Below are 56,511 nucleotides of genomic sequence, written 5' to 3' on the forward strand. Positions count from 1 at the left end.
ATTTTATACGGAGGATTAGCTCAGCTGGGAGAGCATCTGCCTTACAAGCAGAGGGTCGGCGGTTCGAACCCGTCATCCTCCACCATTTATTTTTAATAGCCGGCCTAGCTCAACTGGTAGAGCAACTGACTTGTAATCAGTAGGTTGGGGGTTCAAGTCCTCTGGCCGGCACCATGTTTTGAGCCATTAGCTCAGTTGGTAGAGCATCTGACTTTTAATCAGAGGGTCAGTGGTTCGAGCCCACTATGGCTCACCATTATTTTAATATCGCGGGTGTGGCGGAACTGGCAGACGCACTAGACTTAGGATCTAGCGCCTCACGGCGTGGGGGTTCGACTCCCTTCACCCGCATATGCAGAAGTAGTTCAGCGGTAGAATACGACCTTGCCAAGGTCGGGGTCGCGGGTTCGAATCCCGTCTTCTGCTCCATTATTTTGCCGGGGTGGCGGAACTGGCAGACGCACAGGACTTAAAATCCTGCGGTGAGAGATCACCGTACCGGTTCGATTCCGGTTCTCGGCATTATCCCATGAAAATAGAATTATGCGCCCGTAGCTCAACTGGATAGAGTACTTGACTACGAATCAAGAGGTTACAGGTTCGACCCCTGTCGGGCGCACTATTTTACGGGAAGTAGCTCAGCTTGGTAGAGCACTTGGTTTGGGACCAAGGGGTCGCAGGTTCGAATCCTGTCTTCCCGATATCCTTAAAATAATATGGGGGCTTAGCTCAGATGGGAGAGCGCCTGCTTTGCACGCAGGAGGTCAGCGGTTCGATCCCGCTAGTCTCCACCATATATTTAAATACAATCTAAATTACAACGGCGGCGTAGCTCAGCTGGCTAGAGCGTACGGTTCATACCCGTGAGGTCGGGGGTTCGATCCCCTCCACCGCCACTAATTATTAGTTGTAAATTATATTTAGGACCTTTAGCTCAGTTGGTTAGAGCTAACGGCTCATAACCGTTCGGTCGCAGGTTCGAATCCTGCAAGGTCCATATAATTTTTTTGGAGGAATACCCAAGTTCGGCTGAAGGGATCGGTCTTGAAAACCGACAGGAGCTTAACGGCTCGCGGGGGTTCGAATCCCTCTTCCTCCGCCATTTTTATAATAATTGAATATAATTTATTTACCTAATATTTTTGGAGGAATACCCAAGTTCGGCTGAAGGGATCGGTCTTGAAAACCGACAGGGGCTTAACGGCCCGCGGGGGTTCGAATCCCTCTTCCTCCGCCATTAATATTATTACCGCGGGATGGAGCAGCGGTAGCTCGTCGGGCTCATAACCCGAAGGTCGGTGGTTCAAATCCGCCTCCCGCAATTTTTTATTTTAGGTCCCGTAGTGTAGCGGTTAACACGCCTGCCTGTCACGCAGGAGATCGTGGGTTCGAATCCCATCGGGACCGCCATTATTGTTATGGTTCAGTAGCTCAGTTGGTAGAGCAATGGATTGAAGCTCCATGTGTCGGCAGTTCGACTCTGTCCTGAATCATTTTAATGCAAGCCGGCCTAGCTCAACTGGTAGAGCAACTGACTTGTAATCAGTAGGTTGGGGGTTCAAGTCCTCTGGCCGGCACCATCTTTTGGAGGGGTAGCGAAGTGGCTAAACGCGGCGGACTGTAAATCCGCTCCTCCGGGTTCGGCAGTTCGAATCTGCCCCCCTCCACCATATAACTTTAATTTAATAGGGGCATATTTCAACGGTAGAATACAGGTCTCCAAAACCTTTGATGTGGGTTCGATTCCTACTGCCCCTGCCATGGCGGTTGTGGTGAAGTGGTTAACACATCGGATTGTGGTTCCGACACTCGTGGGTTCGATCCCCACCATCCGCCCTTTATATTTTTGGGCTATAGCCAAGCGGTAAGGCAACGGACTTTGACTCCGTCACTCGTTGGTTCGAATCCAGCTAGCCCAGTTTTTATTGGCGGCATAGCCAAGTGGTAAGGCAGAGGTCTGCAAAACCTCTATCACCGGTTCAAATCCGGTTGCCGCCTCCATCAATATGCGGGAGTAGTTCAACTTTTAGAACACGTTCCTTCCCGGAACGAGGTATAGGTGCAAGTCCTATCTTCCGCTCCATAATTAATATATTTGCATGCGGGAGTAGTTCAACTCTTAGAATAAGTTCCTTCCCGGAACGAGGTATAGGTGTAAGTCCTATCTTCCGCTCCATATTTATTTATATCCCATGCGGGAGTAGTTCAATTTTTAGAACACGTTCCTTCCCGGAACGAGGTATAGGTGTAAGTCCTATCTTCCGCTCCATAATTAATATATTTGCATGCGGGAGTAGTTCAATTTTTAGAACACGTTCCTTCCCGGAATGAGGTATAGGTGTAAGTCCTATCTTCCGCTCCATTGATACTTCCACATTGGGAGTTTTTTATTTATTAAATTGAGCCGGCGTGGCGGAATTGGCAGACGCGCGGGACTCAAAATCCCGTTCCATTATTGGAGTGTCGGTTCGATCCCGACCGCCGGTATATATAAGGTACTTAGATGTACATGTTAAGCAACCTCATAATGTGAGGTTGCTTTTTTATGTTTGAAATGAATTATGAGCTAATGATTTTAAATATATTCACTGTTTATATCTATTACTTATTAACAATGTACTATTTTACTCATTTGATAAAAAGCCTTTGTAAAAGCATGTATACAATATTAATAAAATCAAAGTGGATATTGTGGTTTTAGCTAAAGTATAATATTATTAGTCTAATGTTATATTTGGAGGAAAATTCAATGGTTAAAACTAAAACAACCAAAACTAAAACAACTAAACCAAATGGAAAGCAATTCTTTGGTAATATCTTACAAGCTGTTGGCGCAGGGGTAGTTATTGCGTTAATACCTAATGCACTATTAGGTGAACTATTAAAGTTTTTTAAAGAAGGTAATGCGTTATTAGAAACAGTGTATCAATTAGTAGTGTTAATCCAATCATTTATGGCTTTTATTATAGGTGTATTGGCTGCGCATCAATTTAAATTTAATGGTGCCGGCGCAACTATGATAGGAGTTTCTGCTATGTTGGGTAGTGGCGCTGTTAAAATTACTCCTGATGGATTCATGTTAAATGGTATTGGTGATATTATTAATACTATTTTAGTTGTAATTATTGCTTGTTTTTTATACTTAATATTACAAAATAAATTAGGTTCATTAGAAATGATCGTGTTACCAGTCATTATTCCAGTGGTAAGTGGAATAATTGGTTTATACACATTAGGCTATGTATCTAATGTTACAAAAGGGTTAGGGCACATAGTACATTCATTTACTGAACTTAATCCATTATTAATGTCAGTGCTAATTTGTGTGACGTATTCATTGCTGATGGTAACTCCAATATCGGTTGTAGCTATTGCAACAGCAATTAGTTTATCAGGACTTGGTAGTGGTGCAGCTAATATGGGAATTGTTGCAGCTTGTGTTACATTCTTATTTGGATCAATCAGAGTTAATGGCGCTGGAGTGAATCTAGTACTAATTATTGGTGCAGCTAAAATGATGATACCTGTCTATTTCAGACATTTAATCATTGCGATACCTTTAATAATTAATGGTGTTATAGGCGGTTTGATTGCTTACTTTATTGGTATTGAAGGTACGCCAATGTCAGCTGGTTTTGGTTATACAGGACTTGTAGGCCCAATCAATGCCTTTAACCGTATGTCTGGAGATCCAACAATAAATATCATATTATTAATTTTTGGGTATTTTATTATTCCTTTTGTTTCAGCATTTTTTGTTCATGAATTATGTAAAAAATTCATCGGTAAATATACTGATGAAATATACAGTTTTGAAATTCCTAAACAGTAATCCAAAGCAACCTTATATTTATTAGGTTGCTTTTTTTATACATAAATAATGCATAATTTGGATGATTTATTAAAAATCACTCTTATATATAGCTATAATATAAAAACTTATTGAATAATATTGCGTTATTATGTATAATAATTAATTATATAGAGAGGGGCTAACAAAGATGAAACACATTGTTAAATTATTTATGGTCTTTATTATATTTATTAGCGCCATAATTACATACATAAATTCTGATGCTCAAGCAGCAGAAGAAGATCAATGGGATAAAATTAAAGAACGAGGAGAATTGAGAGTAGGTTTATCGGCAGATTATGCGCCTTATGAATTTGAACATAATGTGAACGGTAAATCTGAATATGCTGGTATTGATATTGATTTGGCAAAGAAAATTGCAAAAGACAATGATGTAAAGTTAAAAATTGTTAATATGCAGTTTGATAGTTTGTTAGGAGCAATACAAACTGGGAAAGTCGATTTAATTATTTCTGGGATGACACCAACACCTGAACGTGAAAAAGAAGTGGACTTTTCAGATCCTTATATGACAGTTGAACAAAAAATGATTGTTAAAAAGTCTGAGGCAGACAGATTTCAAAATATAGATGATTTTGCAAATCAAAAAATTGGTGTGCAAAAACAAACACAACAAGAAAAAATTGCGCAAACAGAAATTGAAAATGCACAAATACAATCTTTAACGAGGGTACCTGAAGTGATTATGTCATTGAAGAGTGGCAAAATAAATGGGATGGTTATTGAAGGACCAGTAGCGGAAGCTTACTTGAAGCAAAATGAAGATTTAGCATTTGCAGAAGGTGTAAAATTTAATGAAGGTACGAAAAAAACAGCAATTGCGCTACCTAAAAATTCCCCTGAATTAATGAAAAGGCTTAATGACTCTATTAAAGATGTTAAAGATAAAGATTTATTAGCAGATTACAAAGCATCAGCTGCAGAAGCGATGAAAAAGGACGATGGAAATTTCTTTACTAAATATGGAAACTTCTTTATAAAAGGTATTCAAAATACAATACTAATTTCAGTTGTAGGTGTAGTGCTAGGTGCAGTGTTTGGTGCATTTATTGCATTATTAAAACTAAGTAAAATTAGAATTTTAAGATGGTTAGCTTCAGCTTATATAGAATTCTTAAGAGGTACACCATTGTTGGTCCAAGTATTTTTAGTTTACTTCGGTACCACTGCAGTATTAGGTTTAAATATCTCTGCATTAATTTGTGGTATGATCGCGCTTGTAATTAACTGTTCTGCATATATTGCTGAAATTATCAGAGCTGGTATAAATGCGGTAGACAAGGGGCAAACTGAAGCTGCTCGTAGTTTAGGATTATCTTATGGTCAAACTATGAAATCAGTTGTATTACCACAAGCTATTAAAAATATTTTGCCTGCTTTAGGTAATGAGTTTGTAACAGTTATTAAAGAATCTTCTATTGTATCTGTAATCGGTGTGAGTGAGATTATGTTTAATGCCCAAGTTGTTCAAGGTGCCTCATTTGATCCATTTACACCATTAATCATAGCTGCAATACTGTATTTTATTCTCACATTTACGTTATCTAGAGTTATGTATTTCTTTGAAGGGAGATTGAAAGTTAGTGATTAATATTAAAAACTTATACAAGTCATTTGATAAAAATGAAGTTTTAAAAGGCATTGATTTTACTGTAAACCAAGGCGAAGTGGTTGCAATCATAGGTCCTTCAGGTAGTGGGAAAAGTACATTACTACGTTGTATGAATTTATTAGAGACGCCAACTAGCGGTGAAGTTATATTTAAAGACAATAATTTAACAAGTAAAAATACAGAATTAGAAAAATTGCGTCAACAAATGGGAATGGTATTTCAAAATTTCAATTTATTCCCGCATAAAAAAGTAATAGATAATGTCATTTTAGCGCCTAGTTTATTAAAAAAAGGGAATCAAAAGGACTTAAAACAAGATGCGCAGTTGTTATTAGAAAAAGTAGGTTTAGAAGATAAATCTGATGCATATCCAGCACAATTATCTGGTGGTCAAAAGCAAAGGGTGGCAATTGCTAGAGCATTAGCAATGAACCCTGAAGTTCTATTGTTTGACGAACCAACATCAGCGCTCGATCCAGAGGTTGTAGGAGATGTATTGAAAGTTATGAAGGATCTAGCTAAAGAAGGTATGACAATGGTAGTTGTAACCCATGAAATGCACTTTGCTAGGGATGTAAGTGATAAAGTAGTATTTATGGCTGATGGTGTCATCGTTGAATCTGGGACACCAGAAGAAGTCTTTGACCATCAACAACATGAAAGAACGAAAAACTTCTTATCAAGAGTTTTATAATTATTAAATAGTAAGACCAAGTTGGTAAATTTTGATTGTTCAAAAACAATCTTATTCTATCGATTTGGTCTTTTATTGTTTAGTATATAAATTATAATAAAAGTAATATAGGTAATACTCCAAAGCGCTATGAATGTGTTAAACTGTAGAATGTATGTTTTTAAGGTGGGGTGTAAAAAAATGGATTTGAACCAATTAAAACAAGATGTAATAGACTATGCCCATTCAATTGGTATTGATAGTATTGGTTTTACGACGGCTGATCCTTTTGATGAAATGAAGCAGAAATTAGTGGATTATCATGCAAAAGGTTATGCATCTGGTTTTGAAGAATCTGATATAGAGTTAAGAACAGAACCGAAATTAAATTTGCCAACAGCGAGATCTATTATTGCAATAGGCGTTGGCTATCCAAATAAATTAAAAGGTGCACCTAAAAGCGTTCGCGGAGACAGAAGAGGGATGTTTGCCAGAGCCTCTTGGGGGCAAGATTATCATTCTATTATGAGAAAACGATTAGATAAATTGGGTGAGTATCTAGAATCCAGAGTAGAAGACGTCGAAATTAAATCGATGGTAGATACTGGCGCATTATCTGATCGTGCTGTAGCTGAACGGGCAGGACTTGGTTTTGTAGGAAGAAATGGGTTTGTCATCAATCCTGACCTCGGTACATGGACGTATTTAGGGGAAATGCTAGTTAGCATACCTTTTGCACCTGATGACCCGTTAATCGATAGCTGTGGCGATTGTACGATTTGTGTCGATCGTTGTCCAACAGGAGCACTTGTTGGTGATGGCCAGTTAAATAGTCAGAAATGTATTAGCTTTTTAACTCAGACGAAAGGCTATCTAGAAGATGAATATCGTTATAAAATTGGTAATCGTCTTTATGGATGTGATACATGTCAACAAGTGTGTCCGAAAAATAAAGGAATTAACACACAACATGACGATATAGAATTAGAACCTGAAATTTTAAAACCAAGACTCGTGCCTTTATTAAAAATGAGCAATAAAGAATTTAAAAATACTTATGGCCATTTAGCAGGGGCATGGAGAGGTAAGAAACCAATTCAACGTAATGCAATTATTGCTTTGGCACATTTCAAAGAAGAAACAGCAATACCAGAATTACAAGATGTTGCATTAGATGATCCGCGACCTATGATTAGAGCTACAGCATATTGGGCAATAGGACAAATTCAAGGAGAGGCTGCTAGACCATTTATTGAACAACATTATGAAAATGAACTAGAAGAGGTTCAAATTGAAATGTTAAAAGGACTTGAAACGAGGAGCGAAAAATAGAATGACAAATCACATAGTACTATTTCAACCACAGATACCAGGTAATACAGGAAGTATTGCAAGAACATGTGCAGGCACATATACACATTTACACTTAATTAAGCCACTTGGTTTCAGTACAGATGATAAGATGTTAAAGCGTGCTGGATTAGATTATTGGGAAACTGTTAATATTAGTTATCATGAAAGTATTGAAGACTTTTTTGAAGCAACAGAGGGCACTTATTATTTATTAACTAAATTTGGTAAGAAAACATATTCAGATTTTGATTTTACTGATACTACTCATGATCACTTCTTTATTTTTGGACGTGAAACGACAGGATTACCTGACTGGGTGAAAGAAACATATCAAGAAACAGCATTACGTATTCCTATGAATGATAATATTAGATCATTAAACTTATCTAATACAGCATCATTGCTCATTTATGAAGCATTAAGACAACAAAGTTTTCCAGATTTACATTAATAAATGCACTAAATGAATGAAAATAATGTAATAGATTTGTATAATAGAGACAAGTCTTATAACTTAGCATTTAATTAATCAAATTGGTACATTACTAATGTTGTGGTTTATCTCCATTACATCAAGGGTATTAATAAAAATAATGCTAGAACGCGTCTTAATAAAAAAGAGGAGTGTAATTACTATGGCAATGAACTTTAAAGTTTTAGAAAACGAAAAAATTGTAGCTGAATATGCTGCAGATATATTAAGAAAACAATTTAACAACAATCCGACAACTATTGCAGGTCTACACCTTTCTAATGATAATTCACCAGTATTAGATGAATTAAAGAAAAATGTAGATAATCATCCTGTAGACTTTAGTCAAATTAACATTTTAGATTATGATGATAACAAATCTTATTTTGAAGCTTTAGGTGTACCCGAAGGTCAAATTTATAGTGTTTCATTTAATGAAGATACTGAATCATTTATTGGTGATAAAATTAAAACAAAAGAAAACAAAGGTAAATTGGTTACACAAGTACTGTCAATTGATACTAATGGTAAATTGAATGTAAGTGTAAAGCAAGGTCTGTTTTCAGCGCGTGAAGTGATTTTAATTATCACTGGTGCTGATAAAAAAGAAATTGTTCACAAATTATATGAAGAAAATGGTAAAACAAACTTCGAACCTTCAGATTTAAAAGCGCACCGTATGGTAAACGTGGTTTTAGATGAAGCGGCAGCAGAAGGATTACCTGAAGATGTAAGACATTATTTCACAGCACGTTTTGCTTAATATAAAATGTGAGGTCATAGGTATGAAAAACGAAAAAGATAATAAATATTTACAAAATGATGTATCTGAACCTGAAAATGAAATGGTCAATGACTATGATGATGTAGTTGAACTTGGTAAGGAAATGGAACAAATTTCTGAGGAAAATGATGAAGATAAATTAGATAAATCTCATGACCCAGAAGTTCGTTCAGATTTAAATAACTAGTTATAATTTAGCGCTTTGTTGAATTTTTTATTCACAAAGCGCTATTTTTATGTCTATTTATAGAAATAGCGCTTTTGAGAAAGTAAAAATTAAACCGTTTTGATATTCAAATAATGCAATAAAGTGTTTTCAATTTAAAAAGAAATGCCAAGTTAAAAGTGAATGTGTTATTATTAAATCATTATTGGATTTAAGGAGACTTATACATATGTTAAGTAAGTATTGGAAATACATTATGATTAGTGCTGTCATTGTTAATTTAATCTCTATAAAAGGTTTTCCTATGGCGATTGGTGCACTCTACTTACCCGTGTTATTTAAAGTTATAAAATTACAGATAAATTTATCGCGTGGACTTGTTGATCAAGTTAATGCTTCAACATTCGTTAAAGGTAATCAAACTGGAATTATTATAAGCGTGATATGTTGTATTGTAATAACTGTATTATTGTTTAAGCCGTTAGGTGGTTTTTATAGTAGTTTAACTGGATTTTTAGGTACATTAGTTACGATTAGTCCTGTTACTATGGTTATCGGTGCGGTTTTACTCATATTAACGGCTGTAGGGGTAATACAAGCAGCAAAAGTACAATTCAACAAAATAAACATTACTAAAGAGAGCTAAACTTCATAGTTATTAGATGTTTTATAAAGCGATAATATAGTTTATATGAAATACCGTGAAATCTTATTGATTTTGACGGTGTTTTTTATGTGAAAGTGAAAACTTCTAGTTAATAAAGGAAAATAATAACTCTTAAATTCAGTTTAAAATAAAATAATATGTAAACGCTCTATAATACGATTGCCCCTTTAAAATAATTAATGCTATACTAAGGCTGAATAACGAATAATGAAGGGGAGAATTTGAAATGTCAGTTAGAATTGAACATGATACATTCGGTGAAATTGAAGTACCTGCAGAAAAATATTGGGGTGCTCAAACAGAAAGAAGTAAACGTAACTTTCCAGTAGGTAAAGAACAAATGCCTATCGAAGTTGTTTACGGATTTGCTCAGTTAAAAAGAGGGGCAGCCTTAGCTAACAATGAATTAGGAAAACTATCAGATGCTAAAAAAGAGGCCATTGTTTATGCTTGTGACCGTGTCATTAATAAAGAGCTAGATGAACATTTCCCATTAGTGGTTTGGCAAACAGGTAGTGGTACACAAAGTAATATGAACGTTAATGAAGTTGTGAGCTATGTAGCTAATGAATATTTAAAATCACAAGGCAGTGATGAAACAATCCATCCTAATGATGACGTTAATAAATCACAAAGTTCAAATGATACATTTCCAACAGCAATGCATGTTGCATTATATAATGAAGTAGAAACAAAACTTGAACCAGCTTTAAAAGCGTTACGCGATACTTTCAAAGAAAAAGAAGAACAATTTAACGATATTATAAAAATTGGACGTACACACTTACAAGATGCAACGCCTATTCGTTTAGGACAAGAAATTAGTGGGTGGCGTTTCATGCTTGATAAATGTGAAACTTTATTAGGTGAATCAAAAGCACATATTTTGAACTTAGCGATTGGCGGTACAGCTGTAGGTACAGGTATTAATGCGCATCCAGAATTTGGTGATAAAGTAGCTAAATTTATTTCAGAAAATACAGGTTATGCATTTGTATCATCTGAAAATAAATTCCATGCTTTAACTGCACATGATGAAGTAGTTCAATTACATGGTACATTAAAAGCATTAGCAACTGACTTAATGAAAATTGCTAATGATGTAAGATGGTTAGCATCAGGCCCACGCGCAGGACTTGCTGAATTATCAATTCCTGAAAATGAACCAGGTTCATCAATTATGCCAGGAAAAGTAAACCCTACACAATGTGAAATGTTAACAATGGTAGCAGTACAAGTTATGGGTAACGATACTGCAGTAGGTATCGGAAGTTCTCAAGGTAATTTCGAGCTGAACGTATATAAACCGGTCATCTTACATAATACGTTGCAATCTATTTATTTATTAGCAGATGGCATGCAAACATTTAATGATAACTGTGCAGTTGGTATTGAGCCAATTCATGAAAATATAGATAATTATTTAAACCAATCATTAATGCTAGTGACTGCTCTAAATCCACACATTGGATATGAAAATGCTGCAAGTATTGCTAAAAAAGCACACCGTGAGGGTCTTACATTAAAAGAATCTGCGATACAATCAGGTCATGTGACTGAAGAACAATTTGAACAATGGATAAAACCTGAAGACATGGTTGAACCAAAATAAAAAAATATTAAAAAGCCAACGCTTCTTTAAATAGAACGCGTTGGCTTATTTTTTATTATATTAATATGATTTAAACTTCATCGTCCATACTTACTGAAATTGTTTCTTGCGTAAGTGGGTGGATAAATTCAATTTTATAACTATTTAATTGTAGCTGTCTTAGTGTTGAATTACCGTATAATGGATCGCCAATTACTGGATGACCAATTTCAGCTAAGTGAACACGAATTTGGTGGGTTCTACCTGTATCTAATTTTAAATCTACTTCGCTTACATCTTCTTTAATCATTTTAGAATTAATGATATGTGTAATTGCAGTTTGTCCAGTAGGTGACACTCTACGCTTGTTAGAGTGGAATTTATCTTTGCCTATTGGCATATCAATCGTTTGTGGTTTGATAGGTAATAAACTGTGCACATTTGCTTTATAAATACGATCAATTTCATTTTCTTCTAGCATACGGTCTAAAATTTTCTTCATTAATGGATTTTTAGCAACAATCAATAAACCAACCGTTTCTTGGTCCAAGCGATGTATTGGTTCAACATATTCACTTTTGACTGTGTAGATAACGTGATTCATTAGTGTATTACTTTCTTTTAAATCATTCGGGTGCGTTTTAACGCCTTTTGGCTTCATTACAACAGCGATATCATTATCTTCGTAATAAATTTGAGCGTAGCGATAACTTGGTAAATAATTGCTCACTTCTTCTGGTGTAGGTATGAAAGCTATATCACCAGTGTTTACTTTAGACATTAAAGTTGCAGGTTCATCGTTAATTGTAATTGACTTAGACATATTTAAATTATGTAAGTCTTTTTTAGGTAAGTGCAATTGTTGAAAAATTTCTCTCAATGTTAATTGATTATATTTAATAGGGATTTCAAATTTCATAGTATCCTCCTTGATTATCATATATAATCATACCATAAACAACGTGTTAAAAATATTAGACATAGTAATTCTATGACATTTATTTTATTGTTATTTAAATCATTTTAAAGGTTAATCATAACTGTATTTTTAAAATAGTTTATGAGCCTGTATAATGTATGTAAAGTAATATTGTATAAAAGAATGGACTGGTTAAATGGAAAAACCGACTAGACTTGCTTTATTAAAAGAAATTGCAGAATTTTTAAATGTGGAAACAGAAACATATAGTATGATGCAAGGCGCATTGAAGTCTTTAATTCAAGGAAGCAAATTTACAACAGGCTGGATTTTCTTTATTGATGATTCAGGTCAGCATGAGCTTGTATCACATATAGATTTGCCGGGCGCATTAGCTAAGCAAAACTGTAAATATATGTGTGAAGGCACGTGTTGGTGTGTTCAAGCCTATCAAAACAAGAAATTGACCAAAGCATCTAATATCATTAATTGTTCGCGTATCAACCTTGCAAATCGTGCCTATCATGATGAGACAGATGGCATCACACACCATGCAACTGTACCGCTTAGGTCAGGGGATGAACAGTTCGGTCTCTTAAATGTTGCTACACCACATACAACGCACTATAGTGAAGAAGATTTAGAAATGTTAGAGTCTGTAGCGTTTCAAATTGGCTCTGCAATCAAACGTATTTGGCTGACAGATCAAGAAAAAGAAGCGGCACGTATAAGTGAACGAAATCGATTAGCAAGAGACCTACATGATTCAGTGAATCAAATGCTCTTTTCTGTAAAATTAACGGCGCATGCAGCTGAAGGAATCACTAAAGAAGAAGTATCACGGAAGGCTTTTCAAGTGATAGAACAAACAAGCCAACAAGCTGTCAACGAGATGCGCGCTTTGATTTGGCAGCTAAAGCCAGTTGGTCTAGAACAAGGTTTAGTTAACGCTCTGAAAAAATACAGCACGCTTTTACAACTTGAGTTAACTGTAAAAGTAGATGGACTGATTAATCTTCCGAGTATAGTTGAAGAAAACATTTATCGTATTATACAAGAAGCAATGAATAATACAAAAAAACATAGTGATACCACTGAAATAGAGTTAACGTTAATTCAAAAAGATAATTGTTTTACGATTGATATAGCAGATCGTGGTAAGGGATTTAATATTAATGAATCCAATCCACCAGACTCTCATGGTTTAAGTAATATGAGACAACGTACAAAAATGATTAATGGCAAATTAGAAATAGATTCAACTCAAAATAAAGGCACTACAATTCATATAGCAGTTCCATTATAATGCCTTGAAAGGAAGTTTAGCATGTATCGAATTATACTTGTAGATGATCATCATATTGTAAGACAAGGATTAGAATTCCTACTGTCAACTGTTGACGATATAAATGTAATAGGAGGATTTTCAGACGGTAAATCTTTCTTTAAATATTTAGAAACAAATGAATTACCTGATATTGTATTACTAGATTTAGTTATGCCTGAAATGAATGGTATTGAAATTACAGAAATGATGAAAAAGTCGTATCCAGAAGTGAAAATATTAGTACTTACAAGCTATGTGGACGATGAGCATGTGATTTCTGCTATTAATAAGGGTGCAGATGGCTATGAGATGAAAGATGTTGAGCCTGAACAATTAATAAAAACAATTAAGAAAGTGCTTTCAGGTGAGAAAACGATACACCCTCAAGCACAAAGTGTCATTGAAGCGGTTAGTAAAAAGCCACATTTTACTAATAAATTATCAAAGCGGGAATCTGAAGTATTGGCGGAGATGGTTAAAGGTAAAACAAACAAAGAAATTGCAGAAACATTATTTGTTTCAGAGAAAACTATAAAAACTCATGTAAGTCATATTTTTAATAAACTTCAAGTAACTGATCGCACACAAGCAGCGATATATGCGATGCAAAACAATCTCATTTAACATAGCGAAGCCATGGTATTGGAAGCGGATTCATTTTTTGTAATTATTTTCAAATTTTGCTTTTAATTATATAAAATTACTATATAATACAGAGTAATAAACAATAGGGGGATAATGCAATGAAAACAAAAAACCTTTCAATGAAGATTGTCATAGCGTTAATATTAGGTATTGCTATTGGTTCCATTTTTAATATGTTTGCACAATCTGCATTCGTTATTAATGTTGATAAGTACGTATTTAATGTTATTGGACAAATTTTCTTGAATTTAATATTTATGTTAGTAGTACCCGTAGTATTTGTATCAATCGTTTTAGGTGTAGTTGGAGTTGGGGATCCTAAACTACTCGGTGGTATAGGTTTAAAGACAATTATGTTCTTTTTAACAACTACGGCTTTAGCAATTACAATTGGTATAGCTTTAGCATTGATATTTAATCCAGGTGAAGGTAAATCAGATTTATTAAAAAGCGATGACGTTTCAAGTTATCAAAAAACTTTAGATAAAGAAGAAGGCTCACAAAGTGCTGCAGCCGGTCAATCGTTCGATCAAACTTTAATTAATTTATTTCCAAAGAATCCATTACAATCAATGACTGATGAAAATATGCTTCAAATTATCACATTTGCCATTTTTATTGGGGTCGGTATTATTATGGTCGGTTCCAAAGCACAAATGGTACATAAGTTTTTTGAACAAACCAATGAAGTACTCATGTATATCGTGACAATGATTATGAGTGTCTTTGCACCGATTGGTACGTTTGGTTTAGTTGCACATGCCTTTACAGGAGCTGGTTTCGGCGCTATTAAACAATTAGGTATGTACTTCTTTATCGTACTGTTAGCACTCGCAATTCATTTCTTCGTAGTATATGGTTCAGCAGTTAAATTCATGGGGAAAACAAGTCCATTACAGTTCTTCAAAGATTTTATTCCAGCAATTTCGCTTGGATTTAGTGCTTCGAGTTCAACAGCAACGTTACCAGTTTCACTAAGATGTACGAAGAAAATGGGAGTGAGACCTGAAATTGCATCCTTTGTTCAACCTTTAGGTGCAACCATCAATATGGATGGAACAGCAATTATGCAAGGGGTAGCAACAATCTTTATTGCTCAAATTTCAGGTGTGGATCTTTCATTTGGACAACTTATTACAGTAGTAGTGATTGCAGTTGTAGCATCAATTGGAACTGCAGGGGTGCCAGGTGTTGGTTTAATTATGTTAGCAATGGTATTAAATGCAGTTGGGTTAGACCCAGCAGCAATCGGTATTATTTTAGGTATAGATAGATTGTTAGATATGACAAGAACTTCTGTAAATATTACTGGTGACGCAGCTTGTGCATTAATTATTTCAAACGCAGCAGACAGAAAAGATGCAGCTAAAAAGGCTTAAGCATAAATAGTTAATGATATTTTAATAAAAAATAAAATTTTAGATTTCTTTAAAAATAGAAGTCTCCCGTTCAATTTTTGAATGGGAGACTTTTTTGAATACCAATTTATAATTTCATATAACTGTTATTGGAGAGTAGAGCTAAAAAGCCCTTAATTTATAAAGTGAGAATGAATCCACTTTCATAATTTCATTACTGTTTATCCTTTAAAATTGATATAACGGTATGCTGTTTTTACTGATTCATCAGTAGATGGTTCAATATTTTCCAATTTGTAGGCAATACCTAATGATTGCCATTTATACACGCCAAGTTGATGACAAGGTGAAATTTCAAGCCTTTCAACATTTAAATAATACTGCCAGAAAGGGCATTTGGAGTAATGGTTCGCCGCCGCTGACAGTGACACCTCCACTTGATGCGTCAAAATAAGGTTTCAAAGGTATGATTCCATTGGCAGTAACTTCTCTAGATTGTTCGTTTATTTTCCAAGTATCTGGATTATGACAGTATAAACATCTAAGTAAGCAACCTTGTGTAAATAATATATATCTTAAACCAGGTCCATCGACCATTTTTAAATCCCTACGAAGCTGTTGTAAGTTCGTTGTGTGGTTCTATCGTATTAGCTACCTCAATTGATTAATGTTAACGATTTCACATCAATTATAACATCAACTATGTTAAACTTTTCACAATGAATGTGAAGATTTTTAAAACAACTTGTGAAAAGTTTGAGAACATGTGAGCGATATTATTACAGGCATATTTAATCAAATAACTGTTCTATAACAGTTGCTATTAAAATTAAAGATATTCACTTACATTGAGTTGAATAATAAATGAACAAACTTAATAGGGAGAAGGTAAATAAAAAGCCAGCTAATACCTAAAGATTATAGGGATTAGCTAGCTTTTAAAAGTTAGATATACAATAGAAGATTTTGATTTTTATTATTAAAAAACGATATATGAGAATAGAGTAACAGCGAGTAGTACACGCTGTTTTTACTATTAATTAAATACGATTGTTTTATTTCCTTTTGTAACAATTACTTTGTGTTGTACATGATATTCGACAGCTTGTGCTAATACACTTGATTCAACATGACGCCCGATTTTTCTTAAGTCTTGCACATTATAACGATGATTGATACGTGTCACATCTTGGTCAATGATAGGACCTTCATCTAAATCAGAAGTTACATAGTGACTCGTAGCTCCGACAAGTTTCACGCCGCGTTCCCAGGCTTGTTTATAAGGATTTGCTCCAATAAATGAAGGTAAGAAGGAATGGTGAATATTGATGATTTGATTTGGATATTGATTCACGAAATGATCACTTAGAATTTGCATGTATTTTGCTAATACAATGAGTTCAATTTCGTGTTTAGCACAAATATCTAAAATGTTTTTTTCAACTAAATCTTTAGCATCATTGCTAGGTACATAATAAAAAGGGATGTTAAATGTTTCTGCAAAATGTCTATTATTTTCGTGGTTACTGACAACACATGCAATTTCTGCAGGTATTTCTCCACGTTTAACTCTCACTAAAACTTCATTAAAAGCATGGTCTTCTTTTGAAACAAATAATGCAATTTTAGTTTTGTGACTGTTATCAAATAAGTTAAATTCAATATCATTTTCACTTAGTGTTTTCTCTAAAGCCCCTTTTACTAAAGGCACTTTATTAAATTCAAATCTTAAATATAATTTCCCATCGGCATCTTGTGCATGTTCATATTCAGTAAAATGATCTAAATGTAAAATATTAGAATCATATTGTGAAATGATATTTGTGATTAATGATGTAATGCCAACTTTGTCCGAACATGTTGCTAGTAATATGTATTTATCTTCCATTTTAAGCACCTCTAATTTTGAAAAGTAACCCAGAGTATAATGAAAATTCTGAAAAAAGTAAACGATTATAGCTCAATTTAATAACTTTTAAATTTTTTTAATCTTTTTCTATGCGTAAAGGGGAAAAGTAGGCTATAATGATTAATAGTGTTTTTATCTTAAAAGAGTAATAAGTAATTTAAGAAAATGACACTTTTCACAAAAATAATACGCTTACAATCAAAATGTTTTTTGTTTGTAACTTATTTATAAGATATAAGATTGATTATTTTGATAATTGCGCCAATGATAAAAAACAATGAAAATTTCATTTCACTCTTTTATTTTCTTGAAAATTGTATTAAGATGTAATTTGTGTTTCAAGAAGCGTGTATTATTGCAATTTCTTGTGTCCGGATAAAATATTCTTTTATGAAAGGTAGATTAAAGTAATGGATAGACAGCATTTCACAGATTTAATTCAAACAAAATTTAAAATGGTACGTATTGAAGCAGGTTATACGCAAGATACGATGGCCCAAACTATAGGTCTTTCAAAAAAGACATTAGTTCAAATAGAGAAAGAGAGAGTATTACCTAACTGGACTACATGTGTATCAATTTGTGCATTATTCAGAGATTCAGATGTTTTAAATAGTACTTTTGGTTGTGACCCATTAGAAATGGTACAAACGATTTCTCGTAATCATTGTGCATACCCAAACCATTCTACAACAAGTGACATATATTGGAATACTATCGATAGTCGCAATGGATTCATCTTACAAAGTAATAAAGTAAGTGATATCTATCGTGTGCTAAATAACGAAACGCAACCGATATTTGGAACGTCTAAATTAAGAGAAGCTGAAACATACTTCGGCAGAATATCAAAAGAAGAATTAATGCACGTATAATATTAATTCATTTTGTGATAGGAGAATCATTATTTATATAATTGGGTGACATGGGACTTTAAATTGTATATGAATGATTTAGTCACTTTACTCTACTTGACCTAAACAAAGTTTTAGGTCTTTTTTATTTGATTGTTTTGTCATTTTGTTTTAGTTACTTATGGTAGTCAAGATAAAGTAAGTAACTAAATATGAAAAACAAGATATTTTTACTACACATTTTTATAGTAAGTATTATACAATGTAAAAATGACTGTAATTTAAAATAGTCTTTCAATAAAACAGAAATAAATTATAGAATTTAAAGGAGAAATCATCTATGCATACTTTTTTAATAATTGTATTTATGATGGTGATTGGAGCATTAATAGGTGGAGTAACAAATATTTTAGCAGTTAGAATGCTATTTCATCCATTTAAAACCTATTATATTTTTAATAAACGTGTGCCCTTTACACCTGGATTAATACCAAAACGTAGAAAAGAAGTCGCTGATAAGATTGGCCAAGTTGTTGAAGAACACTTATTAACAGAAAGTTTAATCCAATCAAAATTAAATGCGCCATCTTCAAGACAAGCCATTGAAGAAGTATTACTTAAACAAATTCAAAAATTAAAACAAGAACACATGACATTGCAATATTTCGCTGATAAGTTAGATTTAGATGTTGCGCAGTTAGCAAATGAAAAAATAGACTTAGTGATTTCAAATAAATTAGATGCATTTTACCAAGATAATCAAACTACACCTATCAAACATATTATTCCTGAAGAGATAGAAGCTAGCATTGATAGTAAAATAGATTTAGTTCCTGATTTATTGTTTGAAAGAGCAGGCGTGTACCTCAGTTCAGAAAAAGGTGCAGCTGATATTGCTTCTATGTTGGAGACTTTCTTCAACGAAAAGGGTAAAATAGTCGGCTTATTACAAATGTTTATGACTAAAGAAAGTATTGCTGATCGAATTCAACATGAACTCATTCGTTTAACTAAACACCCTAAAGCGAAAGCAATTGCAAAACAGGTCATTGATAATGAATATGAGACTATGAAATCTAAAAATTTAAATGAACTTGTTAGTGAAAGTCAGTACAAGTCATTTAAAACTTCTGTAACTGAGTTAGCTATTGGTTATTTAGATGTCGATAAAGTATCAAAACAATCGTTTAATATTTTAATGCCAAGCTTTATTCATTTTTTAGAAAGCAAAGTTTCTCAAAAATTAACAGATGTTATTATAGAGAATGTATCTAAACATATTTCTCCAATTATGAAAAAAATTAATTTAAGACAAATGGTTGAAGAACAAATTAATACATTTGATTTAGCTTATATAGAAAGATTAATTATTGATGTTGCAAATAAAGAATTGAAATTAATTATGCTTTTAGGCTTTTTATTAGGGGGCATAATAGGGCTATTACAAGGCGTAATTGCAATTTTTGTATAACATATTAAATTATGTTATTGTAATACCGATGTGGTTTTCACACATATACAAAAAAGGAGTGAAGCATAGTGGCAGTAAATTTACACGATCATGCAAATCAATTAGAACAAGCTTTAAGAGAAAGTGATGAATACCAAGCTATTCAAAAAGCTTATGCAAATGTTAAAGAAAATAAAGAGTCAAAAGAATTATTTGACGAATTCCGTGAAACTCAATTAGAATTCCAACAAAAACAAATGCAAGGTGAAGAAATCGGTGAAGAAGAGCTACAAAAAGCACAAGAACAAGCTCAAAAAATCGAAAATGATTCAAACATTTCAGAATTAATGGCTGCAGAACAAAACATGAGCCAAATATTCCAAGAAATCAACCAAATCATTGTTAAACCTTTAGACGAAATCTACGCTGACTAATACTATTTAATCAGACTTTTGATTTCTAGCTACAATACATTTTATGTATTGTAGCTTTTTTTGTTTTATCGACTGCAACTTAGACAATGTGGTAAAATATAGAGATACAAGGTATTCGCATGCACGCATCTTAAAATTTGAATGAGCGAACAATTCATTTATAGATGGTCTTGCATGTATCATCTTAAATAAACCTTTAGATAAAGGAGAACTGTACTGTATGGTGAAATTTATTCATTGTGCTGACTTGCATTTAGATAGCCCATTTAAGTCAAGAAGCTATTTAAGTCAGTCGATATTTGAAGATATGCAAAAAAGTGCGTACGAAAGCTTTAAAAAAATAGTGGATTTAGCATTGAATGAAGAAATAGATTTTATGATTGTTTCTGGTGATTTATTTGACCAACAGAACCGGACGTTACGTGCAGAAGTGTTTTTGAAAGAACAATTTGAACGCTTATCTAAAGAACAAATATTCGTCTATATTTGTCATGGCAATCATGATCCTTTATCATCGAGTATTGGTACAGAATGGCCTGATAATGTTTCGGTATTCTCAGAAAATGTAGAAACTTACCAAACAATCACTAAAAATGGAGAAGAAATCTATCTTCATGGTTTTAGTTATCAGAATGATGCTAGTTACGAAAATAAACTAGATGCTTATCCTTCAAGCCAAGGGCAAAAAGGAATCCATATTGGAATACTTCATGGTACATATAGTAAATCTAGTGCCAAAGACCGTTATACCGAATTTAGATTAGAAGATTTAAATAATAAGCTGTATCATTATTGGGCCTTAGGTCATATTCATGAACGTCAGCAATTAAGTGATATGCCTCAAATTCACTATCCAGGTAATATACAAGGCCGACACTTTAAAGAATTAGGTGAAAAAGGTTGTTTACTAGTGGAAGGCGACGATTTAAATCTTAAAGCTAAATTCGTACCTACACAATTTATTCGTTTTGAAAAAGCAACACTTGAAACAGATAAAACTTCTAAGCAAGGTCTTTTTGAAGCAATTCAAACTTTTAAAACACAAGTGAGAAAAAATGGTAAATCAATTTATCAATTAAAGGTTATTGTTAATTCGGATCAATTGATACCTGAGCAAGACGTCTTACAAGTTCATGAAATGATTAGTGATTATGAAGAAAATGAACATAATTTTGTATTTATTGAAAATTTAACGATTAACAATAAATATGAAGACCCCAATACATTAGTAAAAGAGTTTTCACCTGAATTAATCGATGACAACACTCTGTATGATAAAGCTATGAACGATTTATATTTAAATCCTAAAGCTTCCAAATATCTAGAAAATTATAGTGATTTTGATCGACGTGATTTAATAGAACATGCCGAAGAATTATTAAAGTCAGATATGAGGGAGGAATAACATGAAAATTAAATCGTTAGAGATATATGGCTATGGCAGATTTATACAAAGAACAATCGAATTTGATGAAACTTTTACTGAAATATATGGTGAAAACGAAACTGGAAAATCTACGATTCAAGCTTTTATTCACTCCATTCTATTTGGTTTTCCGACTAAGAAAGAGAATGAGCCTCGATTAGAACCACGACTAGGTAATCAATATGGCGGTAAATTAACTTTAATTCAAGATGATGGTTCATTAGTTGATGTAGAGCGTATAAAGGGCAGTGCAGTAGGTGATGTGAAAGTTTATTTACCTAATGGCACAATCAAAGATGAAAATTGGTTAAAAAAAGAATTGAATTTTATTTCTAAACGTACATACCAAGGTATTTTTTCTTTTGATGTACTTGGGCTACAAGATATTCATAAAAATATGGATGAAACACAATTACAAAATTATTTATTACAAGCGGGTGCATTAGGTTCTACAGAATTTACTAGCATGCGTGGCATTTTAAATGAGAAAAAAGAAATGTTATATAAGAAAAATGGACGTAATCCAATTATTAATCAGCAATTAGAACAATTGAAAGACTTAGAGGGTCAAATTAGAGCAGAAGAATCGAAGTTAACTACTTACAAAAGACTTGTGGATGATAAAGATAAATCAGAACGTAGGTTAGATAATATAAAACAAAATTTATCTCAATTATCTAAAATGCATGACGACAAACAAAAAGAACTGGCTTTACATGAACATACACAAGAGTGGAAAACATTAGAATCGCAACTTAATATTGAGCCGGTACTTTTCCCAGAACAAGGTATTGATCGTTACGAATCTGCGAAAATTCAAACGCAAAACCTTAAAAGAGATTTGGGCTTGAGAGAAGAAAAGTTAGCACATCTTAAATCAGAAAACGAAAAAATTAATATCCCAAAACAAAGTGATATAGATGCTTTCAATCACTTACACCAACAAGAGAATGAAATCAAACAAAAAGAATATGAACTTAAGTCGATTGAAAAAGATATCCAAGATAAAGAACGCGAAAAGACGGGTCTGAAATCTAATATTGGTTGGCATGATGTTCATCATCAAGCTGACAGTTCAGAAGCAATGAAAAGTTTTGTAAGTAATCAAATTAAAAATAAACAAGAACAGACTGCATTTGTCCAACAACTTGAACGTAATATCGAAGAGAATAAAATTGATCAAGAGACCAATGCTACAGAAATTGATGCTTTAAAAACAGATATTGTGCCTGAAGAAAATTTTGAAAAGAAAAAACAATATAATAAACAAGTATTCGAACTTCAAGAAAAGAATAACCTTTACCAAAAAATGAAAGAAGCTTTTGATAAAGATCAACGAGAAAACGAGAAGAAACAAAACTTATTACGTATATGCTTAATTATATTAGCAGTAATAAGTATAGGGCTAACAATTTTCTCATTCGTATCTGCGAACATACTCTTTGGCATTGTATTTGCGATAATGTCAGTTATATTTATCATAGGCGTTTTCTTTGTAAAATCTAAGGAAATAGGTCATAGTGAAACTTTCTCAAATGAAATTGATAACTTGCAACGACAAATTACGCATTTAGAAGATAATTATGATCTCGACTTTGACTTGGATGATCAGTACCGAGTGCGAGAACAGTTGCATAGCACGGTTAAGACAAAAGAAGCACTTGATAAAAAGGCAGAGTATCTAGCAATGAGTCTAGAACAAGCTCAAAAACAATACCAAGAAGCACAAGACAGTATTCATAAAGTTAAAACAGATTTACATTTATCTGATAAAATGTCAGATGAACTTATTATTGATAGTATAGGCACAATGAATAAGATTAAAGACCATGATAAACATATTGATGAACTTAATGAGCAAGCTCGACAACTACGTGAAGCATTAGAAGCATTTTATGCGCATGCTAAAGAAATAACAAATAATCAATTTACGTATTTTAATGATTTATCATTATTCCATGACATTAGACAATGGCTTAAAGAAGAAACGAGTAATCTTGAAAAATGGAATAGAAACGATGAACAAATCAAATTGATTGAGAGTGAAGTATCACAACTCCGCAGTCGATTAAACGAGAATAATAATGTGATTACACAGTTATTTGGTTATGTTAATGCTTCAGATGAAGAATCTTATTACCAACATCATGTGCAATATCAAAATTATCAACATCAAATGACAAGGTTTAATGATTTATCGAAATATCTAGAAAATCAAAATTATAATTATGATTTAAGCTCAAGGTTAAGTGAAAAGACTTATGCGCAACTAACGCATGAAGATGAAGTTTTAGCACGACAAGTAGACGAATATAATGATCAATATTTAGAAATGCAGTCAGAAGTTAGTGACTTGAACGCAAAAATAACTGATATGGAAACAGACAAGACTTTAGCAGATTTAAGACATAGATTCCATATTCTTAAAAATAAAGTGAATGATGAAGCAAAAGATTGGGCAAGTCTGAGTTACTTACAGTCTTTAGTAGAAGGTCATATTGCACAAATTAAAGATAAACGTTTACCAGAAGTGATAAACGAAGCAACTGATATATTTACGCATTTAACAAATGGTCATTACGTACAAGTGACTTATGCTAATGATGAATTAATGGTGAAACAGCAAAATGGCCAAATGTATGAGCCAGTAGAACTTAGTCAGTCTACTAAAGAAATCCTTTATATTTCATTACGTTTGAGTTTAATCAAAACGTTAAAACCATACTATCCATTCCCAATTATCATTGATGATGCATTTGTGCATTTTGATAAACAACGCAAGGAATTAATGATGAATTATTTAAGACAAATGCCGAAAGACTATCAAATTTTATTCTTTACATGTGTGAAAGATACTAGTGTGCCTTCAAAACAAATCATTACTTTGAATAAATTCGAGGAAGGCGGTAAATAATGAGAAACGTAGAAAATTTAAAGCCTGGAGATTCTGTAGATCACTTTTTCCTAATTCATAAAGCAATACAAGGTGTGACAGCTCAAGGTAAAGATTATATGACTCTACATTTGCAAGATAAAAGTGGGGATATAGAGTGTAAATTATGGACAGTTACTAAAGAAGATATGAAAATATTAGAGCCTGAACAAATTGTCCATGTTACCGGCGATGTTATCAATTATCGTGGTAGAAAACAGATGAAAATCAATAAAATACAATTAGCTAAACCAGAAGATAATATGAAAACACAAGATTTTGTTGATGGTGCGCCTTTAACACCAGATGAAATTCAAGAAGAAGTTTCACATTATATGCTAGATATTGAAAATGCTACTTTACAGCGCATCACTAGACATTTAATTCGTAAGCATCAAGAAGCATTTTTCACATTTCCAGCTGCGAGTACACATCACCATAACTTTTCTAGTGGTTTAAGCTATCATGTATTAACGATGTTGCGTGTTGCTAAATCTATATGCGATATTTATCCATTACTTAACCGTAGTTTATTATATAGCTCAATTATTTTACATGATTTAGGCAAAGTAAGAGAATTAAGTGGACCAGTTGCTACATCGTACACAGTAGAAGGTAATTTACTTGGTCATATCTCCATTGCGAGTGATGAAGTTGCAGAAGCGGCAAGAGAATTGAATCTTGATGGGGAAGAAGTACTTTTATTGCGTCATATGATTTTAGCACATCATGGTAAGATGGAATATGGTTCTCCTAAGTTACCACATATGAAAGAAGCGGAAATATTATTCTTTATTGATAATATCGACGCCAAAATGAATATGTTTGAAAAAGCATATAAGAAGACAGATAAAGGTCAATTTACTGAGCGTATTTTTGGTCTAGATGGCAGACAGTTTTATAATCCAACGTCACTAGACTAATCACGTTATTATTTATATAAGAGGATAGTTTGGAAATTGAATAGCTCATCCTCAAATTAAAAAGACCAAGCCATCAGAAAAACTGATGGCTTGGTCTTTTCTATTATATAAAATATAAAAAAGGTTGATAGAATCTCTTTTGAAATCTATCAACCTTTTTAAAAAAATTGTTAGCTATCTCAGAGATACTGTGATGGCTTTTTATTGTCCAGTAGACATTCCAGCGCCGCCTTGTTGCATAGCTTGTTGTTGTTGCTGCTGTTGTTGTTGTTGTTTTATTTTTTCTGGGTTTAAGATTGAATCTTCAATAGCTTTTTTGATATCTCTATCTTTATAGTCTACATTATATTCATCTAATAATTCTTTGTATGAATCCGTTAATAATTTAGGCTCTTTTTGTACTTTAGATTGTAGTAATTGAGATTTAAGTTTACCTTTTTCTTTATCAAAGTCATCTTCCTTATCTGCTTTAATAATGTGATAACCATAATCTGTTTTCACTACTTTAGAAATTTCTCCTTCTTTAAGTTTAAAGAGGGCTTTTTCAAATTTATCTTCCATTTGGCCTTTCATAACATAGCCTAAGCTACCGTCTTTTTTAGCTGATGATTTATCTGCGGATTCTTCTTTTGCGATTTCACCAAATTTTTCTGGATCTTTATCGACTTGTTTTTTGATTTTTTCTGCTTTTGCTTTTGCATCTTTATCTGATAAACCTTCTTTATCATCTTCATTTTCTTTTACTTTAATTAAGATATGAGAACCTTTTTTAGTGTTTTCTTTGATTTCTTTATCTGAAACATCGACTTTGTCATTAAGTAATTCTTTTTGGTAAGCTTGTGTTTTCTTCTGTTCTTTATAGTCACTTATAGACATTTTTTGTTGTTTTAACATACTTTCAAATTGTTCTTTACCGCCATATTGTTTTTGTTCTTTTTCAACTTCTTTGTCAATGTCTTTTGTATTAACTTCGTCTTTATATTTATCTGCTAGTAATTTGTTTAATAAGATTGAGAATGAACTGTTGGCAATTTGTTCATCGCCCATTTTGCTCATGACATCTTCTACTTTAACGTCTCCAGCTTTTGATGAAATAATCGTATCATCTTTTGAATCTGTTGCACTACTACCGCAAGCACTTAATAACAATGCGCTTGCCGTAACCGGAAGTATAACTTTTTTAAATGTTTTCATGGTTGGAAACTCCTTTTGTAATAATAACAACGTAAATATAACATATTATGCTGTGTTCACCAATAAGAAACCTTGTTTCTAGGACTATAGTATTAGTAAATTTATAAAAAAATAGATTATTAAAATTAATTTGAATAAAAAACAAAAAAGCGTTATAGAAATCAAATTTAGAATTTGATTTCTATAACGCTCCACAAGACTTACTAAAAAAGATTGCAAAATTTGAAGCTCTTGTATAAGAATTAAGTATATTTAGATATCATATAGTTACTATGCAATATCAAAATATACATTTTAGCATGCTATATGTATGCCAAGACACTTAGCATTATAGTTCATATTTAGTGTCAACTTTGTTTAAAATATTAATCCCAGTTTGATGTTCTTCTATATATGAACCTTCATTTGAAAATAGTATTATTTTTAAATAAAGAAAATCCATTACTGAATAACCCATATTTAATGCAAGAATAAACATAAAGTAATGACCAAATTGAGGGAACTGTATGCTAGCATATGCACAGATGCTCGTAATGATAATTACAGGTGTAATTAAATCAAAACAAAAGTAATATTTGTTTACAGGTGTATTCACATACGTATTATAAAAAGGGACGGATTTATGTCGCACTAATTTATATTTTTTGAAAGATTTATAATAAGGAAACAAAAATATTAAATGAATTGCTTTATGAATAGGGTATAAGATTACCACTAATACTAAAAATACTAAAAAATATTGATCCGTTAGTTTCGTATTGGAAAAGAAGTACAAAATTTCATAGGCAATTAAGAATGTAATGATTGTTGTGACTAAACTTAGAAATGCAATTCTAGGTAAGCCGAAACGTGCATTAATATCAATTTGGCGTGTACATAGATACATAACTAAATCATGCTCCTTTACTTAATAAATAACAGCACTTATATACTTTCGTATTATCTATCCTAATAGGAAAAAGGTCAAGATAATTTTAAATATGAAATAGGGTATTTATAAAAGAAGAAAAGAACGATTAATTCAACACTTTTATAAGATCTTTCATTATATAAAAAGCGCTGTAAACCTTATTATGGACAATGCTTAGGTTTACAGCGCTATGTTTAGGTTTGTTAGGTGTTTTAAAACAATCAATTTAATAACTGTAGGTTATTTATCTTTTTCAAAAGTTTTACTGATTTCTTCGCCACGATTTTGTAAATTCTCGATATGAGACTGTAATTTTTCAATGTTAGGATTGATATCAGATTTGAAGTCACCAATCATTGTTTTTACTTCATCACCAATCGTACTACCAAATTCTGTACTCTCAGATTTGATTTGAGATATATAATTCGTTATATCATTTATACTTTGCTTAATGGTATTAATTTCTCTATCAACTTCTGATTCAGCGCCGGCAGGTCTTCTTGTTTGTGCATTAAATTGGTTAGAATCTCTTTTATCGCGATTCATCAAAGCAAAGCCAAGACCAGTTGCAACGCCAGCACTAAGACCTAATAATATTTGAGCTGTTTTCATAAAAATTCTCCTCATTTCTAAATAATATCGCATTCTTTAATATGTTTTATATACCCCATATGAGATAAGATAAGCATATTTATTCGAATTGAGCCGCTATTTCTTGTGCAATTGTAGCTTTTTGGTCATCATCAATCGTATCTTCATGCGTTTCCCATTTATAGCCAAAGCCATCGACATCATTTTCATATCTTGGTAAAAAGTGGAAATGAAGATGAAAGACAGATTGATCGGCAAATTCACCATTATTCTGTATAATATTTAATCCATCAGGGTTGAATGCTTTTTTAATCGCATTTGCTACTTTAGGTAATGCTGCACCAATATGTTTCATCGTTTCACTATCTGTTTCGAAAATATTAGCTGATGCTTTTTTAGGAACTAATAATGTGTGACCTTTTGTAACTTGAGAAATGTCTAAAAATGCGTAAACATAATCATCTTCGTATACTTTGTAACTAGGTATGTCACCATCTATAATTTTACTAAAGATTGTTTCTGACATGAATCTTCACTCCTTGTAAGATTGTTACTGACTATTATAGCATTAGTATATTATTTCCGTCATTTTTCGCAGTAAATTTATGCCTATAGACTGATTTTTGATACAATATAATTTGTGGAGGTGCCATATGACAGTAAAAATAGAACATTTAACAGGTGGGTATGGTAAACGACCTGTAATTAAAAATATAAATTTTGAATTGGCCCAAGGTGAAATTGTTGGGCTTATTGGTTTAAACGGAGCAGGTAAAAGTACGACAATCAAGCACATGCTTGGTTTACTGACACCTATGGAAGGTGAAATGACAATTTCTGATATTAATATAAAACAAGATGTTGAAACTTATAGAAGGAAATTATCCTATATTCCAGAATCTCCAGTTATCTATGAAGAGCTAACATTGCAAGAACATATTTATATGACAGCTATGGCTTATAATATTAGTAAAGAAGCTGCAATGGAAAAAGCACAACCTTTATTAAAAACATTTCGTTTAGAAGATAAATTGGATATATTTCCAAGCCATTTTTCTAAAGGTATGAAGCAAAAAGTAATGATTATTTGTGCTTTTATTGTAGATCCAGAATTATACATTATTGATGAACCGTTTCTTGGATTAGATCCTCTAGGCATTCAATCAATGTTAGATTTAATGGTCGAGAAAAAAGACGAAGGTCGTACTGTATTAATGAGTACACATATTTTAGCAACTGCAGAAAGATATTGCGATAGATTCTTAATTATGGATGAGGGTCAAATTGTAGCATTCGGAAACTTAGATGAACTAAGAGCACAAACAGGATTAGAAGGTAAAACATTGGATGAAATATATATACATGTCACACAAGGTGGCCAACAAACATGAACCAAAATGCGAAACAATTATTTAGTACAAGAAAACAAGAGATAAGCAAAGAAAAACAATACTATAATAAATTCATATTTAATGGGCATTTCTCTGTATTTCTTGTAATTATGTTTGGTGCCTTTCTTGTAGGCTATGGTGATTGGCTACAATCTATACCAAAGCATTTTAATTACGCTTTGGTTGCTAGTATCGTCGTAGCGTTAACATCTATGTTTCCAATTAGAACGTTGCTTAAAGATGCAGATAGACTTTTTCTATTACCATTTGAAAAACACATGTCGGAATATATGAAACATAGTTTGGTTTATAGTTACTTTTCTCGAATAGGGTTTCAAGTATTAATACTAATTGTGTTATTCCCATTGTTTTTTGTAATTAATAATCAAACGTTTGGTTTTTATATTTTGTTTGCTGTATTAGCACTTATTTTTCCATTATTAGGGTTATTATTAAAATGGCAATGGTACAAGTACCGATTAGAAGGTTGGTCTCTTTATGTATTACTCTTTATTATTTTCACCTCGGGATATTACTTAGCATTAGAGCCGAAACAATTATCAAGTCTCACATCTATTTTTGTTCTCGTGGGTATAACGATGTTGATCCGTTATCAAAATAAGACACATTTATATCCTTGGGAAAAAATGATTAAATCAGAGCACCAACATCACATGAATTATTATAAATTCGTTAATATGTTTACGGATGTGAAACATCTTAAAGAAACAGCGGTAAGAAGAAGTTATCTAGATCCATTGCTAATTACGCCTAAGCGTAAAAGGTTTAATTCAAATTATATGTATCTTTATCTTTTTATAAGAAGTTTTGTACGTGGTAAAGATGCTTTTAATATCATTTTAAGATTAGTAGTACTTGCGCTAGTTTTAATGTTTTGGTTAGAACAACCCATTATTATGTTAATTATCGGTAGTTTGTTTATGTACATTATCTTATTACAAATGGCACAATTTTATACACAACAAGCCTACGGTTTGTGGCCACAAGTATGGCCAGTTACTGAATCAAAAGTAATAAAAGGATACGAACAATTCTTATATAGATTAATGCTGATTGTAGGAGCGTTATTTATTATCGTTTATGCTTTTGTATTTCCACTTTATAGTTACTTTGGTTTGTTATTCTTCCTTGTAGGTTGGCTAACAATTATAAATGTAATTAAAAAACTTAAATATCAAGAAACATTGTTAAGAGATTAAAAAAGTCGTTTCTCGATGCGCTAGATAGTTTATCTAGCGCATAAGAAACGACTTTTTATTTTAATAATTGTAATTTTCAATATTAATTGTCATCAATCGGGAATAAATGTCTTTCAAAATAGCTCGAATGTTGACGACTTGAGCCAAAGAATTGGCTTAACGCTAGTTTATCAAAGTTGTCTTTGAATATAGGCGAAGCTCTAAAATCTTCATAAGCATTTCTACTTTCGAAGCCAAAGTAAATCTTATATGTTAAACCTTGTTCTGGCTTTAAGAAACGATAACTTCTATAACCAGCAAATTGATTGAAATCAGTAGAAAAACCTTCCAATTTTTTTTCTAATTGGTAAGCATGATCTTCTGAAGTCGGAATAAATAGTACTGAATAAAAGTTATTCTCATCTAAATCACCATCAGCCTTTAGAACTTCATAAACTAAAGGTTGTTTTAAAACGGATTGATCATCTGTTTCTTCAATGATTACTGAAGAGTCAGAAGCTGAAAATTGTAATAAGTTATGACCAGGGTTATTAAGTCTGATTTGATTCAAATAACCAAAAGTACCATAAGATGCATAAATTTTCATAAGATTTCCCCCTTGCTTTGTTTAAGAAAGTGCGTATAACTATTATACTGTACTATAGATATATCTATTTTATCAAATAAATATAAAAATAGTCTTTGATAACATTATAATAGATTTCTAATAGAAAACAATAGTCAAATGATTAAGATGATAAAAGTAGACTGTTTGTCTTTTTTATGACATTTTAACACAATGAAATACGGGATATATAACAGTATGGTATTATAGATAAGAATGATTATAATGTAGGAGGATTCAAGGTGCATAATAAAAATAATACAATCCTAGATATGATAAATGGTGAGGCGGTAAACCACACACCAGTATGGTTTATGCGTCAAGCTGGTAGATCACAGCCTGAATATAGAAAGTTGAAAGAGAAGTATTCCTTATTTGAAATTACACATCAACCTGAGTTATGTGCTTATGTTACACATTTACCAGTTGATAATTATAATACTGATGCAGCAGTGCTATATAAAGATATTATGACACCACTTCAGCCGATAGGGGTAGATGTCGAGATTAAATCTGGTATAGGTCCAGTAATTCATAATCCTATAAAAAATATACACGACGTTGAAAAGTTAGGGAAGATTGATCCTAAGCGTGATGTACCTTATGTTTTAGACACAATTAAAATATTGACTGAAGAAAAATTAAATGTGCCATTGATCGGTTTTACAGGAGCGCCATTCACATTAGCGAGTTATATGATTGAAGGTGGACCTTCAAAGAATTATAATTTTACTAAGGCAATGATGTATAGTGACGAAACAACTTGGTTTGCACTTATGGATCATTTAGTAGATATGTCCATCACGTATACATCTGCTCAAGTTGAGGCTGGAGCAGAGATAATTCAAGTGTTCGATTCTTGGGCTGGGGCATTAAATGTAAAAGACTATCGATATTATATTAAACCAGCAATGGAGAAACTTATTAATGGTATAAAAGCGAAGCATGATGTACCTGTAATATTATTTGGTGTAGGTGCGAGTCATTTAGCACATGAATGGAATTCATTACCTATCGATGTATTAGGTTTAGATTGGAGACTTTCTATCAAAGAAGCTGGAGATTTGAATATCACTAGAACCTTACAAGGCAATTTAGACCCTTCATTGTTATTAGCACCATGGGACGTTATTGAAGAAAGACTAAAACCAATATTAGATCAAGGTATGGAACATGGACAGCACATTTTCAACCTTGGGCATGGCGTCTTCCCAGAAGTTAAACCAGAGACACTTAAACGTATAACAACATTTGTTCATGATTATACTAAGAGATAGTAGACATAAACACACGTCATCAAGAGTAACAATTTATTATGTCATATACATCTAAAATTTATTATACAAAAGGATGATTTTAAAATGACAAAAACAATAGGCTTATTAGTTATGGCATATGGGACGCCATATCAAGAAAGTGATATTGAGGCTTATTACACAGATATTAGACATGGAAAAAAACCTACAGAAGCAGAACTACAAGATTTAAAAGATAGATACAAACATATCGGTGGGTTATCACCATTAGCTAATACAACAAATCGTCAAGCTGAAACACTATGTGATGCACTAAACGAGGCGTACAGTGATGTTGAATTTAAATTATACATTGGTTTAAAACACATACATCCGTTTATAGAAGATGCAGTCCAATCGATGCATGATGAAGGTATCAAAGAAGCTGTGACAGTAGTATTAGCTCCACATTATTCTAGTTTCTCAGTAGGTTCATATAATACAAGAGCTCAAAAAGAAGCGGATAAATATGGCATAACATTTAAACATGTAGAACATTATTATCAACAACCTAAATTCATTCAATATTGGACAGAAAAAGTGAATGAATCATTATCGGCAATTCCAGAAGAAGAACACGATGAGACAGTGTTAATTGTATCAGCGCATAGCCTACCAAAAGGACTTATTGAGCAAAACAATGATCCATATCCAAATGAGTTGCATCATACGGCACAATTATTAGAAGAACATTCTAATATTAGCCACGTAGCTGAAGGATGGCAATCTGAAGGCAATACTGGTACACCGTGGTTAGGGCCTGACGTTCAAGATTTAACTAGAGCGTTATATAAAGAACATGGATTTAAAAATTTCATTTACACTCCTGTTGGTTTCGTATGTGAACATTTAGAAGTGTTATATGATAACGATTATGAATGTAAAGTAATCTGCGATGAATTAGGGGTTAACTATTACCGCCCGTCAATGCCTGATACGGATTCATTATTTATTGGAGCAATCGTTGATGAAATCAAAAATGTTTATTAAAGGAAGCGTGAACTATTTTGACTAAAAGTATTGCGATTATTGGTGCTGGTATTACAGGTTTATCAAGTGCATATTTTATTAAAAAACAACGACCTGACATTGATGTCACTATATATGAAGCATCTAATAGAACTGGTGGTAAAATTCAAACATATAGAACTGAAGGTTACACCATCGAACTTGGGCCAGAATCCTATTTAGGGCGCAAACAGATAATGACAGATATTGCTAAAAAGATTGGTTTAGAAAATGATCTTATTACAAACCAAACGGGGCAGTCTTATATATATGCTAAAAATAAATTATTCCCCATACCAGGCGGATCAATTTTAGGTGTACCAACTGATATTAAACCATTTTTAAAGACAAAATTAATTTCTCCTACAGGTAAATTAACAGCTGGGTTAGATTTATTTAAGAAATCGATAGAAATGAAGCGTGATATTTCAGTAGGTTCATTTTTCCGTCAACGCTTAGGGGATGAAATGTTAGAAAACTTAATAGAACCTCTAATGGGTGGCATTTACGGTACGAATATAGATGACTTGAGTTTGATGAGTACTTTTCCAGAATTCAAACATAGAGAAGAACAATTTGGTAGCTTAATTAAAGGTATGCGATATGAAAAAGAACAGCGACAGAAACAACGTCAACTATACCCAGGTGCGCCAAAAGGTCAATTCAAGCAATTCAGACATGGTTTGAGTTCATTTATAGAGGCTTTAACAAAATATGTATTAAATCAAGGTGTCAAAATAGAATTTAACACGCCTATTCAAGATATCACCGTTGCTCAAAAATCTTATGAAATCGTCACAGCCGAAACGAAAATTGAATATGATGGTGCCTTAGTTACTACGCCACACCAAACATTTATGCAATGGTTTGGCAATGATCCGTGCTTTGACTATTTCAATACAATGGATTCTACAACTGTTGCAACAGTTGTATTAGCTTTTGATGAGGAAAATATTGAAAATACATATGACGGCACTGGATTTGTCATTGCGCGTACAAGTGAGACGAGTATCACTGCATGTACATGGACAAGTAAAAAATGGCCATTTACAACGCCAGAAGGTAAAGTTCTTATTCGTGCATACGTAGGTAAACCTAATGACACGGTCGTGGACGATCACACAGATGAGGAAATTGTAAATATTGTTAAAAAAGATTTGAGTCAAATGATGACATTTAAAGGTGCACCAGATTTTAGCATCGTGAATAGATTACCTAAAAGTATGCCACAGTATCATGTAGGCCATATAGATCGAATTAAAGAAGTACAAGCACATATTAGAACAAGTTATCCAAGACTACGTATTACTGGTGCTTCATTTGAAGCAGTAGGGTTACCTGACTGTATTCAACAAGGCAAAAATGCTGTAGAAGAATTAATAGCTGAACTATAATAGAAAGTTTAAAAAGTCGTTTTTCGATATAATAAGTTATTATATCGAAGTAGCGGCTTTTTTTATATTTTTAATTGTTGGATAATTTAATATTTATAACAATTGTGAGATACTTATTAAAATAGCGTAGTAGAAACGTATGTAGTAGCAATTAAACAATATATTATGAGCTATTGTACAGGGGGAGTATTTATGACAGATATTATAATTGTACATTCAAAAATTGGAGATGCTACAAATCATTGGTATAAATGGTTAGCTAATAATCTTATTTTAGAAGGTTACAATGTAACATTATTTGATTTACCAGTAGAAGAAAATGATAATCTTGAGCAGTGGGTGGAAAGAATGAAAGACCAGATCACTGTTAAAAAATATGAAACGTATTTTATAACACATGGTTTTGGCACTTTAGCGTCACTAAAGTATATAGAAGAAATGAATATAAACCACATCGAAGGATTGTTTAGTGTTGCAGGCTTTATGGATGACGCGGAAGAAATAGATGCCTACATCGATCCTGAAACAAAAGCAATCGATTATGAGATTGTTAAAAATAAAGTAGATCAATTTTATGGTTTATGTTCTAAAAATGATGAATATGTATCATACTTAGAAACTAAAAGATTAATGGATACATTAAATGGTGTATGTAAAGTAACAGAGAACGGCGGCCATTTTATGGAAGATGACGGCTTTACCACATTCACAATTTTACACGGAAAAATGCAAGGTATCATGAGTAAGTAATTTATTATTTAACATTGAAGAACATTATTTAACTAATTATTGTTCTTTAATGTACAAAGCTGAATGTAATGACATTACTATAAATGTAGTATTTAAGTATGAAAACAATAGAATTTTGTATAAATAAGGAACTAAAGATAAAATATTATTATTATATTCCTTTTTTACACAAAATAGTTCATAAAAGTTATTGACTAAAGTGTCGGGAATTTATATACTAAGTTAGTATTGATTGATAGGAGATGTGCAAACATCAATTATCGCATTAAAGTTTTAACTCCTGATTAAGCCAATGTAAATTACTTTTAAAAAGTTGTTGACATTAAGTAAAGATTTATGGTATATTAATTGGGTAGGCGTCATTAATATTATTACCGCGGGATGGAGCAGCGGTAGCTCGTCGGGCTCATAACCCGAAGGTCGGTGGTTCAAATCCGCCTCCCGCAATTTTTTATTTTAGGTCTCGTAGTGTAGCGGTTAACACGCCTGCCTGTCACGCAGGAGATCGCGGGTTCGATTCCCGTCGAGACCGCCATTATCATTATGGTTCAGTAGCTCAGTTGGTAGAGCAATGGATTGAAGCTCCATGTGTCGGCAGTTCGACTCTGTCCTGAACCATTTTTTTAAATATTAACTTTGGCGGTTGTGGTGAAGTGGTTAACACATCGGATTGTGGTTCCGACACGCGTGGGTTCGATCCCCATCATCCGCCCCATAATCATTAATAAGCGGGTGTAGTTTAATGGGAAAACCTCAGCCTTCCAAGCTGATGTTGTGGGTTCGATTCCCATCACCCGCTCCATTTTAATTATTCCACAGTAGCTCAGTGGTAGAGCTATCGGCTGTTAACCGATCGGTCGTAGGTTCGAGTCCTACCTGTGGAGCCATATGGCCCCGTGGTCAAGCGGTTAAGACACCGCCCTTTCACGGCGGTAACACGGGTTCGAGTCCCGTCGGGGTCATACAAACAGAAGTGAAATATCGCTTCTGTTTTTTTATATTATATTGGAGAGTTGTCCGAGTTGGCCGAAGGAGCACGCCTGGAAAGTGTGTAGACGTCACAAGCGTCTCGAGGGTTCGAATCCCTCACTCTCCGCTACGTGATTATGATTACCCTCATTACTTATCATTCCTTAGAATGTTGATGTAGTGGGGGTATTTATTTCGTCTAATTATTAAAAAGATAACTACTTTTTCATAGTGAAGCGTTTGAAAATATGGCTGATAAACAAAGAAATTGTGATTTTTAAACTTAAAAACTATACTGAATTAGAAAATAGAAAGCTTGAAAATCATAATTATGGGGGCTCATACTTGGAAAATAGAATAGATTATTATGAAATTGCTGGAGAAGAAATGGCATTAATAATGGATTTGGAAAAACAATTAAAGAAAACATCTATTAATAGAAAGTTACGAGAGTTGATTAAAATACGTGTCTCTCAAATAAACGGCTGCGCTTTTTGTATTGGTATGCATACTGCAGATGCTAGAAAAATGAAAGTATCAGAAGAAGAAATTTATTTATTAAACGCATGGCATGAAACAAATATATATTCTGTAAAAGATAAATTAGCTTTTAAACTTGCAGAAGCAGTGACGAATATTACTGTGAATGGCGTTACAGAGGATCTATTTAACGAAGTTCGTAAAGCGTATACAGAAGAGGAGTACACAGATTTAATATTAATCATTAATCAAATTAATATGTGGAATAGATTATCTATCTCTATGGGTAATAAACATATCGTGTAATTCATAAATTTATAGAAATAGTAAAGGAGAATCAATAATTTAATATAGATTCTCCTTTATTATTTAGTACATTTTAATCGTCTTGTTCATTGTTTAGTACTTTACCACTTTTAGCATCGATTGTAATTTCATGTTTAGTGCTGTCATCTTTTAAGTCTAAATCGTAAACGAGTTTGCCGTCGTCTTCAGATAGTGACCATTCCTTGATCTCACCATCAAATTCTTTTTGTCCTTTTTTGATAGCATCTTTATAATCGATGGCATCACTATACTTAAAGGCTTCATTTTCATTTATTGAATCTTCTTTTTCAGTTTCTTTATTTAAAACCTCTTTGTTTTTATCGGAAATGATAACTTCTGATTCTTCACCATTTTTTTGTTGTTCTATTTTATAAGCCCATTCACCATTACTCTTTTCATAAGAGATGCCTTTTAAATCTTGTCCGCTATATTCATCTTGTGCTTTTTTGATAGCATCTTTAGGACTTGTTTTGATTTTATCTAAAGTAATAACTTGTTTATCTGTGTCTTTATTACTGGAGTTTTCAGATTTAGTATCGCTCTCGGAATCTCCATTACCACATGCTGCAAGCATGATTCCTGAAAGCGCAACGGCAGTCACCAATTTTAACTTCATTTTTAACACTCCTTATAAATGATTCATTGATTAATCTATACCCAGTAATAATACTTTTAAACTATAATTTAAAATAAAAAATAGTTTTTTGAGAAATTTTAGCGTGGGAAAATTTATATTCTTGAGTATGAGTAATAAAAAATGTAAATTAAATATATTTTCTATTTATGAAATTGGTATAAGTATACAAAAATAAACCACTTATATGAATAGGTGGTCATTTTAAAAATTGATATTGGATTAATGCGTAATACATTAGTAAGTGATTTCACAAATAATATTTATTGCTTTGTAGCATTGACGTCAATATAGCCAATCCATCTATTTTTAGTGTCATATATAGAATAATACTGTTTTTTATTACCTAAAGTATAAATATACTTTAGGTAAATGTTTGATTATAATAATGTGTGCTTATATTGTTTTGATTATCAAAATAAAGGTTGTTTCATATAGGGAAGTTTTTTCTGAAACCTTTACTTTTTTATTAAAGTAAGTTGGTGTTAAGTCAGTAACATCTCTTTTATTAAAATACCCAATCCATTTATTTTTATTATCGTATAGAGATAAATATGTATGTCCATTATTGCGTTTGAAAAAATATTTTGCTTTATAGACATTACCTAATTTAATGTTCTTTAATGAGATTTTTTTTGGAAAATAGAAAGTCACTCCATACTACAATTTTTTCTTTGTTTAGTTTTAAATCTTCTTGCTTCAATGCTAAGTAATGTCTATTTTTATAATTAAAGTTTTCCAATTATATCTTTAACCACCTTTTAATATTTTATCTGCAGTCATCAGAGCCAACAGGTTATTTTGACGAATAGCTTCCAATTTCAAATTAAATATAGGCGTTACATATGTATCTGCTGTTCTAGGAATTTCATTTATGGCTTTTGATAAATATTTAAGCCATTCTTTTTTCTCTTTATAACTCATTTTGCTAATTGAAAAATGCTTATTCTGTCCATGTCTAAATAACCTTGTCGTATACTTCGCTGCAAATTTGTCTCGGAGTATACTATTTTTGTATACTTTACTGCAATATATAGTGTTATAGATATTGCTTATAGTAGAAAAGTATTGTTTCGGTGTGCTTTTCTTAGTAGATAGATGATTTTTTGTTGAGAAATCATTCACAACAATGTAGTATTCATAATCAGTTTTAATAGAATAATTTTCTGAATTCATAAGGAATTCTATAGTGAAAAGTTGATCCTCCGCAGTTTTAGCATTTGTTTTAAAACGAATTTTATTTTTATGTATAACATTACTTTTAAACATTTTTAAAACTGAAAGTGCATAAAATAAACTGTTTTCTAGAATATCCGCTTTTGGCACATTACCATTCTCAAACACTGCTTTCGGAACACCTCTACCTTCTCCTTCAACACCATACTTACCAATGATTAAATCACTATTATTTTCTTTTCCATAAGTGTATAGGTCCTCTAACGCTCTTTCGTGCAAGTAATCATCAGAATCTAAGAAGAAAATGTACTCTGAATTACTCATGCTTATGCCTTTATTTCTTGGGGCACTCGCGCTTCCTGTGTTTTTATTTAATTTTTTAAATTTTATTAAATGGTTATAATTAACCCAATATGCTTTAATAGTTTCTATAGTTTCAATATCATTTGAATGATCATCTATAATTATTAATTCAAAATCTTTTTGGCTCATAGTTTGATTTAGAATTGAATCGATAGTACGAGAAATCATCTTCCCGTTATTATATGTAGGCATGATCACACTAACCTTTTTCATAAGAAATCACTCCTTTAAACTAAAATAGCAAAGTTAAATATGAGATGGAATAAGATTTAAAAAAGTGTAAAAATATAACTGCAAATGTAAAAAAATAGATGTATGAAAATTCAAAAGCTATTTGAAATAAAAACAAACATTTAAAAATATGATATATGACTGAAAATTTAACTTATAAAACCTTTGCGTAGTCATAAAGTTAAAGCGAATATTTGGACCATGTTAAATAATAATAAAAGCGTTATAATATAACATGAGATGGAGGAATGTAGGCGTGGAATTTTGGTTGAAAAAACAAGCAGAACTAAATGGAAAAAAGGTGTTTATAGATGATGGAACAAAGCAAATTTCATTTAAAGAGACATATCAATATGCTTCGGTATTAGCTTATCAATTAAAACAATTAGATAAGCGAAGAATTGGATTATATATCGATAATTCGATAGCGTCTGTCATTTTAATTAATGCAGCATGGTTAGCTGGTATTGAAATAGCTATGTTAAATACGCGGCTGACTAAAAAGGAAATGCTTGCACAAATGGCATCAATTGAAGTTGATACTGTGATAGCGCGAGAGCCGATACAATTAGAAGGCATTCAGATACTTAATTATGAAAACTTATGGACTCATTTGGATGATAATCAATTTGAAGCGTCATTTTCAATAGAGCGTATTGCCTCTATTATGTTTACATCAGGGACAACGGGACCTCAAAAAGCTGTGCCACAGACATTTAGCAATCACTATGCAAGCGCAAGTGGCTGTAAAGAAAGTCTTGGATTTGATCAAAATACTAAATGGCTATCGGTATTGCCTATCTATCATATTTCAGGATTAAGCGTAATATTAAGAGCGTTAATTGAAGGTTTTACAGTTCGTATAGCATCTAAATTTAATTCTGTTAATATGTTAAATATTATAAAAGAAGAATTACCCACACATGTGTCACTTGTGCCACAGACATTGAAGTGGTTAATGGATAAAGGATTTGACCAACCTTATCATGTTCAAAAAATATTACTTGGTGGCGCGAAACTCTCAAGTTCTCTGATTGATCAAGCACTTCAAAGTAGATTGCCAATATATAATTCTTTCGGTATGACAGAAACGTGTTCACAGTTTTTAACTGCATCTCCGGAGATGTTATCACACCGTTATGATACAGTAGGTAAACCGAGTGAAAATGTTGATGTAAAAATTAAAGCTCCAAATTCACTAGGTCATGGTGAATTGTTAATCAAAGGTGATAATGTTATGCAAGGTTACCTATACCCTGAAAATAAGCAAGATATCTTTGAAGCAGGTTATTTTAATACTGGTGATATTGCAGAAATAGATGACGAAGGTTATGTCATGGTTTATGATCGCAGAAAAGATTTGATAATCAGTGGTGGAGAAAATATCTATCCTTATCAAATTGAGTCAGTAGCTAAAAATTATAATGGCATAGAAGATGCGATGTGTGTCGGTGTAGAAGATACTACGTGGGGAGAAGTCCCATATTTATATTACGTTGCGAATGTAACGATATCTGAGACACAATTATTAGAGTATTTTAGTCAAAACTTAGCAAAATATAAAATACCTAAGCAATTTGAACGTGTTGAAGCATTACCTTATACGTCAACAGGGAAGCTACAGAGAAACCGTTTGAAACTTTAAATACGAGGTGCATATGAAATTACAGGCAGTGAAATTATACGAATATAATGCTAATTTTAAATATCCTATTGTGACGCCGAAAATTAAATTGATTTGTCGAAAGGCATTAATCATTGAATTGATCACTGATACGGAACAACATTATTTTGGAGAATGTAATGCTTTTGAGACGGATTGGTATTCGACAGAAACGATAGAAGTTGTGCGTCAACAAACAGAGAAATGGATTGAACAATACCAAAATGACACGTTTAGTCATTTTGAAAAGGCACAAGCAACATTAGAAGGTTTGACGGCATATCCAGCTACTAGAAGTATGCTGGTGATGGCTTTCTATCAAATGTTTTATGAAATGTATTCATTTAATGTTCCTTATGGTGCGACGGTAAGTGGTTTGACTGAAGGGAATTTAAAGCAACTTGCAGATACACAACCGCAACGTGTTAAAATAAAATGGTCACAGCATATACTACAAAATATTGAAACGTTAGAACAATTAGATTTTCAACCTAATATTGCAATAGATGCAAATGAATCTATTCAAGATGATGAGTCACACAAGTTAAAACAACTTGCTAATAAATCGTTACTCTATATAGAAGAACCTTTTAAGTCATTAGAAAAACTAGAGTGTGTTACTAAGTCAGAATTACCACCAATTGCAATTGATGAAAAAGCATTATCTCAAGATGAAATTATGAAAATTATCGATCATAGCCCTATTGATGTAGTTGTGTTGAAACCATTTAGACTAGGTGGGATAGATAAAGTATTAGAAATCATTAACGTTTTAAAACCGAAAGATATCAAAATTGTTATCGGGGGTATGTATGAATATGGATTAAGTAGATATTTCACTGCATTACTAGCTCAATACGCTGATTATCCAAGCGATATCACACCAGAAGGTTATTATTTTAAAAATGATATAGTAAATAATGCAGGCATATTAAAAGGAGATTCAATATATTTTGAACCTCCCGTAGTTAATACAGCACAATTAAAGCACGTATATTAATCTTTTTTATTTTCCTTTTTCTTTAATGGTACTGGGTCAAAACCACCTTTATGAAGTGGATGACATTTTGAAATTCGTTTAACACCTAACCACGTACCTTTAAATGCACCATAGACTTGTATCGCTTCTCTTGTATATTCAGAGCAAGTAGGATAGAAACGACATGTGGCAGGTGTCATTGGCGAAATGAACCGTTGATAAATACGTATGAGTCCTAGGAACAATGTCTTCATTATAATTTTGCCTCCAACAAATAACTTAGCATAGATAGTTTAACATAATTAAAGGGAGAAGGATGAACGTGAAGTTTAAAGATAGCGAAAATGATGATGTGTTTTTATCCTATAAAAATGGCGGAGATCATGCTGATGGTAATCATGTCCTGATTATCCCTGTATTTCAAGGACAGTTGCTGTTTACCAATCATAAATTGAGAGGCATAGAGTTCCCCGGTGGCAAAAAAGAAGTAGGAGAATCCAGTGAAGTAGCAGCAGCTAGAGAGTTATTCGAAGAAACAGGTGCAACGATAAAGCAGTGTAATTATATTGCGCAATATCGTGTAGAAAGACAAAATGGAATAAGCTTTACTAAAGATGTATTTATGGTTGTCGTTAAAGATATAGAGCAACAAAGTGATTACTTAGAAACAAATGGCCCTGTGTTTTATAATAACGTGTATGATATTCCAGAAGAACGCAAAAGCTACTTATTGAAAGACGCAGCAATTTTACAATGTTTAGAGAGAGTGATGGAGCTTGGATTTTATTCATAGAAAACGTATGCCAGTTGAAGCACCAGCGCATTTTTTTGAAGAAGTCACATATAACGTCGACGCGTTAAAAGTTCGTGGTCTCTTAATGGCGCCTAAAGAAGATGTTAAAAGAATTGTAATTTATTTACGTGGTGGAAAAGGGCAAGTCGGTATGGTACGTACAGGACGTTTAATGCAATTTGCAGATAAGCATACATTAGTATTTGGCCCGTATTATCGCGGAAATAATGGCAGTGAAGGAAAAGATGCATTTTATGGCGACGACTTAAACGATGTTACTGTTGCTATTAGAATGTTAAACCAAATGTATCCAGAAGTACATATTCATATGGTTGGATTTTCTAGAGGCGGTTTACAAGGACTATTAACATTTCAAGATTTACCAATATCCAGTTATATTATATGGGGCGGTGTCTCTGATATATATTTAATGTATGAAGAGCGAGTTGATTTAAGAGGCATGCTTAAACGTATGATTGGTCATCCTAAAAAGAACGTTGATGCATATAGGAAACGAGATGCAGTCTCCCAAATTACTGAGAATAGCCCACCGATTTTAATAGTACACGGTGGAAAAGATTATCAAGTTGGTATTCACCAAGCATATTATTTAGCGGAACAATTGGGCCGTATAGGCACAACTTATCGCACATTTTATCAAATAGAAGAAGGACATATTCCTAGACCCTTTGCGTTACAAGCAACATTATTTACAATCAAACAATGGATGGCAGATGTTGAAAGTAAGCATATTAAACAAAACTATAATGAACAATAAAAGGCATGAACTACAATTCTTTCGTAGTTCATGCCTTTGGTATTGTTTTAAATTATTTGAAACCACCATTGTTGGCTAAATCTTCTACTTCTGTACCGAATTTTTCAAAATTATGTTTAAAACGGTTAATTAAATCTTGAGCTTGCTCTCTATATGCTTCTGGCTTACTCCAAGCATTAATAGGGTTTAGCAATGTTTGTGGAACACCTTCAATTTCTACTGGGATATCTAATCCGAACATGTCATCTTGCATGTATTCAATATCACTTAATTGCCCAGTAATAGCTTGGTTTACCATTTGTCTTGTGTAGTTAAGGCTGATACGACGTCCGAGCCCATATTGGCCGCCAGTCCAACCTGTATTAACTAGATAAACATCGACATCATGTTTATCAATTAAATTTCCTAATAGGTCTGCATAAACTTTTGCGTTGAGAGGTAAGAATGGTGAACCGAAACAAGTTGAGAATGATGGTTCTGGCTCTGTAACACCACGTTCTGTACCAGCTAATTTAGCTGTGAAACCACTAAGGAAATGGTACATTGCTTGATCTTTAGATAGTTTAGAAATAGGTGGTAATACACCAAAAGCATCAGCAGTTAAGAAAATAATTGTATTCGGGTGTGCTGCTTTAGATGGAGTAACGATATTATCAATATGATCGATTGGATAAGCAGCTCTTGTATTTTCAGTGTAGTAGTTATCATCGAAGTCTACATCACCATCTTCGTCGACAACTACGTTTTCTAAAATTGTACCATATTTAATTGCGTCGTATATTTGTGGTTCTTTTTTATATGAAAGGTTAATTGCTTTTGCATAACAGCCACCTTCAATATTGAAAATGCCATTTTCATTCCATCCATGCTCATCATCACCAATCAGTTTGCGTGTTGGATCAGCAGAAAGTGTTGTTTTACCTGTACCAGATAAACCGAAGAACAATGCAACATCACCTTTATCGCCAACATTAGCCGAACAGTGCATGCTCATGATTTTATCTTTAGGGAGTAAATAGTTCATTACTGAGAAGATTCCTTTTTTCATTTCTCCAGCGTATTCAGTGCCACCAATCAATATCACTTTATGCTTAAAAGAGGTAATTATAAATGTTTCGGAGTTTGTGCCGTCAACTTCAGGAACTGCTTTAAAAGAAGGTGCTGAAACAATAGTGAAATCAGATTTAATTTCACTAGCTTCTTCTTTAGTGCTTGGGCGAATGAACATATTTTGTGCGAATAAATTATGCCAAGCCAACTCATTAATTACAGTGAGTTTTAATTGTGAATCCTCATCACTACCTGCATAACCATTAAATACATAAAGTTCATCTTTTTTGTTTAAATGAGCTAAAACTTTATCATACAAATTTAAGAAAGTTTCTTCTTCGATAGGTTGATTTATATTACCCCAATCGATGTCATCTCTATAGGATGGTTCATTTACAATAAACTTATCTTTTGGAGAACGACCTGTGTATTTACCTGTTTTAGCGTTAATTGCTCCTAGTTCAGTTAGTGCACCCTCATCATTATTTAAAATTTTGTTATACAACTGTGTTGTAGATAATTGAAATAATGATGATGGTTTGTCCAATATACTTTCAATCTTGCTTGTGTATGTGTATGTATCTACCGCCATACTAATCCCTCCAACGCTATTTAGTTAATGTAAGCCTTTACAATTAAAGAGTATAACACATATGAGTTAATAGTCCACATCATATTAAAAGGAATTTTAAAGAAATATAAGTAAATGTTAAATTGACAATATATCATAGATTAGGTACTATAGGACTTAACGGATTCTCTTATCCTGAGTGGCGGAGGGACATGGACCCAATGAAGCCCAGCAACCTCTTCTTAATTGAAGAAAGGTGCCAAACCGTTTGCAGACATATATCGTCTGAACGATAAGAGCGAATGGACGTATAAGGGCCTTCTCTCTATTTAATATAGTGATGAAGGCCTTTTTTAATGAGCTCAACAGAGAGAGAATTTTCGTAATTTAAAACTAAAGGAGCAAATTATGACATACAATAGAAGATTATTCACTTCAGAATCTGTAACAGAAGGGCACCCGGACAAAATAGCGGATCAAGTGTCTGATGCAATATTAGATGAGATATTAAAAGATGATCCTAATGCAAGGGTCGCTTGTGAAACTACGGTAACTACTGGTATGGCGTTAATTTCAGGTGAAATATCTACAACGACATATGTTGATATTCCAAAAGTAGTAAGAGAAACAATTAAAGAGATTGGTTACACACGTGCAAAATATGGTTATGACAGTCAAACTATGGCCGTATTAACTGCCATTGATGAGCAATCTCCTGATATCGCGCAAGGTGTTGACACTGCATTAGAGTATCGTAATGATGTTTCTGAAGAAGAAATTGAAGCAACTGGTGCTGGCGACCAAGGGTTGATGTTTGGTTATGCTACGAATGAAACGGATACGTATATGCCGTTACCGATTTTCTTATCACATCAACTCGCTAAGAAATTATCTGATGTGCGTAAAGATGAGATATTAAAATATTTACGTCCAGATGGGAAAGTACAAGTAACGGTTGAATATGATGAACAAGATAAACCACAACGTATTGATACTATCGTTGTTTCTACACAACATGCGGAAGATACTGAATTACAACAAATTCAAGATGATATTAAAGCACATGTTATTTACCCGACAGTGCCTGAAGATCTTTTAGATGAAGAAACTAAATTTTATATTAATCCTACTGGTCGTTTTGTTATTGGTGGTCCACAAGGAGATGCTGGACTTACAGGTCGTAAAATTATTGTAGACACATATGGTGGATATGCTCGTCATGGTGGCGGTTGTTTCAGTGGTAAGGATCCAACAAAAGTTGACCGTTCTGCTGCTTATGCTGCACGTTATGTAGCGAAAAATATTGTAGCGGCTAATTTAGCGGACAAATGTGAAGTGCAATTAGCATATGCAATTGGGGTTGCTGAACCAGTTTCAATTTCTATTGATACGTTTGGGACAAGTAGCGTAAGTGAAAATGAATTAGTAGAAGCGGTACGCACGCATTTTGACTTAAGACCTGCCGGCATAATTAAAATGTTAGATTTAAAACATCCAATATATAAACAAACAGCTGCTTATGGTCATTTTGGCCGTACAGATATCTTATTGCCATGGGAAAAATTAGATAAAGTAAACTTATTAAAAGATTCTGTAGAAGTATAATAAGCTAAAATTTAATTTTATGGACTTTTCTATCGAATGATGAGCTATTATCTATTATAATTAAGTTACTGAACACATAAAGGAGCGTTTTTGTTATGAATTCATTAGGACCAATAGAAATTGGTTTGATTGTGGCAATCATCGTAGCAGTCATTTGTTTGATATTATTTATGCTTGCTTTAAAAAGTAAAAAGAAAGCGCAAAAAAAAGCTGAAGAGCAATATAAATCTAGAGAACAAAAATTAAGCGATGAACATGAAGAAGAGTTGGAAAAGGAAAGAATAGAAAATAAAAAAACAGTAACGAAACAAAAGGAAGAATATGCAGCTACAGTTAGTTCTAAAGACAGAGAAATTGATGCCTTGAAATTATTTTCTAAAAACCATAGTGAATATGTAACTGATATGAGATTGATTGGTATCCGTGAACGTCTTGTAAATGAAAAAAGAATTCGTCCTGAAGATATGCATATTATGGCTAATATATTTTTACCTAGAAATGAATTTAGTGATGTTCAACGTATTAGTCATTTAGTATTGACTCGTACAGGTCTATACATTATAGATTCACAGTTATTGAAAGGGCATGTATATAATGGCGTTAGTGCAGCCCAATTCAAAGAACAACCAATGATGGAGCAGGTATTTAATACTTTAGATCTTGATAAACACACGCCACAAACACTTGTGTTAGATCAAAATGAAGATGCGCAATCATTATCGTTTGTAAATTATACATCGCACTTAAATGAAATAGAAAAACTTGCCGGTGATATTCAAACAGAACTTAATTTAAAATTCACACCAACTACTATTTTGTACTTCAATCCTAAAAACGAAGGTGCTGTAACGATTTCAAATTATGCACAAAGTTCAAATACTAAGGTGCTAGTGGGTGCTGAGCAACTTGATGAGTTCTTTAATAAATTTGTATTCCATGGTCGCATTCAATACAATGTTGAAGATTTACAACGTGTTATGGATGAAATAGAAACATTTAATTAAGGAAAATACTTAATTTAAAAACGGATAGGTAGCCATATAGGTTATCTATCTGTTTTTTTGTTGGATTTTTAAATACATGATTAATGTGTTTAATGGGTAATTCAAGATTATTATATTAATTAAAGTCCTTTTAATTTATAATTTAAAGGAAATTGATTAATATAATAGTTATCTAAATAGAAAAGGGGATTTTAATTTGGAACATGTAACTTTTTATAATGGCAATGAAATGCCAATTGTTGGTTTAGGTACGTTTCGTGTCGAAAACAGTGACGAATGTAAAGCGTCAGTAAAACATGCGATAGAAAGTGGTTATACACATATCGATACGGCAATGGTATATGAAAACGAAGAAAAAGTAGGGGAAGGTATCGCAGAAGGGTTAGCGAATACAGGTAAGCATAGAAGTGATTTGTTTATCACATCTAAATTATGGTTAGTAGATTATGGCCGTGAACATGTTGCTGATGCTTATGAAACGAGTTTAAATAAACTTGGATTAGATTACCTAGACTTGTATCTCATGCATTGGCCAGGTACAGATGAGGCTTTAATGATAGATACTTGGCAAGGTATGGAAGATTTATATAAGAATGACAGAGTGAAAAATATTGGGGTAAGTAATTTTAAAACGGAGCATTTTGAAGCGCTGTTAGCCCAAGTTTCTATTAAACCCGTAATAAATCAAGTTGAATTCCACCCATATTTATTACAAGAATCATTAAGAAGATATTTAGAAGTACAAAATATTCATATGGAATCGTGGTCACCACTCATGAATGCACAAATTTTAGAAGATGATACTGTAAAAAGTGTTGCCTCTGAATTAGGAAAATCACCAGCCCAAGTGATTATTCGTTGGAACATAGAACATGGTGTTGTAGTAATACCTAAATCAGTTACGCCTTCTAGAATAGAAGAAAATTTAAATGTATTTGATTTCCAATTAACATCAGTACAAATTGAACAATTAGATAAACTAAACGAAGATAGAAGAATAGGACCAGATCCATCTGAATATAGTGGACACTAGTATTAAAAGAAGTAGAATGCTCATAAATATGCCATTCTTAAATTAAAAGCATCAATCTATTAGTTTTACTAATAAATTGATGCTTTTTAAATCTTTCAATTTTGAAGGTAAATGATTAACAATTTTATAATATAGATGGTGATTAGAGTCATTAATTTGTGTTGTATCTATCTGCATCTAAAATTCAATAAATTATTTAAATAATGATATATCCTAATAAACAGGCTAAAAATGCAACGCCGTATTGTAGTGAAGAATAAATTAAAAAGTTGAATATGTTCTTTTCGGATGTTAGTAAATTGACTAACTCTGAAGACAAAGTAGAAAAAGTAGTTAATCCTCCGAGGACACCGACAATTACAAAAGGATGAATCCAATATATATTTAATGTCATACCCATCAATAAACCGATTATTAAACTTCCCAATATATTAACAATTGGCGTCGCAATAGGTAACTTACTGTCAAAACTGCGAGCGCAAACGTTAGTAACAAATCCTCTGATTACAGCTCCGAGACCACCACCTAACATAACTAACAGCAATTGTGTCATGATAAACGTGCCCCCATTCTCACGCCGATAGAACAGACGATAATACCTAATATATAACTACTTAAAGCATACAAAACCATTAATAAATACGCCTGTTGTTCTAAAAATGAAACAAGTTCAAATTGAAAAGTAGAGAAAGTAGTGAATGCTCCTAAAAATCCAGTCGTTATACCTTTTTTGAGTAATGGATTATTTCTAAAATACTTTATAGCCATTGTTCCAATAAGTCCCATTAAAAAAGCACCAAAAATATTAGCAATAAATGTGCCAGTCGGGAATTCAGTAGTGTGATTAATGTATGTTAATAGATATCTTAATAATGCACCAACCGCACCGCCTATAAAAATATATAAGTACTGCATTGTTTTTATTCTTCCTCTCGACAAAAAAATAAAAAAACTACAAAAGTATTATAACTTTTGTAGCATTAATTAGAAAATAATACCAAACGTTGATAGTGAAGCAATAATATGAATGATAAGCACTACTAATATCACATAAGGTAATATTTTACTTGGTTTTCTAACCCAACCAGAATTTTCATGTAAGTGTTTAATTGATTTATCTGCAAAAATAATTGAAATTATTAAAATAATAGCGTTAATAATACTACAAACAAAAATTAATTTGATCATTGAACTAAAATGCATAGTAATTAGAGGATTTCTAGTATTAAAATACAAGCTAATAATAACCAATAAACTAGATAAATAAAAATAAAGTTTTGAACGTGCCATATTTACCTCCTAGTACAATTCATTAAATAATAATACCATAGATTTACAAAAAATTAACTAATTTGTAAATTTATAATATATATATATTTAGATTTATAGTAAATCATAACTGTATAGAGCTTCAAGTACGCTTAAGGTTTCTTTTTACTCTAAAGATTTTGACAATTTAAGCAAAAAATTAGAATTTAGTGATTAATGGTGGTATAAATGAGTTGTATGGTTAATAACCGTTATAAAAATAATTCTTTATTGAATTATTTATTTAAGTCAGGAGGAATTAGTAATGGCAAAATTAAATGTTGAAGTGTTTGCAGATGGTGCAGATATTGAAGAAATGAAAACAGCTTATAAAAATAAACAAGTAGATGGTTTTACTACTAACCCTAGTTTAATGGCAAAAGCAGGTGTAACAGACTATAAAGCTTTCGCAGAAGAAGCTGTTCGTGAAATTCCTGATGCTTCTATTTCATTCGAAGTATTCGCAGATGATTTAGAAACAATGGAAAAAGAAGCTGAGATTTTGAAACAATATGGTGAAAACGTATTTGTTAAAATTCCAGTTGTAAACACAAAAGGTGAATCAACTATTTCTCTAATTAAAAAATTATCAGCAGACAATGTGCGTTTAAATGTAACTGCTGTTTATACTTTAGATCAAGTTAAAGAAATTACAGAAGCTGTAACAGAAGGTGTTCCAACTTATGTATCAGTATTTGCTGGCCGTATTGCTGATACAGGTGTAGATCCAGTTCCATTGATGAAAGATGCAGCAGAAGTAACACATAGTAAAAAAGGCGTTAAATTACTTTGGGCAAGTTGTCGTGAAGTAATCAATGTAATCCAAGCGGATGAAGTTGGCGCGGATATTATTACATGTCCTGCAGACGTTGTTAAAAAAGTTAATAACAACCTTGGCCGTGATGTTAACGAATTATCAGTTGATACAGTACAAGGGTTTGCTAAAGATATTCAAAGTTCAGGATTATCTATTCTTTAATAATAAATTAAGAAATTTAAATTTCAAATAATAAAAAGCTGAGGCAATTCATTCTAAATGAGTTGTCTCAGCTTTTATATTGAGCATAAGCTTAGGATGCTCAGATATCTGTTATACTGTTGAGGTCTTAAATTTAAAATACATATACTAACTTGTTCGATTAAACTATGAATGATAAGAGGGGAAGGTTATTTATGAAAATACAACAACCTAAAATAGGTACAAATTTAGAACTTAAAGAATTAGAAGAAATCTTTCGAGATGAAGATGATATAGTTGAAGTTGCGAAAATACAAAATGCTAATTTAAGTAATAAAGTTTTAGAACGATTTGTAGTTTATGGTTCTTATATCAAGGATTGTGATTTTTCTAACTCTGATTTAGGTCGTGCTGATTTCACAGATGTTATTTTTGAAAATTGTGATTTTTCGAATACGAAAATGGATCATGGTTCCATACATAGAGTGACATTTAAAAGCTGTCGTATGACTGGAACTTTATTTAATTACATGAAGTTTGGAAATATAGTGTTTGATGAAGTGAAAGCTGATTTTATAAGTGTTGTGGATTCTAAGATAGAAGTAATGGTGACACAAAAGAGTAACTTTGAAAATGCTGAATTTCATAATTCAACTTTGAAAAAGGTAGTTTTTGACGATAGTAATTTAGAGCATTTATCGATTTACCAAACCCCATTAAAAGATTGTGATTTAAGCCAATCTTATTTTGAGTCATTTGTGGTTAACAAAGAAGACTTATTAGGTTGCAAAGTTTCTAGAAATCAAGCTGTACAATTTGCTGCATTAATGGGCTTAGTTATCGTAGATTAGATAAAATTAAAATTAATATAAATATTTAAAAAGTTTTTGAATTTAATTGAATAACCCGAATAATTGATTTATTATTTAATAAGTAAATAGCACTGTGGAAGTTCTAAAGGAGAAACATTTATGAAACTAAATATCTTTAAACAAAAAGTGAAAAAGCAATTATGGTTTTTAAATAAGAAAGAGAAAAATCAATTGAATGAAGTATTAGAGAAAGTTACTGAGTCAAGTGACGGAAAAAGTTTTAATCGTCCTATTGCATTTTCTAACCAATTTTTAAAAGAATATGTCTTTAGAGAGAAAGTTGTATCATCAACACAATTATTTACATTACTTATAGGTATTTTAATCACTTATATCGTGTTATTAGGCTTATTTTTATTTGGGTTTCTGACGAGTCTATCATCTGTTCAATACTTTATTAAACCTGAAGTGGAATTATCTACTACTACCGTTATTTTGACTTTGATTGGCTCAATTTTGCTATTGATTGTCAGTTTATATTTAATCAAAATTGTAACTGCCTATTTTACGAAAAAACTATTAGAATATAAGCATAATAAGGCTTTATAGTTGAATAGTGTTATGTTAAATGGTGAGAAAGTGTTAAACTTTCTTGCCATTTTTTATGAATAAATACATAGGAAGCATTGACAGTAATATACGTAGCATTCTCAAAATATATAATCGTTTGTGTTCCTTTTGACTTTAATCCAGTGACTGAGAGTGCGTTAATATAATATTGTATTGGTGACCGCTGTGGTTTGACTGGAAATAATGTTATATCGCTATTAATAAATATTGGAACGAGCTTACGTATTTTCAATAAATGTTTGGCTTGTTTTGTTTGAAGCGTTAGAGATAAATGTTGTGATTCTAAAAAATAATTTAATGTGAGATTAATTGTAGTAGGGTAAGTGAATTGGTGTGTAGTGTATTGGCAGATTGTTAATATTTCTGGTCCCGTTACTGTTTTGAAATAAAGTAATTTAGTGAGTGGAGTCATAACGCTTTCACCTCAATCTTCTGAATAGAATTTCAAATATTTTTGTTGAACTCGTTTTTGATAATTTTTCAAAGTAGAAACAGAACAATTTAAAAGTTCTGCAATTTCATATTGTTTAAGTCCTGAAAATTTAAATCGTAGCCATTGCTGTTCTTTACTAGTCAATAATGATAGAAAATGTTGGAAAACTAACATGCTCTCGTAATCACCATTAATTGAAGTGACGTTAACTTCTTGTTCTAAAGCATCAACTAGAGGTAGAGCATGGTGCATGCGAAAAAGGTCTATCAAATAGAAATTTAATCGTGAATATAAGAAGCTGTTTAGTGAGGTACGTTTTTGTGAATTATAGATTTTGGTTAGCCCCCACATTTTAATCAAGAGGAGTTGAGCATATTCATCATAATTGTACTGAATATTGTATTTTTTTAATAGATAATGAATAATATGTTTGTACTTTTTATAGGTTTCTTCAAAGGTCATTCATTTGCTCCATTGTCGTATATACAACATATATTTCCGGATGTAATTATTTTATTATAAGAAATAGTAATTTTCATTTGCCAAATAGCTATAATAGGTGTTAAATAGTAGTCATAAGATAGATAAATTTTAAGTTTTATAACATTAGCGCGTATTCAACTTAAAGATATAACACTTTAGATGTATATTATTATCTTCGGACAATTATCAGGAGGTTTATATGGATTACGCATATTTAAATTTGGAACATTTTTTTGCAAGGCATGATGATTTGGATATGATTAAAGATAAATCAGATTTTGTTATGATAAACAATATGGCAAAAGAAATGATGTATCGAGACGGGGAAATCGAAGGTACGATTGATTTAAATCGTTATTTTTATAAAAATAGATCACAAGCTGCAAGCTTTATTATAATGGATTATTATAAAAGTCAAGAGTAATGAAATTAAAATTTCATTACTTTTTTTATGAATATGTAACAACATTCATATTAAATTGTCTGTTCAAGTAATTAGTGTTAAACTTTATTATCGGATAGGTTTAAAGCTATGATACATATGACGAAGGAGTATCCTTCCTAATTATTACCTAAGAGGTGTAAACATGACGAAGCATAAAAAAGGCTCAATTCTATCAATCATAGGTTTGTTGATAGTCTTAGGTGTAGCTGCGGTCGTTGTTTTTTCGATGATCTCAGATCAAATCTTTTTTAAAGAAGTTGACGAACAAGAAAAAGTAGAAAATCTTAAAGTTACTTTGGATAAAGCATCTAAAAAACAAATTGATAATTACACTAGCCAACAAGTTTCAAGTAAAGATAATAAAACATGGAGAGATGCGTCATCTACTGAGATAAAAGCTGCGATGAATAGTAGTGAATTTATTGAAAGTGATACGCAAAAATACCAATTTTTAGAATTAGATAAGTATCAAGGTATTGATGAAAATAGAATAAAACGCATGCTTATAGATAACCCTACGTTGTTAAAGCATTCTGATGATTTTATAAAAGCAGCACAGGACAAGCATGTTAACGAAGTATATTTAATTTCACATGCATTACTTGAAACAGGTTCTGCCAAGAGTGAGCTCGCAAGTGGTGTAGAAATTGATGGTAAAAAATACTATAACTTCTTTGGCGTAGGTGCGCTCGACGAAGATCCAGTTAAAACAGGCTCAGAGTATGCTAAAAAACACGGCTGGGATACACCACAAAAAGCAATAAGTGGTGGCGCTAACTTTATTCATGATCACTTTTTATCTAATGAAGATCAAAACACGCTTTATAGTATGAGATGGAATCCTAAAAACCCAGGAGAACATCAATATGCTACTGACATTAAATGGGCTGAAAGTAATGCGACTTTAATGGCTCATTTCTATGAAGATATGAAAACAGAAGGAAAATATTATAAATATTTTGTTTATAAAGATGATGAGAAGCACAAAAAATAAATAAGTATTTGGGGTATTAATTTCTAATACAAAAGGGACTAACAGAACGTAGACAAACCAAGTGTGATGTGTATTGTAAAAGCATTGGTTTGTCTTTTTAAGTATTCTTCCCTTGAGACAACTTTTGTGCATCAATTTGATTATTTAATACTTATTGGAAATGGAAAGAATCTTTTTTCGCTAATATCTGAGAGGACCAGCTGAATTTTAAAGTCAGTTAGTCCTCTTTCTTTATATTCATAATTTATATAAAGAAAAGAGTCTCCAAAAGTGGAAACTCTTTATAGTTATTCTGCTTTATTTTTTTGGCTTATAAGAATGAAGAACATAAGTGCTGATATAAACACTTTTATAGTAAATTTCATATTATCACTTCCTAATCTATGACAATATATTAACATTAAATATGTGTATAGATACATATTTAACTAAGTATAGTCGTAAATACTGTGCATTATTTATTTTCAAAATAATTATGCTTTTTTAAAAATTCTTCTGCAACAACTGCTGGCTCTTTGCCTTCTCCATCTGCTTCATAATTTAATTTTTGCATTTGCTCTGTACTTATTTTATCGTTTAATTTATTAATTGCTTTTTTAACTTCTGGTTGTTCTTTTAAAAGTTTATTTGGTGCTACGGCACTTGCATCATATGTTGGGAAGAAGTTTTTATCGTCTTCAAGTACTACTAAATCATAAGCTGCAATTCTACCATCAGTCGTATAGCCAAGTGCAACATCTAATTTTTTACTTTTCAAAGCATCGTAAACGAGCCCAATTTGCATCGGTTTAATAGAGTCAAAAGCAAAACCATAATGCTCTTGGAAAGGAGCGTAACCATCGCCACCACGTTTAATCCAAGTTGTATCTGTACCTACATTCACTTCGTCTTTAACTTTCTCTAAATCTGATACAGTATGTAAATCATATTTTTCTGCAGTTTCTTTAGTTACCATAAAGGCAAAAGTATTTTCAAAACCATAAGAATCGAAAAATGTCTGATCAAATTTTTGCTGGAACAATTTTTTAGTTAATTTCATCGCTTTTTTAGGTTCCGTGACGGGTTC

General features: G+C 32.3%; 54 protein-coding genes, 35 tRNA genes, 1 pseudogene and 1 riboswitch (1 of these 91 only partly in view). Of the genes and pseudogenes, 72 read left to right on the forward strand and 18 right to left on the reverse strand.

The window, feature by feature from the left end; genetic code table 11:
- Nucleotides 1-9 precede the first annotated feature (9 nt).
- The 36 genes from M4L39_RS11625 (at nucleotide 10) to fumC (ending at nucleotide 11,213) form a co-directional block, all read left to right on the forward strand.
- Nucleotides 10-85: transfer RNA gene (locus M4L39_RS11625), tRNA-Val, on the forward strand.
- 13 nt (nucleotides 86-98) lie between these two features.
- Nucleotides 99-174, forward strand: a tRNA-Thr gene (locus tag M4L39_RS11630).
- A gap of 6 nt (nucleotides 175-180) precedes the next feature.
- Nucleotides 181-256, forward strand: a tRNA-Lys gene (locus tag M4L39_RS11635).
- 13 nt (nucleotides 257-269) lie between these two features.
- A tRNA-Leu gene (locus M4L39_RS11640) sits at nucleotides 270-351 on the forward strand.
- A gap of 3 nt (nucleotides 352-354) precedes the next feature.
- Nucleotides 355-429, forward strand: a tRNA-Gly gene (locus tag M4L39_RS11645).
- Between the two features lie 7 nt (nucleotides 430-436).
- Nucleotides 437-522: transfer RNA gene (locus M4L39_RS11650), tRNA-Leu, on the forward strand.
- A gap of 23 nt (nucleotides 523-545) precedes the next feature.
- Nucleotides 546-619 (forward strand) — tRNA-Arg (locus tag M4L39_RS11655).
- Between the two features lie 8 nt (nucleotides 620-627).
- Nucleotides 628-701, forward strand: a tRNA-Pro gene (locus M4L39_RS11660).
- 17 nt (nucleotides 702-718) lie between these two features.
- A tRNA-Ala gene (locus tag M4L39_RS11665) sits at nucleotides 719-794 on the forward strand.
- Between the two features lie 28 nt (nucleotides 795-822).
- Nucleotides 823-896, forward strand: a tRNA-Met gene (locus M4L39_RS11670).
- Nucleotides 897-923: 27 nt separating this feature from the next.
- A tRNA-Ile gene (locus tag M4L39_RS11675) sits at nucleotides 924-997 on the forward strand.
- Between the two features lie 12 nt (nucleotides 998-1,009).
- Nucleotides 1,010-1,102: transfer RNA gene (locus M4L39_RS11680), tRNA-Ser, on the forward strand.
- Nucleotides 1,103-1,144: 42 nt separating this feature from the next.
- Nucleotides 1,145-1,237 (forward strand) — tRNA-Ser (locus M4L39_RS11685).
- Nucleotides 1,238-1,250: 13 nt separating this feature from the next.
- A tRNA-Met gene (locus tag M4L39_RS11690) sits at nucleotides 1,251-1,322 on the forward strand.
- Between the two features lie 12 nt (nucleotides 1,323-1,334).
- Nucleotides 1,335-1,410 (forward strand) — tRNA-Asp (locus M4L39_RS11695).
- Nucleotides 1,411-1,420: 10 nt separating this feature from the next.
- A tRNA-Phe gene (locus M4L39_RS11700) sits at nucleotides 1,421-1,493 on the forward strand.
- A gap of 11 nt (nucleotides 1,494-1,504) precedes the next feature.
- Nucleotides 1,505-1,580: transfer RNA gene (locus M4L39_RS11705), tRNA-Thr, on the forward strand.
- 6 nt (nucleotides 1,581-1,586) lie between these two features.
- Nucleotides 1,587-1,670 (forward strand) — tRNA-Tyr (locus tag M4L39_RS11710).
- Nucleotides 1,671-1,687: 17 nt separating this feature from the next.
- Nucleotides 1,688-1,761, forward strand: a tRNA-Trp gene (locus M4L39_RS11715).
- A gap of 2 nt (nucleotides 1,762-1,763) precedes the next feature.
- Nucleotides 1,764-1,836: transfer RNA gene (locus M4L39_RS11720), tRNA-His, on the forward strand.
- An 11-nt stretch (nucleotides 1,837-1,847) separates the two neighbouring features.
- A tRNA-Gln gene (locus tag M4L39_RS11725) sits at nucleotides 1,848-1,919 on the forward strand.
- Nucleotides 1,920-1,927: 8 nt separating this feature from the next.
- Nucleotides 1,928-2,001, forward strand: a tRNA-Cys gene (locus M4L39_RS11730).
- A gap of 7 nt (nucleotides 2,002-2,008) precedes the next feature.
- Nucleotides 2,009-2,083, forward strand: a tRNA-Gly gene (locus M4L39_RS11735).
- Between the two features lie 18 nt (nucleotides 2,084-2,101).
- Nucleotides 2,102-2,176 (forward strand) — tRNA-Gly (locus tag M4L39_RS11740).
- 18 nt (nucleotides 2,177-2,194) lie between these two features.
- Nucleotides 2,195-2,269, forward strand: a tRNA-Gly gene (locus tag M4L39_RS11745).
- Nucleotides 2,270-2,287: 18 nt separating this feature from the next.
- Nucleotides 2,288-2,362 (forward strand) — tRNA-Gly (locus tag M4L39_RS11750).
- 41 nt (nucleotides 2,363-2,403) lie between these two features.
- Nucleotides 2,404-2,487, forward strand: a tRNA-Leu gene (locus M4L39_RS11755).
- A gap of 262 nt (nucleotides 2,488-2,749) precedes the next feature.
- Entirely contained in the window at nucleotides 2,750-3,832 is a 1,083-nt protein-coding gene (locus M4L39_RS11760; protein ID WP_277582183.1) for a PTS transporter subunit IIC, read from the forward strand.
- 169 nt (nucleotides 3,833-4,001) lie between these two features.
- Nucleotides 4,002-5,465, forward strand: a complete 1,464-nt coding sequence (locus M4L39_RS11765; RefSeq protein ID WP_277582184.1) for an ABC transporter substrate-binding protein/permease — start codon at nucleotides 4,002-4,004, stop codon at nucleotides 5,463-5,465.
- A complete protein-coding gene (locus tag M4L39_RS11770; protein WP_277582185.1) occupies nucleotides 5,458-6,180 on the forward strand; it encodes an amino acid ABC transporter ATP-binding protein in 723 nt (240 codons plus the stop codon). The genes M4L39_RS11765 and M4L39_RS11770 overlap by 8 nt, the downstream gene beginning before the upstream one ends.
- A gap of 180 nt (nucleotides 6,181-6,360) precedes the next feature.
- Nucleotides 6,361-7,491 carry a tRNA epoxyqueuosine(34) reductase QueG gene (queG, locus tag M4L39_RS11775; RefSeq protein ID WP_046466317.1) on the forward strand — a complete coding sequence of 377 codons (1,131 nt, stop codon included), beginning with the start codon at nucleotides 6,361-6,363 and terminating at the stop codon, nucleotides 7,489-7,491.
- 1 nt (nucleotide 7,492) lies between these two features.
- The gene (gene trmL, locus M4L39_RS11780) at nucleotides 7,493-7,963 is read left to right on the forward strand and encodes a tRNA (uridine(34)/cytosine(34)/5-carboxymethylaminomethyluridine(34)-2'-O)-methyltransferase TrmL (protein ID WP_277582186.1); all 471 of its coding nucleotides are present in this window, start codon (nucleotides 7,493-7,495) and stop codon (nucleotides 7,961-7,963) included.
- Nucleotides 7,964-8,147: 184 nt separating this feature from the next.
- Entirely contained in the window at nucleotides 8,148-8,747 is a 600-nt protein-coding gene (locus tag M4L39_RS11785) for a 6-phosphogluconolactonase (protein WP_277582187.1), read from the forward strand.
- 22 nt (nucleotides 8,748-8,769) lie between these two features.
- Nucleotides 8,770-8,955 (forward strand): SAS053 family DNA gyrase inhibitor, encoded by a 186-nt coding sequence (locus tag M4L39_RS11790; RefSeq protein WP_277582188.1) that lies wholly within the window; start codon nucleotides 8,770-8,772, stop codon nucleotides 8,953-8,955.
- 208 nt (nucleotides 8,956-9,163) lie between these two features.
- Nucleotides 9,164-9,580, forward strand: coding sequence for a hypothetical protein (locus tag M4L39_RS11795; RefSeq protein ID WP_277582189.1), 417 nt, complete (start codon nucleotides 9,164-9,166; stop codon nucleotides 9,578-9,580).
- 247 nt (nucleotides 9,581-9,827) lie between these two features.
- On the forward strand, nucleotides 9,828-11,213 hold the full coding sequence (gene fumC, locus M4L39_RS11800; protein WP_277582190.1) for a class II fumarate hydratase: 1,386 nt from the start codon (nucleotides 9,828-9,830) through the stop codon (nucleotides 11,211-11,213).
- A 70-nt stretch (nucleotides 11,214-11,283) separates the two neighbouring features.
- On the opposite strand, the gene M4L39_RS11805 is transcribed toward fumC, so the two are convergent.
- Nucleotides 11,284-12,111, reverse strand: a complete 828-nt coding sequence (locus M4L39_RS11805) for an RluA family pseudouridine synthase (RefSeq protein ID WP_277582191.1) — start codon at nucleotides 12,109-12,111, stop codon at nucleotides 11,284-11,286.
- A 196-nt stretch (nucleotides 12,112-12,307) separates the two neighbouring features.
- On the opposite strand from M4L39_RS11805, the gene M4L39_RS11810 reads away from it, so the two are divergent.
- The 3 genes from M4L39_RS11810 to M4L39_RS11820 all read left to right on the forward strand — a co-directional run bounded on the left by M4L39_RS11810 (nucleotide 12,308) and on the right by M4L39_RS11820 (nucleotide 15,462).
- Entirely contained in the window at nucleotides 12,308-13,417 is a 1,110-nt protein-coding gene (locus tag M4L39_RS11810; protein WP_277582192.1) for a GAF domain-containing sensor histidine kinase, read from the forward strand.
- 21 nt (nucleotides 13,418-13,438) lie between these two features.
- Nucleotides 13,439-14,062: a response regulator gene (locus tag M4L39_RS11815; protein ID WP_277582193.1), complete on the forward strand. Its 624-nt coding sequence runs from the start codon at nucleotides 13,439-13,441 to the stop codon at nucleotides 14,060-14,062.
- A 119-nt stretch (nucleotides 14,063-14,181) separates the two neighbouring features.
- Nucleotides 14,182-15,462 (forward strand): dicarboxylate/amino acid:cation symporter, encoded by a 1,281-nt coding sequence (locus M4L39_RS11820; RefSeq protein ID WP_277582194.1) that lies wholly within the window; start codon nucleotides 14,182-14,184, stop codon nucleotides 15,460-15,462.
- A 200-nt stretch (nucleotides 15,463-15,662) separates the two neighbouring features.
- On the opposite strand, the pseudogene M4L39_RS11825 reads toward M4L39_RS11820, so the two are convergent.
- Nucleotides 15,663-16,038: pseudogene (locus M4L39_RS11825) on the reverse strand (4Fe-4S cluster-binding domain-containing protein).
- A 439-nt stretch (nucleotides 16,039-16,477) separates the two neighbouring features.
- On the reverse strand, nucleotides 16,478-17,329 hold the full coding sequence (gene purU, locus M4L39_RS11830; protein ID WP_277582195.1) for a formyltetrahydrofolate deformylase: 852 nt from the start codon (nucleotides 17,327-17,329) through the stop codon (nucleotides 16,478-16,480).
- A 431-nt stretch (nucleotides 17,330-17,760) separates the two neighbouring features.
- On the opposite strand from purU, the gene xdrA reads away from it, so the two are divergent.
- The 6 genes from xdrA to yhaM all read left to right on the forward strand — a co-directional run bounded on the left by xdrA (nucleotide 17,761) and on the right by yhaM (nucleotide 25,369).
- Complete coding sequence (gene xdrA / locus M4L39_RS11835; protein ID WP_277582196.1) at nucleotides 17,761-18,225, forward strand: XRE family transcriptional regulator XdrA; 465 nt, start codon at nucleotides 17,761-17,763, stop codon at nucleotides 18,223-18,225.
- Nucleotides 18,226-18,544: 319 nt separating this feature from the next.
- A complete protein-coding gene (locus tag M4L39_RS11840) occupies nucleotides 18,545-19,675 on the forward strand; it encodes a DUF445 domain-containing protein (RefSeq protein ID WP_277582197.1) in 1,131 nt (376 codons plus the stop codon).
- A gap of 68 nt (nucleotides 19,676-19,743) precedes the next feature.
- Nucleotides 19,744-20,088, forward strand: coding sequence for a YlbF/YmcA family competence regulator (locus tag M4L39_RS11845; RefSeq protein ID WP_002507247.1), 345 nt, complete (start codon nucleotides 19,744-19,746; stop codon nucleotides 20,086-20,088).
- Nucleotides 20,089-20,308: 220 nt separating this feature from the next.
- A complete protein-coding gene (locus tag M4L39_RS11850) occupies nucleotides 20,309-21,493 on the forward strand; it encodes a metallophosphoesterase family protein (protein WP_277582198.1) in 1,185 nt (394 codons plus the stop codon).
- 1 nt (nucleotide 21,494) lies between these two features.
- Nucleotides 21,495-24,428: an ATP-binding protein gene (locus M4L39_RS11855; RefSeq protein ID WP_277582199.1), complete on the forward strand. Its 2,934-nt coding sequence runs from the start codon at nucleotides 21,495-21,497 to the stop codon at nucleotides 24,426-24,428.
- Entirely contained in the window at nucleotides 24,428-25,369 is a 942-nt protein-coding gene (yhaM, locus tag M4L39_RS11860; protein ID WP_277582200.1) for a 3'-5' exoribonuclease YhaM, read from the forward strand. The genes M4L39_RS11855 and yhaM overlap by 1 nt, the downstream gene beginning before the upstream one ends.
- Nucleotides 25,370-25,570: 201 nt before the next feature.
- Here the strand turns inward: yhaM and prsA are convergent, their stop codons facing one another.
- The 4 genes from prsA to M4L39_RS11880 form a co-directional block, all read right to left on the reverse strand.
- Nucleotides 25,571-26,563 (reverse strand): peptidylprolyl isomerase PrsA, encoded by a 993-nt coding sequence (prsA, locus tag M4L39_RS11865; protein WP_277582201.1) that lies wholly within the window; start codon nucleotides 26,561-26,563, stop codon nucleotides 25,571-25,573.
- A 328-nt stretch (nucleotides 26,564-26,891) separates the two neighbouring features.
- Nucleotides 26,892-27,449 carry a DUF3267 domain-containing protein gene (locus M4L39_RS11870; RefSeq protein ID WP_277582202.1) on the reverse strand — a complete coding sequence of 186 codons (558 nt, stop codon included), beginning with the start codon at nucleotides 27,447-27,449 and terminating at the stop codon, nucleotides 26,892-26,894.
- Nucleotides 27,450-27,713: 264 nt separating this feature from the next.
- Nucleotides 27,714-28,085, reverse strand: a complete 372-nt coding sequence (locus M4L39_RS11875) for a YtxH domain-containing protein (RefSeq protein ID WP_277582203.1) — start codon at nucleotides 28,083-28,085, stop codon at nucleotides 27,714-27,716.
- A gap of 79 nt (nucleotides 28,086-28,164) precedes the next feature.
- On the reverse strand, nucleotides 28,165-28,590 hold the full coding sequence (locus M4L39_RS11880; protein ID WP_277582204.1) for an HIT family protein: 426 nt from the start codon (nucleotides 28,588-28,590) through the stop codon (nucleotides 28,165-28,167).
- A gap of 127 nt (nucleotides 28,591-28,717) precedes the next feature.
- Between M4L39_RS11880 and ecsA the strand changes: the two genes are divergently transcribed.
- Nucleotides 28,718-29,455 carry an ABC transporter ATP-binding protein EcsA gene (ecsA, locus tag M4L39_RS11885; RefSeq protein WP_277582205.1) on the forward strand — a complete coding sequence of 246 codons (738 nt, stop codon included), beginning with the start codon at nucleotides 28,718-28,720 and terminating at the stop codon, nucleotides 29,453-29,455.
- The gene (ecsB, locus tag M4L39_RS11890; RefSeq protein WP_277582206.1) at nucleotides 29,452-30,675 is read left to right on the forward strand and encodes an ABC transporter permease EcsB; all 1,224 of its coding nucleotides are present in this window, start codon (nucleotides 29,452-29,454) and stop codon (nucleotides 30,673-30,675) included. The genes ecsA and ecsB overlap by 4 nt, the downstream gene beginning before the upstream one ends.
- Before the next feature lie 82 nt (nucleotides 30,676-30,757).
- Here the strand turns inward: ecsB and M4L39_RS11895 are convergent, their stop codons facing one another.
- Nucleotides 30,758-31,261 (reverse strand): antibiotic biosynthesis monooxygenase, encoded by a 504-nt coding sequence (locus tag M4L39_RS11895; RefSeq protein WP_277582207.1) that lies wholly within the window; start codon nucleotides 31,259-31,261, stop codon nucleotides 30,758-30,760.
- A gap of 260 nt (nucleotides 31,262-31,521) precedes the next feature.
- On the opposite strand from M4L39_RS11895, the gene hemE reads away from it, so the two are divergent.
- The 13 genes from hemE (at nucleotide 31,522) to M4L39_RS11960 (ending at nucleotide 37,481) form a co-directional block, all read left to right on the forward strand.
- Nucleotides 31,522-32,556, forward strand: coding sequence for a uroporphyrinogen decarboxylase (gene hemE, locus M4L39_RS11900; RefSeq protein ID WP_277582208.1), 1,035 nt, complete (start codon nucleotides 31,522-31,524; stop codon nucleotides 32,554-32,556).
- A gap of 84 nt (nucleotides 32,557-32,640) precedes the next feature.
- Nucleotides 32,641-33,564, forward strand: a complete 924-nt coding sequence (hemH, locus tag M4L39_RS11905; protein ID WP_277582209.1) for a ferrochelatase — start codon at nucleotides 32,641-32,643, stop codon at nucleotides 33,562-33,564.
- A gap of 17 nt (nucleotides 33,565-33,581) precedes the next feature.
- Entirely contained in the window at nucleotides 33,582-34,976 is a 1,395-nt protein-coding gene (hemY, locus tag M4L39_RS11910) for a protoporphyrinogen oxidase (protein WP_277582210.1), read from the forward strand.
- Between the two features lie 192 nt (nucleotides 34,977-35,168).
- Nucleotides 35,169-35,726 carry an RBBP9/YdeN family alpha/beta hydrolase gene (locus tag M4L39_RS11915; protein WP_277582211.1) on the forward strand — a complete coding sequence of 186 codons (558 nt, stop codon included), beginning with the start codon at nucleotides 35,169-35,171 and terminating at the stop codon, nucleotides 35,724-35,726.
- Nucleotides 35,727-36,101: 375 nt separating this feature from the next.
- Nucleotides 36,102-36,173: transfer RNA gene (locus M4L39_RS11920), tRNA-Met, on the forward strand.
- A gap of 12 nt (nucleotides 36,174-36,185) precedes the next feature.
- A tRNA-Asp gene (locus tag M4L39_RS11925) sits at nucleotides 36,186-36,261 on the forward strand.
- Nucleotides 36,262-36,271: 10 nt separating this feature from the next.
- A tRNA-Phe gene (locus tag M4L39_RS11930) sits at nucleotides 36,272-36,344 on the forward strand.
- Between the two features lie 21 nt (nucleotides 36,345-36,365).
- Nucleotides 36,366-36,441, forward strand: a tRNA-His gene (locus tag M4L39_RS11935).
- A gap of 13 nt (nucleotides 36,442-36,454) precedes the next feature.
- Nucleotides 36,455-36,528 (forward strand) — tRNA-Gly (locus M4L39_RS11940).
- Nucleotides 36,529-36,538: 10 nt separating this feature from the next.
- Nucleotides 36,539-36,613, forward strand: a tRNA-Asn gene (locus M4L39_RS11945).
- Nucleotides 36,614-36,616: 3 nt separating this feature from the next.
- Nucleotides 36,617-36,688 (forward strand) — tRNA-Glu (locus M4L39_RS11950).
- Between the two features lie 45 nt (nucleotides 36,689-36,733).
- Nucleotides 36,734-36,822 (forward strand) — tRNA-Ser (locus M4L39_RS11955).
- A gap of 218 nt (nucleotides 36,823-37,040) precedes the next feature.
- On the forward strand, nucleotides 37,041-37,481 hold the full coding sequence (locus tag M4L39_RS11960; protein ID WP_277582212.1) for a carboxymuconolactone decarboxylase family protein: 441 nt from the start codon (nucleotides 37,041-37,043) through the stop codon (nucleotides 37,479-37,481).
- 73 nt (nucleotides 37,482-37,554) lie between these two features.
- Here M4L39_RS11960 and M4L39_RS11965 read toward each other — a convergent pair whose 3' ends face one another.
- Together M4L39_RS11965 and M4L39_RS11970 are read right to left on the reverse strand one after the other, a co-directional pair.
- Nucleotides 37,555-38,118 carry a PepSY domain-containing protein gene (locus M4L39_RS11965; RefSeq protein ID WP_277582213.1) on the reverse strand — a complete coding sequence of 188 codons (564 nt, stop codon included), beginning with the start codon at nucleotides 38,116-38,118 and terminating at the stop codon, nucleotides 37,555-37,557.
- 768 nt (nucleotides 38,119-38,886) lie between these two features.
- Nucleotides 38,887-39,888, reverse strand: coding sequence for a glycosyltransferase family 2 protein (locus tag M4L39_RS11970; protein ID WP_277582214.1), 1,002 nt, complete (start codon nucleotides 39,886-39,888; stop codon nucleotides 38,887-38,889).
- Nucleotides 39,889-40,162: 274 nt separating this feature from the next.
- Between M4L39_RS11970 and menE the strand changes: the two genes are divergently transcribed.
- Complete coding sequence (gene menE / locus M4L39_RS11975) at nucleotides 40,163-41,551, forward strand: o-succinylbenzoate--CoA ligase (RefSeq protein WP_277582215.1); 1,389 nt, start codon at nucleotides 40,163-40,165, stop codon at nucleotides 41,549-41,551.
- A 13-nt stretch (nucleotides 41,552-41,564) separates the two neighbouring features.
- Nucleotides 41,565-42,569, forward strand: coding sequence for an o-succinylbenzoate synthase (gene menC / locus M4L39_RS11980; protein ID WP_277582216.1), 1,005 nt, complete (start codon nucleotides 41,565-41,567; stop codon nucleotides 42,567-42,569).
- Here the strand turns inward: menC and yidD are convergent.
- On the reverse strand, nucleotides 42,566-42,802 hold the full coding sequence (yidD, locus tag M4L39_RS11985; protein ID WP_277582217.1) for a membrane protein insertion efficiency factor YidD: 237 nt from the start codon (nucleotides 42,800-42,802) through the stop codon (nucleotides 42,566-42,568). The two genes, menC and yidD, sit on opposite strands and share 4 nt — an antisense overlap.
- A 62-nt stretch (nucleotides 42,803-42,864) precedes the next feature.
- Here yidD and ytkD point away from each other — a divergent pair, with 62 nt between their 5' ends.
- Both ytkD and M4L39_RS11995 read left to right on the forward strand, forming a co-directional pair.
- On the forward strand, nucleotides 42,865-43,341 hold the full coding sequence (ytkD, locus tag M4L39_RS11990) for an RNA deprotection pyrophosphohydrolase (RefSeq protein WP_277582218.1): 477 nt from the start codon (nucleotides 42,865-42,867) through the stop codon (nucleotides 43,339-43,341).
- Nucleotides 43,325-44,119, forward strand: coding sequence for an alpha/beta hydrolase family protein (locus M4L39_RS11995; RefSeq protein WP_277582219.1), 795 nt, complete (start codon nucleotides 43,325-43,327; stop codon nucleotides 44,117-44,119). Before ytkD ends, M4L39_RS11995 begins: the two co-directional genes overlap by 17 nt.
- A 52-nt stretch (nucleotides 44,120-44,171) precedes the next feature.
- Here the strand turns inward: M4L39_RS11995 and pckA are convergent, their stop codons facing one another.
- Nucleotides 44,172-45,761 (reverse strand): phosphoenolpyruvate carboxykinase (ATP), encoded by a 1,590-nt coding sequence (gene pckA, locus M4L39_RS12000; protein ID WP_277582220.1) that lies wholly within the window; start codon nucleotides 45,759-45,761, stop codon nucleotides 44,172-44,174.
- A 166-nt stretch (nucleotides 45,762-45,927) separates the two neighbouring features.
- Nucleotides 45,928-46,039, forward strand: a riboswitch (SAM riboswitch).
- A 109-nt stretch (nucleotides 46,040-46,148) separates the two neighbouring features.
- Between pckA and metK the strand changes: the two genes are divergently transcribed.
- From metK to M4L39_RS12015, 3 genes are all read left to right on the forward strand, one after another.
- Nucleotides 46,149-47,345: a methionine adenosyltransferase gene (gene metK, locus M4L39_RS12005; RefSeq protein ID WP_277582221.1), complete on the forward strand. Its 1,197-nt coding sequence runs from the start codon at nucleotides 46,149-46,151 to the stop codon at nucleotides 47,343-47,345.
- A gap of 95 nt (nucleotides 47,346-47,440) precedes the next feature.
- On the forward strand, nucleotides 47,441-48,349 hold the full coding sequence (locus M4L39_RS12010) for a nuclease-related domain-containing protein (protein WP_277582222.1): 909 nt from the start codon (nucleotides 47,441-47,443) through the stop codon (nucleotides 48,347-48,349).
- Between the two features lie 196 nt (nucleotides 48,350-48,545).
- Nucleotides 48,546-49,382 carry an aldo/keto reductase gene (locus M4L39_RS12015; RefSeq protein WP_277582223.1) on the forward strand — a complete coding sequence of 279 codons (837 nt, stop codon included), beginning with the start codon at nucleotides 48,546-48,548 and terminating at the stop codon, nucleotides 49,380-49,382.
- Between the two features lie 196 nt (nucleotides 49,383-49,578).
- On the opposite strand, the gene M4L39_RS12020 is transcribed toward M4L39_RS12015, so the two are convergent.
- From M4L39_RS12020 to M4L39_RS12030, 3 genes are all read right to left on the reverse strand, one after another.
- A complete protein-coding gene (locus M4L39_RS12020; protein ID WP_277582224.1) occupies nucleotides 49,579-49,935 on the reverse strand; it encodes a fluoride efflux transporter FluC in 357 nt (118 codons plus the stop codon).
- Nucleotides 49,932-50,297 (reverse strand): fluoride efflux transporter CrcB, encoded by a 366-nt coding sequence (crcB, locus tag M4L39_RS12025; protein WP_277582225.1) that lies wholly within the window; start codon nucleotides 50,295-50,297, stop codon nucleotides 49,932-49,934. The genes M4L39_RS12020 and crcB overlap by 4 nt, the downstream gene beginning before the upstream one ends.
- Before the next feature lie 69 nt (nucleotides 50,298-50,366).
- Nucleotides 50,367-50,672: a hypothetical protein gene (locus tag M4L39_RS12030; protein WP_277582226.1), complete on the reverse strand. Its 306-nt coding sequence runs from the start codon at nucleotides 50,670-50,672 to the stop codon at nucleotides 50,367-50,369.
- Between the two features lie 283 nt (nucleotides 50,673-50,955).
- Here M4L39_RS12030 and M4L39_RS12035 point away from each other — a divergent pair, with 283 nt between their 5' ends.
- The 3 genes from M4L39_RS12035 to M4L39_RS12045 all read left to right on the forward strand — a co-directional run bounded on the left by M4L39_RS12035 (nucleotide 50,956) and on the right by M4L39_RS12045 (nucleotide 53,069).
- Nucleotides 50,956-51,669, forward strand: coding sequence for a transaldolase (locus tag M4L39_RS12035; protein WP_057512490.1), 714 nt, complete (start codon nucleotides 50,956-50,958; stop codon nucleotides 51,667-51,669).
- A 194-nt stretch (nucleotides 51,670-51,863) separates the two neighbouring features.
- A complete protein-coding gene (locus M4L39_RS12040; RefSeq protein ID WP_277582227.1) occupies nucleotides 51,864-52,499 on the forward strand; it encodes a pentapeptide repeat-containing protein in 636 nt (211 codons plus the stop codon).
- Between the two features lie 120 nt (nucleotides 52,500-52,619).
- Complete coding sequence (locus tag M4L39_RS12045; protein ID WP_277582228.1) at nucleotides 52,620-53,069, forward strand: hypothetical protein; 450 nt, start codon at nucleotides 52,620-52,622, stop codon at nucleotides 53,067-53,069.
- A gap of 10 nt (nucleotides 53,070-53,079) precedes the next feature.
- Here the strand turns inward: M4L39_RS12045 and M4L39_RS12050 are convergent, their stop codons facing one another.
- Together M4L39_RS12050 and M4L39_RS12055 are read right to left on the reverse strand one after the other, a co-directional pair.
- Complete coding sequence (locus M4L39_RS12050) at nucleotides 53,080-53,502, reverse strand: competence protein ComK (RefSeq protein WP_277582229.1); 423 nt, start codon at nucleotides 53,500-53,502, stop codon at nucleotides 53,080-53,082.
- Between the two features lie 12 nt (nucleotides 53,503-53,514).
- Nucleotides 53,515-53,985 carry a sigma-70 family RNA polymerase sigma factor gene (locus tag M4L39_RS12055; protein WP_277582230.1) on the reverse strand — a complete coding sequence of 157 codons (471 nt, stop codon included), beginning with the start codon at nucleotides 53,983-53,985 and terminating at the stop codon, nucleotides 53,515-53,517.
- A 220-nt stretch (nucleotides 53,986-54,205) separates the two neighbouring features.
- On the opposite strand from M4L39_RS12055, the gene M4L39_RS12060 reads away from it, so the two are divergent.
- Entirely contained in the window at nucleotides 54,206-54,430 is a 225-nt protein-coding gene (locus M4L39_RS12060; protein ID WP_277582231.1) for a hypothetical protein, read from the forward strand.
- A gap of 163 nt (nucleotides 54,431-54,593) precedes the next feature.
- Complete coding sequence (locus tag M4L39_RS12065) at nucleotides 54,594-55,445, forward strand: N-acetylglucosaminidase (protein WP_277582232.1); 852 nt, start codon at nucleotides 54,594-54,596, stop codon at nucleotides 55,443-55,445.
- A gap of 454 nt (nucleotides 55,446-55,899) precedes the next feature.
- On the opposite strand, the gene M4L39_RS12070 is transcribed toward M4L39_RS12065, so the two are convergent.
- Nucleotides 55,900-56,511 carry the 3' portion of an osmoprotectant ABC transporter substrate-binding protein gene (locus M4L39_RS12070; RefSeq protein WP_277582233.1) on the reverse strand. It continues 315 nt past the right edge of the window, so the window shows 612 of its 927 coding nt (coding positions 316-927); its start codon lies off the right edge, out of view — the gene reads right to left on this strand; it ends in the stop codon at nucleotides 55,900-55,902.

It is taken from the genome of Staphylococcus equorum, from assembly GCF_029531845.1.
Lineage (GTDB): Bacteria > Bacillota > Bacilli > Staphylococcales > Staphylococcaceae > Staphylococcus > Staphylococcus equorum_C.

What these genes read in the sequence shown, in the direction of transcription:
- ecsB (WP_277582206.1), top strand. Translation starts at nt 29,452, where the DNA reads ATGAACCAAAATGCGAAACAATTATTTAGTACAAGAAAACAAGAGATA.
- M4L39_RS11790 (WP_277582188.1), top strand. Translation starts at nt 8,770, where the DNA reads ATGAAAAACGAAAAAGATAATAAATATTTACAAAATGATGTATCTGAA.
- M4L39_RS12035 (WP_057512490.1), top strand. Translation starts at nt 50,956, where the DNA reads ATGGCAAAATTAAATGTTGAAGTGTTTGCAGATGGTGCAGATATTGAA.
- menC (WP_277582216.1), top strand. Translation starts at nt 41,565, where the DNA reads ATGAAATTACAGGCAGTGAAATTATACGAATATAATGCTAATTTTAAA.
- M4L39_RS11850 (WP_277582198.1), top strand. Translation starts at nt 20,309, where the DNA reads ATGGTGAAATTTATTCATTGTGCTGACTTGCATTTAGATAGCCCATTT.
- yidD (WP_277582217.1), bottom strand. Translation starts at nt 42,802, where the DNA reads ATGAAGACATTGTTCCTAGGACTCATACGTATTTATCAACGGTTCATT.
- M4L39_RS12060 (WP_277582231.1), top strand. Translation starts at nt 54,206, where the DNA reads ATGGATTACGCATATTTAAATTTGGAACATTTTTTTGCAAGGCATGAT.
- fumC (WP_277582190.1), top strand. Translation starts at nt 9,828, where the DNA reads ATGTCAGTTAGAATTGAACATGATACATTCGGTGAAATTGAAGTACCT.
- queG (WP_046466317.1), top strand. Translation starts at nt 6,361, where the DNA reads ATGGATTTGAACCAATTAAAACAAGATGTAATAGACTATGCCCATTCA.
- purU (WP_277582195.1), bottom strand. Translation starts at nt 17,329, where the DNA reads ATGGAAGATAAATACATATTACTAGCAACATGTTCGGACAAAGTTGGC.
- M4L39_RS12055 (WP_277582230.1), bottom strand. Translation starts at nt 53,985, where the DNA reads ATGACCTTTGAAGAAACCTATAAAAAGTACAAACATATTATTCATTAT.
- M4L39_RS12040 (WP_277582227.1), top strand. Translation starts at nt 51,864, where the DNA reads ATGAAAATACAACAACCTAAAATAGGTACAAATTTAGAACTTAAAGAA.
- M4L39_RS11820 (WP_277582194.1), top strand. Translation starts at nt 14,182, where the DNA reads ATGAAAACAAAAAACCTTTCAATGAAGATTGTCATAGCGTTAATATTA.
- M4L39_RS11870 (WP_277582202.1), bottom strand. Translation starts at nt 27,449, where the DNA reads ATGTATCTATGTACACGCCAAATTGATATTAATGCACGTTTCGGCTTA.
- ecsA (WP_277582205.1), top strand. Translation starts at nt 28,718, where the DNA reads ATGACAGTAAAAATAGAACATTTAACAGGTGGGTATGGTAAACGACCT.
- M4L39_RS11895 (WP_277582207.1), bottom strand. Translation starts at nt 31,261, where the DNA reads ATGAAAATTTATGCATCTTATGGTACTTTTGGTTATTTGAATCAAATC.
- ytkD (WP_277582218.1), top strand. Translation starts at nt 42,865, where the DNA reads ATGAACGTGAAGTTTAAAGATAGCGAAAATGATGATGTGTTTTTATCC.
- M4L39_RS11880 (WP_277582204.1), bottom strand. Translation starts at nt 28,590, where the DNA reads ATGTCAGAAACAATCTTTAGTAAAATTATAGATGGTGACATACCTAGT.
- hemH (WP_277582209.1), top strand. Translation starts at nt 32,641, where the DNA reads ATGACAAAAACAATAGGCTTATTAGTTATGGCATATGGGACGCCATAT.
- M4L39_RS11965 (WP_277582213.1), bottom strand. Translation starts at nt 38,118, where the DNA reads ATGAAGTTAAAATTGGTGACTGCCGTTGCGCTTTCAGGAATCATGCTT.
- M4L39_RS11810 (WP_277582192.1), top strand. Translation starts at nt 12,308, where the DNA reads ATGGAAAAACCGACTAGACTTGCTTTATTAAAAGAAATTGCAGAATTT.
- M4L39_RS11805 (WP_277582191.1), bottom strand. Translation starts at nt 12,111, where the DNA reads ATGAAATTTGAAATCCCTATTAAATATAATCAATTAACATTGAGAGAA.
- metK (WP_277582221.1), top strand. Translation starts at nt 46,149, where the DNA reads ATGACATACAATAGAAGATTATTCACTTCAGAATCTGTAACAGAAGGG.
- pckA (WP_277582220.1), bottom strand. Translation starts at nt 45,761, where the DNA reads ATGGCGGTAGATACATACACATACACAAGCAAGATTGAAAGTATATTG.
- M4L39_RS12030 (WP_277582226.1), bottom strand. Translation starts at nt 50,672, where the DNA reads ATGGCACGTTCAAAACTTTATTTTTATTTATCTAGTTTATTGGTTATT.
- M4L39_RS12065 (WP_277582232.1), top strand. Translation starts at nt 54,594, where the DNA reads ATGACGAAGCATAAAAAAGGCTCAATTCTATCAATCATAGGTTTGTTG.
- M4L39_RS11795 (WP_277582189.1), top strand. Translation starts at nt 9,164, where the DNA reads ATGTTAAGTAAGTATTGGAAATACATTATGATTAGTGCTGTCATTGTT.
- M4L39_RS11855 (WP_277582199.1), top strand. Translation starts at nt 21,495, where the DNA reads ATGAAAATTAAATCGTTAGAGATATATGGCTATGGCAGATTTATACAA.
- M4L39_RS11970 (WP_277582214.1), bottom strand. Translation starts at nt 39,888, where the DNA reads ATGAAAAAGGTTAGTGTGATCATGCCTACATATAATAACGGGAAGATG.
- M4L39_RS12045 (WP_277582228.1), top strand. Translation starts at nt 52,620, where the DNA reads ATGAAACTAAATATCTTTAAACAAAAAGTGAAAAAGCAATTATGGTTT.
- M4L39_RS12010 (WP_277582222.1), top strand. Translation starts at nt 47,441, where the DNA reads ATGAATTCATTAGGACCAATAGAAATTGGTTTGATTGTGGCAATCATC.
- prsA (WP_277582201.1), bottom strand. Translation starts at nt 26,563, where the DNA reads ATGAAAACATTTAAAAAAGTTATACTTCCGGTTACGGCAAGCGCATTG.
- M4L39_RS11760 (WP_277582183.1), top strand. Translation starts at nt 2,750, where the DNA reads ATGGTTAAAACTAAAACAACCAAAACTAAAACAACTAAACCAAATGGA.
- xdrA (WP_277582196.1), top strand. Translation starts at nt 17,761, where the DNA reads ATGGATAGACAGCATTTCACAGATTTAATTCAAACAAAATTTAAAATG.
- M4L39_RS12050 (WP_277582229.1), bottom strand. Translation starts at nt 53,502, where the DNA reads ATGACTCCACTCACTAAATTACTTTATTTCAAAACAGTAACGGGACCA.
- M4L39_RS11785 (WP_277582187.1), top strand. Translation starts at nt 8,148, where the DNA reads ATGGCAATGAACTTTAAAGTTTTAGAAAACGAAAAAATTGTAGCTGAA.
- yhaM (WP_277582200.1), top strand. Translation starts at nt 24,428, where the DNA reads ATGAGAAACGTAGAAAATTTAAAGCCTGGAGATTCTGTAGATCACTTT.
- M4L39_RS11815 (WP_277582193.1), top strand. Translation starts at nt 13,439, where the DNA reads ATGTATCGAATTATACTTGTAGATGATCATCATATTGTAAGACAAGGA.
- M4L39_RS11840 (WP_277582197.1), top strand. Translation starts at nt 18,545, where the DNA reads ATGCATACTTTTTTAATAATTGTATTTATGATGGTGATTGGAGCATTA.
- M4L39_RS11765 (WP_277582184.1), top strand. Translation starts at nt 4,002, where the DNA reads ATGAAACACATTGTTAAATTATTTATGGTCTTTATTATATTTATTAGC.
- trmL (WP_277582186.1), top strand. Translation starts at nt 7,493, where the DNA reads ATGACAAATCACATAGTACTATTTCAACCACAGATACCAGGTAATACA.
- crcB (WP_277582225.1), bottom strand. Translation starts at nt 50,297, where the DNA reads ATGCAGTACTTATATATTTTTATAGGCGGTGCGGTTGGTGCATTATTA.
- M4L39_RS11915 (WP_277582211.1), top strand. Translation starts at nt 35,169, where the DNA reads ATGACAGATATTATAATTGTACATTCAAAAATTGGAGATGCTACAAAT.
- M4L39_RS11875 (WP_277582203.1), bottom strand. Translation starts at nt 28,085, where the DNA reads ATGAAAACAGCTCAAATATTATTAGGTCTTAGTGCTGGCGTTGCAACT.
- M4L39_RS12020 (WP_277582224.1), bottom strand. Translation starts at nt 49,935, where the DNA reads ATGACACAATTGCTGTTAGTTATGTTAGGTGGTGGTCTCGGAGCTGTA.